The following is a 55,011-nucleotide window of genomic DNA, read 5'->3' on the forward strand; positions in this document are numbered from 1 at the left end:
CCAGCGGCGTTCCAGTCGCGTAGGCGGCGCCAGCAAGTCATGCCGCTGCCGTACCCAAGGGATTGGGGAAGGTCTTCCCACGGAATGCCTGTTTGCAACACAAACAGGATGCCGTTGAGGGCGGCTTCATCGCTGACTGCGAGCTTGCGCGCACCGCCTTTGGCGGAAGGTACGAAGGCAGGGATGAGGGGTTGTAGCTGTCGCCACAGTTCTTTGCTTACAGGTCGTCGTGCCATGAGGGCAGCGAGCATAACTGCTCTGCGGGGGCCTGTGACGAAGTGGTGTTAGCCACTCTTAGTACAAGATCTGATAATAAAGATGCCCTGTCTACAGCTCAGAGAAAATTTCCAAGAAATGAGTTGCACAATGGAAAGGGCGATGCATTCCGTCATTGTTATTGGTCTTGCATTATGAGCTTAAGGATGGGGGTAGACCAGGCGAAATCTGTTGGCGATACTCACGAGGAGTATGGAACAAAAGCAGGTCAAGCAAAAAAGGAGGAAATAATGGATTTGCACAACAATCAAAAAGGCAGAAATTGCTCGCTATCTTCAAAAACAAAAAATGACTGTGAAAATAAATGCCAAGATAGTCTTGATGATGGCAGTCTATGGTTTATAGATAAAGATTCTGGCGCGCTCACCACAAGCCAAGATTGGCAAATTCCATGAAAATTAAATTAACAGCAATTATTATTATTTCAATAATATTGAGTTGGTATTTCTTTAAAAAAGATGATTTTAGTTATTATATAAATAGAGATTACGATTTTGTTTGCATATTTCCGCCATATACGCCAAAATTATTTATTATTGAGGATTTGAAGAAATATTCAAATAATATAAAAGATAATATGAAATATAAAGAATCAATGGATGACGGAATTTTTACTTATTTCTTTATAAAAAATAAAGAAATAATTTCTTCTGGTGAAGAAATGGTGATAAATAATTCGATGGGTAAATATGGGTGTTTTGGTAAATAAAATATTACCATGATTTAATATTCCGTGGGATAAAGACTAGTGCCAAGTGGCATAGATTTTTCTTGGCTAATGCACTCATGCAGTTAAGCGAGACTTTTGATATTGCATCTATGCAAAGGTGGGTGTGCACGTCGATCTATAACATTTCAGCAGGCCGGTAACAGCGCTATCCACCACTACCACTGCCATTGCGGCCACTCGGGCACACCAATAGCCCTGACGGACCGGCGAGGGCCAGCCAAGCTGTATCCCTGGAGCAATGCGCTGCAGTAATACAACCCGCAGGGCATCCACAAGGCGATGCGGCTGCTGGGGGCACGCTTAAGACGCCGCCGTTGCTCGTTCAAATAGAACAAGGTATTGATTGTGGTAGATTATTCCCTTATCAAAAATATTGCTTTTGGCATAAAAAAATATGTAGAAAAACAGGAGATTCTACATCTTTCTTTCATGAGAACCCATAGTGATCTTGTGAAGCTATCAAATATAGAATTTCTTCCTCGCAGCGGATTTGTTTTTGATGAGGAGATGAATAAGTGGGAATTTAAAAAGCATGGATGTGGTTATGAGTTCTCTCATGAAGGTGCGGTTATTGATATAAATGATTATTTCCTGTCGAATGGAGATTTTTTTAGCGCAAATAGATTATTCTTCTATTTTGAATCGATTGGATTTAATTTCAAAAACCAATATGCTGATGATGCAATTAAATCAGCCTTGATTTATTTGGAATCTACAGGAGAGATCGTGAAGGTGCTGCCGACGGGGTATTATAAGTTACTTTCATCTTAATGCTGTCATTAATTTAATTGTTAATCTAGTTAATAAAGGGGATAAAATCTTATTGATTTTATAAAATGCATAACAAGCTCCAGGGCTACTCACAATCGGCGGGTAACAGGATAGGAAGATATTGAGATGCCTCGCTTGAAATATCCTGAAATGAGAATGGAATTGCTCGGATATTTGAGGAAACTCAAGGATTTGAAATATCAGATGAAAGCCTGGGTGAATCAGGACTTTCCTGCAGACGTTCAATACGACCATCTTGATTTGGCCATACATTTCATTTTTGACGATACGGATCTTGGCAGTGATGCTCGTATGGCGATCGGTGAAATTCTTCTCGATGAGCAGGAGGCATCACTGATGGGGCAGTTGGTGGATGCCATCAATGCCGTCTTTGAGGCGTACGGCACGGACATGCCGGAAAGCTTCTACATGCAAGTTGGCGAATGGACGAGAGTGGAGGCCTGTGCCGAAAGGGCGTTCGATTGTCTGGAGGGGAGCAACGCCGCTGGCTGCCCCGAGCCGCTGGATTGACACGGGCATGCCAGACGACTAGCCGGGGAAAGACCATGGCTGATCGTGATGTCCAGTCGATGGTAAAGAGTACCGTAGCGTTGCCAGGTTCGTGGAACAACAAGATGTTTTCCACTGGTAGCCCGCCCCCAAAACCTGCCAGACAATCCATAAAAACCAAGGCACCGTTCCATGACAACTTCAACCCCCCTTGCCGAACCCGAATTGAGAGCCTTCGCAGCGGCGGCGGCCGAGCAGCAGCGATGCGCGGACTGCGCTGTGCTGTGGAGGCCGGGCTGGGAGTCCTTGTCGGGTGCGGACAAGACTTCGCATCTGCAGCAGGTTGGTGCGCTGGGCACGCCGGAGACGCGGGAACTGCTCGATGAATATCACCCACAGGGCACGAACCAGTGGTCGCCGGATGCTCCCATCGCCCTGGGCTGGCACCCGTACAACCGCTGCACGCTCTGGCGCTGCCACCATTGCAATGCCGCCTTTCTGCGCTACACGGAGTACGGCGGCTACTACCAGTACGATCGCATCCGGCCGCTGCTGGCGCATCTGATCGTCACGCCCGAGCAGGGCCGCGTCTGAGCGGCGCTGCTCGGCCGGCTCAGGTCCAGTCGAAGGTGAACAGCGCCGTGCGGCTTTCCGGCTCGTAGAACAGCAGGATGCTGTCCGCGCCCGTGGCGCACCAGTTGTAGCCGGCCACGTTGGCCACGTGGAAGAAGGGCTTGCCGTCGCGGGTGATGCGGATGCCGTCGTCTTCCAGTTCATCGCCCATGCCGGCGTTTTCCGCTTCGTCCAGCTGGAAGGCCGGGGGAATGGGCGGGTGGCTGGTCCAGTTGCCGTACCAGATGCCGCCGCCCAGGCTGTCCAGGTAGTCCTGCTCCATGGGCTCGCCCTTGCCGTAGCGCGAGTAGCTGGCCAGTCGGCCATGCTGGGCGTAGTAGGCACTGGCCTTGGCGTGGCTGGCCAGCATTTCGTCGGTGTGCTCGCAGGCGAAGGCGTCCTTGGTGAACTGGCCGCCATGCTGCGGCGCGCGCTGGAAGAAGCCTTCGTTGCCCAGGAAGCGGTAGCGGTTGTCGGGCGTCAGTTCCAGCGCAAACCAGTTGGGGGCGGTGAAGGCGTTGTGGTGGGCTTCGGTCTCATCGCCTATGCAGCCCTCGAAGGGCTCGACGGGGCACAGCATGTGGACCACGGTGCCGGCCAGTTCGGGCCGCACCAGGCCCAGGTCGATGGAGATCAGCGGCAGCAGGTGCTCGGCCAGCCAGGGCTGGTCGGTCACGAAGATGTCGGCGGCGGCGGGAAAAGGGGTGAGGCCCGGCTTCAGTTCGCGGACTTCGGTTTGCTGGGTCAAGAGGGACTCCTGGGTGAGGGGATGGTGGTGCCGGGGGTGATCTCGAAGATGTCCTGGTCCGATGCGGCTGCGCTCTCGTGGTAGATGTCGTAGAGGTACTGCGCCAGTTCGGCGTGGGTGACATCGCAGGGAATGGCCAGCAGGGCGGGCGCGCGCTTGCCGTCGGCGCCGACGTTGAAGCAGCGCCACTGGGCCTGCGCGCGTTCGATGGCGATGATGCGGCCGAAGACATTGAACCGGTATTTTTCCAAGGGAGATCCTCCTGGCGATCCGGCATCGTAGCGGCTGTCGAGGGGCTCATGCGTGTTCTCCCTAGGTTCGTGCCGGCGTTTCGTCTATATATTTCAAACCTAAACTATTCAGGCTTAAAGTTCTTGGGCCTGGATTCTGAACCTGGGGCGTCCTGTGCCGTCGCCCTGCGAGAAAAGGGTTTGCGGTATGAAGATCGTCTGTATCGGTGGAGGTCCCGCCGGCCTGTACTTCGGCCTGCTGATGAAGCTGCAGGACCCCGCCAACGAGGTCACGGTGGTGGAGCGCAACCGGCCCTACGACACCTTTGGCTGGGGCGTGGTGTTCTCGGACGCCACCATGGACAACCTGCGCGAGGCCGATCCGGTGTCGGCCCGCACCATTGGTGACGCCTTCAACCACTGGGACGATATCGACATCCACTTCAAGGGCCGAAGCCTGCGCAGCAGCGGCCATGGCTTCATCGGCATAGGCCGCAAGAAGCTGCTCAACATCCTGCAGGCGCGCTGCGAGGACGTGGGCGTGAAGCTGGTGTTCGAGAACTTCGTGCAGGACGACCAGGCGATGGCGCGCGAGTACGACGCAGACCTGGTCATCGCCTCGGACGGCATCAACAGCCAGGTGCGCACGCGCTATGCCGATACCTTTCGGCCCGATATCGACCAGCGCCGCTGCCGCTTCGTGTGGCTGGGCACGACCAAGGTGTTCGATGCCTTCACCTTCGCCTTCGTGCAGACCGAGCACGGCTGGTTCCAGGCCCATGCCTACCGCTATGAAGACGGCATGTCCACCTTCATCGTGGAGACGCCCGAGGAGACCTGGCAGGCCGCCGGCATAGAGCAGATGAGCCAGGAAGAGGGCATTGCCTATTGCGAAAAACTGTTCACCCCCTGGCTGGACGGCCATGCCCTGGTCAGCAATGCCACGCACCTGCGCGGCTCGGCCATCTGGATCCGCTTTCCGCGCGTGATCTGCAATACCTGGGTGCACTGGAATGCGCTGGACACGCTGCGCGGCCCGCGCAGCGTGCCCGTGGTGCTGATGGGCGATGCGGCGCACACGGCGCATTTCTCGATTGGCTCGGGCACCAAGCTGGCGCTGGAGGATGCGATCGAGCTGGCGCGCAGCCTGCGGTCTGCGGGGGGCATCGAGGCCGGCCTGCGCCACTACGAGGAGGTGCGTAGCGTGGAGGTGCTCAAGATCCAGAACGCGGCGCGCAATTCCACGGAATGGTTCGAGAACGTGGAGCGCTATGCGGGCCTGGAGCCGGAGCAGTTCGCCTATTCGCTGCTGACGCGCTCGCAGCGCATCTCGCACGAGAACCTGCGCCTGCGCGATGCCGCCTGGCTGCAGGGCTTCGAGCGCTGGATTGCCGAGCATGCGGGCGAGACCGTGCCCGAAGGCCGCCGCCCGCCCATGCCCATGCTCACGCCCTACCAGGCGCGCGGCCTGCGGCTGAAGAACCGCATCGTGGTCTCGCCCATGGCCATGTATTCCTGCACCGACGGCGTGCCTGGCGACTTCCACCTGGTGCACCTGGGCGCGCGCGCCATGGGCGGCGCGGGCCTGGTGATGGTGGAGATGACCTGCACCTCGCCCGACGCGCGCATCACGCCCGGCTGCCCCGGGCTGTGGAACGACGAGCAGGCGCAGGCCTTTGGGCGCATCGTTGATTTTGTGCACGCGCAGGGCGGGGCGCACATTGGTATGCAGCTGGGGCATGCGGGCCGCAAGGGTTCCACCCAACTGGGCTGGCAGCAGATCGACCATCCGCTGGAGCAGGGCAACTGGCCGCTGCTGTCGGCGTCGGCACTGCCGTACTTGGAGGGGCTCTCGCAAGTGCCCCGCGCCATGACCCGCGCCGACATGGACCGCGTGCGCGAGGACTTCGTGGCCGCCACGCGGCGCGCCGCGGCAGCGGGATTTGACTGGCTGGAGCTGCACTGCGCGCACGGCTATCTGCTGTCCAGCTTCATCTCGCCGCTGACCAACCGGCGCGACGACGAATACGGCGGCAGCCTGGACAACCGCCTGCGCTTTCCGCTGGAGGTGTTCAAGGCGGTGCGTGCAGCCTGGCCGCAGGACAAGCCCATGTCGGTGCGCATCTCGGCCCATGACTGGGTGGAGGGCGGCATCACGCCCGACGATGCGGTGGAGATCGCACGCCGCTTCAAGGCGGCGGGCGCCGACATGATCGACTGCTCCTCGGGCCAGGTCAGCCCCGACCAGAAGCCGGTGTACGGCCGCATGTACCAGACGCCGTTTGCCGACCGCGTGCGCAACGAGGCCGGCATACCGACCATTGCCGTGGGCGCCATCTTCGAGGCCGACCATGCCAACGCCATCATCGCCTCGGGCCGGGCCGACCTGTGCGCGCTGGCGCGTCCGCACCTGGCCGATGCCGCCTGGACGCTGCGCGAGGCCGCACGCCTGGGCGCCCACGATGTGGACTGGCCGCCGCAGTACCAGCCCGGCAAGCGCCAGTTGGAAACCAACTTCGAACGCGCCGCCGCCATGGCGCAGTTGGACGCGAAATGAAACTACACCCCCTGAGTCGCTTCGCGCCTTCCCCCTCTCTCGCTTCGCGGGAGGGGGACGACACCGTCGGTGCGGGGCGGCCCTTCCTCGGCGTCCCTCGCTGTGTGGCGCGCCGGTTTCATAGGTTGCGGGTGGCTCGCATCGCCACGGGTGATTGAAATGACCATATCTTTGAATCTTCTTGAAGGGCGCCATGCCCTGGTGACGGGCGGGGCGCGCGGCATAGGCCTGGCCTGCGCGCGGGCGCTGCTGGCGCGCGGCGCGCGGGTCACGCTGCTGGGACGCGATGGTGCAGCGCTGGAGGCTGCCGTGCGCGAGCTGGGCGGCACGGCACCGGCAGCACAGATGGTGCAGTCCGTGCAGGCGGATATTGCCGACGAGGACTCGGTGCGTCAGGCCTTCGCGCAGGCCGAGGCGGCCTTCGGCCCCGTGCAGGTGCTGGTCAACAACGCGGGCCAGGCCAGCAGCCAGAAGTTCGAGCGCACCGATGCCGCACTGTGGCAGGCGATGCTGGCCGTCAACCTCACAGGCACCTTCCACTGCATGCAGGCCGCGCTGCCGGGCATGCTGTCTGCGCGCTGGGGCCGCATCATCAATGTGGCCAGCACGGCAGGGCTGATCGGCTATGCCTATGTCAGCGCCTATTGCGCGGCCAAGCATGGCGTGATCGGCCTCACGCGCTCGCTGGCGCTGGAGACGGCGGGCAAGGGCGTCACGGTGAACGCGGTCTGCCCCGGCTATACCGAGACCGACATCGTGCGCGGCGCCGTGGCCAACATCGTGGACAAGACCGGCATGACGGCGGATGAGGCCCGTGCCAGGCTGGCCGAACGCAACCCGCAGGGCCGCCTGGTCCAGCCCGAGGAAGTGGCCGAGACCGTGGCCTGGCTGGCCCTGCCGGCGTCCGCCTCGGTCAACGGCCAGTCCATTGCCGTCGATGGCGGCGAGGTGATGACCGGCTGAACCCGGTCCACCCCCGTTTTCTGAATTCTTGATGGAGACACCATGAGCACCCAGCCCGAAGAACACAGCATGAAGCACCACAAGCGCCCCCTGGCCGGCTACGAGGCCAGGACCTTTGTGTGGCAGGTATCGGCCGACGGCAAGATCGGCACCATCACCCTGAACCGGCCCGAGCGCAAGAACCCGCTGACCTTCGGCTCCTATGCCGAGCTGCGAGACCTGTTCCGCGCCCTGGTCTATGCCACCGACATCAAGGCCGTGGTGGTCACGGGCGCGGGCGGCAATTTCTGCTCGGGCGGCGATGTGCACGAGATCATCGGCCCGCTCACCAAGATGAGCATGCCCGAGCTGCTGGACTTCACGCGCATGACGGGCGACCTGATCAAGGCCATGCGCGCCTGCCCGCAGCCCATCGTGGCAGCCGTGGACGGCATCTGCGCGGGCGCGGGCGCCATGGTCGCGCTGGCGGCCGACATGCGCCTGGGCACGCCGGCCGCGCGCACGGCGTTTCTCTTCACCCGCGTAGGCCTGGCCGGTGCCGACATGGGCGCCTGCACGCTGCTGCCGCGCATGATCGGCCAGGGCCGCGCCTCCGAGCTGCTGTACACGGGCCGCGCCATGACGGCCGAGGAGGGCGCTGCCTGGGGCTTCTTCAATGCATTGCACAGCCCCGAGCAGATCAGCGAAGCCGCCCACGCGCTGGCCGCCCAGCTGGCCGCCGGCCCCACCTTTGCCCATGGCGTGACCAAGAAGCTGCTGCACCAGGAATGGAACATGGGCGTGGACGAGGCCATCGAGGCCGAAGCCGAGGCTCAGGCCATCTGCATGCAGACGCGCGACTTCCACCGCGCCTACGAGGCCTTCGTGGCCAAGCAAAAGCCCGTCTTTGAAGGAAACTGAAATGCGTGATTCCTCCTGGCTGGACTGGCCTTTCTTCGACGACGCCCATCGCACGCTGGCGCATGAGGCCGATGCCTGGTGCGCCCAATCCCTGGGCGATGTGGACCACCACGATGCCGATGCAGCCTGCCGCCAACTGGTGAAGGCCCTGGGCCAGGCCGGCTGGCTGCGCTATGCCGTGCCGTCCGGCCCCGGCGGCGCCTGGGGCGGGGCCTTGCCCGAGGTGGACTCGCGTGCGGTCTGCATCCTGCGCGAGACCCTGGCCCGCCATGAAGGCCTGGCCGACTTCGCCTTTGCCATGCAGGGCCTGGGCAGCGGTGCGATATCGCTCATGGGGTCGGAAGCGCTGCGCCAGCGCTACCTGCCGCGCGTGGCGCGTGGCGAGGCCATTGCGGCCTTTGCGCTGTCCGAGCCCGATGCCGGCTCCGACGTGGCCGCCATGGCCTGCGAGGCGCGGCTCGAAGGCGACCACTATGTGCTCAATGGCGCCAAGACCTGGATCTCCAACGGCGGCATTGCCGACTTCTACTGCGTGTTCGCCCGCACGGGCGAGGCGCCGGGGGCGCGCGGCATCAGCGCCTTCGTGGTCGATGCGGACACGCCGGGTTTCTCCATTGGCGAGCGCATCGAACTGATCGCGCCGCACCCGCTGGCCACCATCCGTTTCGACAACTGCCGCATACCCGTGTCGCAGCGGCTGGGCGAGCCGGGGCAGGGCTTCAAGCTGGCCATGATGACGCTGGACATCTTCCGCGCCTCGGTGGCCGCCGCCGCACTGGGCTTTGCGCGCCGCGCGCTGGACGAAGGCCTGGCACGCGCCAAGTCACGCCGCATGTTCGGCCAGACCCTGGGCGACCTGCAGCTGACCCAGGCCGCGCTGGGTGACATGGACACGGCCATCGACGCATCGGCCCTGCTGACCTACCGGGCCGCCTGGATGCGCGATGTGAAGAAGACGCGCACCACGCGCGAGGCGGCCATGGCCAAGATGACGGCCACTGAATCGGCCCAGGCCGTGATCGACCGTGCGCTGCAGATGTTCGGCGGGGCGGGCGTGGTCTCGGGCATGCCGGTGGAGACGCTGTACCGCGAGATCCGCGCGCTGCGCATCTACGAGGGCGCGACCGAGGTGCAGAAACTCATCATCGCGCGCGAGCTGCTCAAGGCCTGAGCGGCAGGCTGCCCATTCAACGCAAAGCCAGGGAACATCGCATGCAAGCCTCCGCCCACATCGATACTTTCGCCCGGGACCATCTGCCGCCGCCCGACCAATGGCCCGAGTTCCTGCTCGACGGGCCGGACGTGGCCTATCCCGAACGCCTGAACTGCGCGGCCGAACTGGTCGATGCCATGGTGGCGCGCGGCCAGGGCGGGCGCGTTGCCCTGCGCTGGAGGCAGGGCGCGGACCAGGCCGCCATGACCTATGCCGAACTGCAGGCGCTGACCAACCGCATCGCCCATGTGCTGGTGGAAGACCTGCAGCTGGTGCCCGGCAACCGGCTGCTGCTGCGCGGCCCCAACAACGCCATGATGGCCGCGTCCTGGCTGGCCGCCATCAAGGCCGGGCTGGTGACGGTGCCCACCATGCCGCTGCTGCGCGCCAAGGAGCTGCAGCAGATCATCGCCAAGGCCCAGGTGCAGGCCGTGCTGTGCGATGTGCGCCTCAAGGACGAGGTGCAGCTGTGCCTGCAGCCCGGCCATGAACACCATTGCCCGGACCTCTCGCGCGTGCTGTATTTCAACGACGGCGCAGCCGATGCGTTGGACGCCCTGGCCGCAGCCAAGCCCGACACCTTCGCCTGCTGCGATACATCGGCGGACGATGTCTGCCTGATCGCCTTCACCAGCGGCACCACGGGCGCGCCCAAGGGCTGCATGCATTTCCACCGCGACGTGCTGGCCATGTGCGACCTGTTCCCGCGCCATGTGATCCGGCCGGGCCCGGACGACATCTTCTGCGGCACGCCGCCGCTGGCCTTCACCTTTGGCCTGGGCGGGCTGCTGTGCTTTCCGCTGCGCGTGGGCGCCAGCACCGTGCTGGCCGAAAAGCTCACGCCCGAAGGGCTGCTGCAGGTGGTGCAGGATTTCCGCGCCACCATCGTCTTCACCGCGCCCACCTTCTACCGGCAGATGGCGGCGCAGGCAGCGCGCTTCGACCTGTCGTCGCTCAGGAAAAGCGTGTCGGCCGGTGAGGCCCTGCCGGACGCCACGCGCCAGCTGTGGAAGCAGGCCACGGGCATCGAGATGATCGACGGCATCGGCGGCACCGAGCTCATCCACGTCTTCGTGTCCAGCCCGCCCGAGGAGGTGCGCGCGGGCGCCATCGGCAAGGTCGTGCCCGGCTACGTGGCCCAGGTGGTGGACGACGACATGCAGCCCGTGCCCGACGGCACGCCCGGCCGCCTGGCCATCAAGGGGCCGACCGGCTGCCGGTATCTTGCCGACGAGCGCCAGAAGCGCTTTGTGCAAAACGGCTGGAACCTGCCCGGCGACACCTTTGTGCGCGACTCCGACGGCTATCTGTTCTATCAGGCGCGCAATGACGACATGATCATCTCGGCTGGCTACAACATCGCCGGCCCCGAGGTGGAGGATGCGCTGCTGCGCCACGAGGCCGTGGCCGAATGCGGCGTGATCGGCGCGGCAGACGACGAGCGCGGCCAGGTGGTCAAGGCCTTTGTGGTGCTCAAGCCCGGCTTTGCGGCCGGCGACGACATGGCCGCCACGCTGCAGGCCTTCGTCAAGGCCAGCATTGCGCCCTACAAGTACCCGCGCGCCATTGTCTTCGTGCCGGCCCTGCCGCGCACCGAGACCGGCAAGCTGCAGCGATTCGTGCTGCGCAAGATGCCGTGAGCGCGCGCCATGGCCTCCGCCTTCGTCAGCCAGGTGCAGGTGCTGTTTCGCCATTGCGATCCGGCCGGCATCGTCTTTTACCCGCGCTATTTCGAGATGGTCAACGACCTGGTGGAGGAATGGTTCGACAGGGGAATGGGCCTGCCATTCCACACCCTGCATGTACAGCGCCAGGTGGGCACGCCCACGGTGTCGGTGCAATGCGATTTCACGGCGCCCAGCCGCTGGCACGACACGCTGCGCCAGGTATTGGAGGTGCGCCGCATCGGCGGGGCATCGTTCCAGTTCGATGTGCGTTTCGAGGGGCCGGACGGCCAGCGACGGCTGTCTGCGCGCATGACCATCGTCACCATGGATTTGCGCAGCATGAAGGCCACGCCACTGCCGGCCGATCTGCGCGAGCGCCTGCAGGCCTATCTGGTGCCGCAGGACGGTTTTACGGATTCAACGAGAACAGGATGAAGCAATGAAGACTCTGCAACCCCCGGACTGGCTGGCGCCCCGAGGCTATGCCAATGGCATCCTCACCGAAATGACGGTCGGCTCCCGGCTGGTGTTTGTCGGCGGGCAGATTGGCTGGAACGGCCAGCAGCAATTCGAGACGGACGACTTTGCCGGACAGGTGCGGCAGGCGCTGGCCAATATCGTCGCCATCCTCGCCGAAGGCGGCGCCAGGCCCGAGCACATCGTGCGCATGACCTGGTATGTGACCGACAAGCAGGAATACGTGGCGGCCTATCCGGCCATTGGAAAGCACTACCGCGAACTGATCGGGCGGCATTTCCCCGCCATGACGGCGGTGGAGGTGGCGGATCTGGTGGAAGACCGGGCCAAGGTGGAGATCGAGGTCACGGCGGTGGTGCCTGCATGACGCACCTCTGAGCATGTGCCCGCGCATGTGCGCCGCCGTGCGGGCGGGCCCATGCGCGGCAGGGACTCACTTGATTTCGAACAGGGTGCGGTCCTTGCCCAGGATCCAGTTCGGCGGCTTGCCGCGGCCGGTCCAGGTCTTGCCGGACTCGGGGTCCTGGTACTTGGCGGGGGCGCTCTTCTTGCCATCGGGCTTCCAGGGGAAGACCTGCTGTGCCGTGAAGCCAAACTCCCGGACCAGTTCCTGCACCGATGCCAGAGCCGCTTTGGACTCCAGCTTGCGGGCCTCGTCGATTTGCTGGTCGAGCAGTTTTTTCTGGGCAATCAGCTCTTGGTATGTAGTCATCTTGATAGAAGAATTTCTAAGTGCGGCTATTTGTCGAAAACTGCGCAGCAAGAACAACGACCCGGAACTCTTTACGCAATGGTCAAGGTTGGTGCATGTGCAGTGGGGGATGAAGATATCACCGTAAGTATAAATACTGATGATGTGAGCGTTCTATGAGGTGTAGACAGCTTCTTCTCATGCCTGGGCATATTCCGAGGCGATCCGCATTATATCCAGCAGCATCTTGATAACCGCCACTTTACAAAAGCTGTTGCGTCTTTGTTACATTTGCAGAGCATTGTGGTTGGCGCTTCCTCCTCTGGAGAGGGCGTGCTGGCATGCTTTTCCTGGGCAGCCGCGACGAGGTGATCGTACAAGTTCCCATTTCAGAACCGGTTGCGGGTGTTGATTTTGTTTCATCAATCGATTTTATTTATCGATTTATAAAATAAATTACATGTGATTCGATTCTGCTATTTAATCTTGCGATTAACACGCGTTGTTTCATTTGTCTTGTCGATTGGCTGGATAGATTTTTTGTATTGCGAGGATTGAATTCCTGGCCGTGGTTTGAAATATCTTCCGCCGATATCGCGTAAATTCATGAGCCGTTGATTGCCAGGCCATTGCAGTCCCGGGAATGCCTTTGGGGCTGATTCTTCAGGCGCAGTTTCGCGGCCCGGCCATGCCCGCCAGGCAGCGGGCGCGTACCGAACGCTTGATTGGCGTGCCACCAACAGCCTGTTAGGATCGCCGCACTACAACGATCCACACCCTGGCAGACATGGCAAGAAGGCAGACCAGTGCCCACGACGGCAACGAGACCCGCGAGACCCTTCTCAAGCTGGCCGCCCGCACCTTCGGTGAGCAGGGCTACTCTGCCACCACCATGCGCAACATTGCCGAGCAGTCCGGGATCGAGGCCGCCAGCATCTACTACCACTTCGCCTCCAAGGAGGAGCTGGTGGACGAGGTCATGGAGCAGGGCGGCAACCGCATCATCAGCCAGCAGCAGGAGCGCCTTGCCGCGCTGGGCGCCGACGCCACGGCCGAGCAGCGTTTCCGCGCAGCCGTGCTGGGCCAGATGGCGGGCCTGATCAAGCATGGGGACTTCGCCCTGGCCCACGGCCGCCTGCTGGGCCAGTTGCCCGACAAGGTGCGCGAACGCCAGATCAAGCGCCGCGAGCGCCACCAGAAATTCTGGAGCGGCCTGCTCGAAGACCTGCGCGCCGAAGGCCGCCTGCGGGCCGATGCCGACATCCACCTGGCGCGCATCATGATCCTGGGCAGCATCAACTCCATACAGTCCTGGTTCAACCCCCGCAAGGGCTCGCTGGAGAAGGTGGCGGACCAGATCTGCGACATGTTCTTCCGGGGCGTGGGGCCCGCAGATCAATAGGCACAATGCGGGAAATCGCCAGTCGGCTGTCACATGCCTGTGCCATATTGCCGCGCTGTCTCCGGGCCCGTGCTGAAAATGCCGGCGGACAGTTAACGATATTGAATTGTCAATAGTAAGATCGCCGTCTTATGCGTCTGCTTGTTTTGCGCCTGCTATTGCTGGCCGTGTTCTTCAACACGGCCATTGGCATGCCCCTGCATGGCGCAACGCATATCCAGCAGGCGGCGGCAGCGCCCGGCCAGGCGTTTGCCGGCCTGAACGGCTGCGAGGACAAGGCGCCGGCCGGTGAAAAGGCGGAAGCCGCGGAAGCCGTCTGCGTCTGGTGCATGGGCCATGCACCGCATGCGGCGGCCTGGCTGCCGCACTTCGGCCTGCCGCTGGCCGTGGCCGCGCCGCCTGAGAGGGTGCCGCCGCGCACCGTGGGCGGCGCCATCCCCTCGCAGAACCGCTGGGCCTTTGCATCGCGCGACCCGCCGCGCTGAATCCGCAAGCACTTTTCTCCTTCTCTGCCGCCAGCACCCGTTGGTGCTGGCGGCATGTCCGTGTTTGCGCGCGCCGGCTTCTGATGCCGGCGGCATGCGCCCGTGCCCGTTTTCATCATGACTGCCTTCTCCATCCTCGCGAAGCCGCTCCCCGGCCTTCGCCCGCTGCCGCTTGCCCTGAGCGCTGCCGCTTTCTTCTCCACGCCCGTGCTGGCCCAGGGCCCGGAACAAACTGCGGCATCCGTGCCGTCAGCGCCGTCGTCCCAGGAGCAGACCCTGCTGCCTGCCGTGGAAGTCGTGGGTCGCACGGCCTCGGGCGCCTATCACACCGATGAGGCGGCAGGCGCCAAGACCGACCTGCCGCTGCGCGAGCTGCCGCAGTCGGTGCGCGTGATCACGCGCCAGGCCATGGACGACCTGGGAGCCACCAAGCTCGACGATGTGCTGGACTATGTGGGCGGCGTCTCGCGCCAGAACAACTTTGGCGGCCTGTGGGACAACATCGTCATTCGCGGCCTGCCCGGCGATCAGAACGTGGGCATGGCCACCTTGTTCAACGGCTTTTCCTCGGGGCGCGGCTTCAACGCGCCGCGTGATCTGGCCGGCGTGGAGCGCATCGAGTTCCTCAAGGGCACGGCCGCTGCGCTCTACGGCAGCAGCGAGCCGGGCGGCACGCTGAACGTCGTCTCCAAGCGTCCGCTGTGGACGCCTTCGCATTCCGTGGAAGCCTATGCGGGCAGCTACGGGCTGCGGCGCGGCGCGCTCGACAGCACGGGGCCGATTGGCGAGAACTTTGCCTACCGGCTCAACATCGCCGTGGAGGACCGCGACAGCTTCCGCGACTTCGTGGGCGCCAGCCGCCAGGTGATTGCGCCGGCCTTCACCTGGAAGCTGGGACGCGATACGGTGCTGGAGTACTCGGGCGAGCTGCTGCGCCACAAGACGCCGCTGGACCGTGGCGTGGTGGCCGTGGGCGACCGCCTGGGCGCCATCTCGCGCAGCCGCTTCCTGGGCGACCCGCGCGATGGCGATGTGACGGTGGAAAACCGCACGCACCAGTTCATCCTCTCGCATGAGTGGAGCGCGCAGTGGCGCAGCCGCCTGGGCCTGTCCTACCGCGAGACCTCGATCAACGGCTTTTCCACCGAACCCCATGCGCTGCTGGCCAATGGCGACCTGACGCGCCAGCGGCGTTTCCGCGACTACCAGTCCGACGACATCGCCGTGCAGGCCGAGCTGCAGGGCACGGTGAAAACGGGCACCGTCGAACACGAGCTGCTGCTGGGTCTGGAGAGCTTTCGCTTCGACATGGATACGGTGATGCTGCGCGCCAACCCCACGGCGGCCAATCCCTATGCCATCAATATCTACAACCCCGTCTACGGCGGCACGCAGCCCGTGCCCACGGCCAATACCGATACCTTCGAGCGCCAGCGCAACACGGCCTTCTACCTGCAGGACGCCATCAAGCTCTCGCCCCAGTGGCGCGTGGTGGCCGGCCTGCGCATGGACCGCTATGACCAGTCGCTGCACAACCGCCGCACGGGCGCGACCACGCAGCAGGACCCGACCTCGACCTCTCCGCGCCTGGGCCTGAGCTGGCTGCCGCTGCCGCAATGGACCTTCTATGCCAACGTGGGCCGCTCGTTCCGGCCCAACGTGGGCGTCGATGTGGCCGGCGCGGGCTTCAGTCCCGAATCCGGCCGCTCCATGGAGCTGGGCGCCAAGTGGGAAAGCGCCGACCGGCGCATGGGCGCCACGGCCGCGCTGTTCGACATCCGCAAGCGCAACGTGCTGACGGCCGACCCGGGCAACGCCGGCTACTCGGTCTCGGCCGGCGAGATCCGCAGCCGGGGGCTGGAGTTCGACTTTGCCGGCCAGGTCACGCAGCGTTGGCGCCTGAATGCGAGCCTGGTGCTCAACGACGTGGAGATCTCGCGCGACAACACGCTGGAAGTGGGCGGGCGCCTGCTCAACGTGCCCAAGGTCAACGGCAGCGTGCTGGCGGTCTACGAGAACGCCTTCTCCAACGGCCAGCGCTACGGCATTGGCGGCGGCGTCACCCGCGTGGGCAAGCGCCTGGGCCAGGCCCGCACGCAGGCCGAGGCCGACGCTGGCAAGGCGGCCTTCGATCTGCCCGGCTACACCACCGCCAAGCTGGTGGCCTACTGGCGCATCAGCCCCACGCTGCGCCTGACGCTGGACGTGGACAACCTCTTTGACAAGACCTACTACACCAGCTCGTACAGCCGGCTGTGGGTGACGCCGGGCACCGCCCGCACCGTCACCGTAGGCCTTCAAGCCAAGTTCTGAGCCCCGCCATGCATCCATCCCTTCCTGTTTCTTCCAACCCCACTTCTGCCTCCTCGCCCGTGCTCCAAGCACTGGGCGCCGTGGTGGACTATGGCGAGCGCACCATCCTCCAGGGCCTGGACCTGGCCGTGCATGCCGGCGAGATCTATGCGCTGCTGGGCGCCAACGGCGCGGGCAAGACCACCACGCTGAGCCTGTTCCTGGGCTTTGTGCGGCCGCGCAGCGGCCAGGTGCGCGTGCAGGGCGTGGACCCGGTGACGGCTGCCGCGCAGGCGCGCGGCCTGATCGCCTATATCCCCGAGAACGTGGCGCTGTACGAGCACCTGAGCGCGCGCGAGAACGTGGCCTATCTGCTGGACCTGGCGGGCCAGCCCGCCAGCAGGGATGCCATCGGCCAGGCCTTGTCCGCTGCAGGGCTGGATGCGGCCGCGCATGACCGGCGCGTCTCGGGCTTTTCCAAGGGCATGCGGCAGAAGGTGGCCATTGCGCTGGCGCTGGCACGCAAGGTGCCGGCACTGCTGCTGGACGAACCCACTTCGGGCCTGGACCCGCAGGCCACGGCCGAATTCAGCCGGCTGATCACGCAGCTGCGCGGCCAGGGCGTGGCCATTCTCATGGTCACGCACGACCTGCTGGGGGCGGCCGATGTGGCCGACCGCATGGGCTTCATCGCGGGCGGCAGGCTGGTGGAGGAGGTGGCGGCCCGTGGGGAAGAGCGCTTTGACGTGCGGGCACTGCACCGCCACTACGCGGGTACAGGTACGGGTGCGAGTGCAGACGCACACGCACACGCAGACGCAGACGCAGACGCAGGCGCAGGCGCAGGCGCAGGCGCAGGCGCAGGCGTGCAGGGGGCCGCGGCATGAGCACGGCCTGGACCATTGCACGCGAGGAATGGCGCCTGCTGCTGCGCGACCGCGTGGCCGTGCTGGGCATGGTGCTGTGGCTGCTGCTCGGTGCTACTGCCGCCTTCACCGCCTGGGACCAGCGCAGCGCGGCCCAGGCCCAGCGCGAACGCCACCAGTCGCAGGTGGACCACGAGTTCGAGGCCCAGCCCGACCGCCATCCGCACCGCATGGTGCACTACGGCCATTTCGTGTTCCGCCCGCTCAATCCGCTGGCGGCCTTCGATGCGGGCATAGACGCCTACACCGGCCACACGCTGTTTCTCGAAGGCCACCGCCAGAACAGCGCCAACTTCGGCGATGTGCGCCAGTCGTCGCTGCTGCTGCGCTTCGGCCAGCTCACGCCGGCCTTTGTGCTGCAGGTGCTGGCACCGCTGCTGCTGATCTTCGTGGGCCATGCCTGCATCGCGCGAGAGCGCGAGGCCGGCACCTTGCGCGTGCTGCTGGCCCAGGGCGTGGGCATGCGGCAGTTCGTGGCCGGCAAGCTGCTGGCGCTGACGGGCGTGGCGGCCCTGGTGCTGCTGCCCGCCTTGCTGGCCCTGGCCTGGATGGCGGTGGCCACGCCCGTGCCCATCAGCCTGGTGGCCGCGCTGGCGGCTGGCCATGTGCTGTGGCTGCTGCTGTGGGCCGTGGGCATCACCGCGGTCTCGGCCCTCATGCGGCGCGGGCGCGATGCCTTGCTGGCCCTGCTGGCCGCCTGGGCCATTGGAGTGGTGCTGGTGCCCCGGCTGGCGCCGGAGCTGGTGGGCGCGGCCCTGGCATTGCCCACGCGCTTCGAGACCGACATCGCCACGGCGCGCGAGCTGGCGGCGCTGGGCGACAGCCACAATCCCGACGATCCCTACTTCGCCGCCTTTCGCGCCAAAGTGCTTGCGCAGTACGGCGTGTCGCGTGTGGAGGATCTGCCCGTCAACTACAAGGGCCTGGTCGGCATGGAGGGCGAGCGGCTGACCAGCGAGCTCTTCAGGCGCCATGCCGAGGCCAGCTTCGATCTGCAGGCCCGGCAACTGCGCAGCGCCGACGGCTTTGCCCTGGTCAGCCCCTTGATTGCGCTGCGCCGCCTGTCCATGGCCGTGGCCGGCACCGACCTGCAAGGCTATCGGCGCTTTCTGGAGCAGGCCGAGCAGCATCGCTACCGCATGGTGCAGGCGCTCAACCAGCTGCAGGTGGACAAGCTCAGCTACGCGGGTGACCGTTCCAGCCGAGACAACCGCATCAGCCACGAGCACTGGCGCGGCGTCTCCGACTTCCATCACGAGCCCGATCCGCCGCTGGCGGCCTTGCGCCGCGCGGCACCCGCAGCCTGCGTGCTGCTGGGATGGCTGGCGGCGCTGGCGGCCGCCTTGCTGGTGGCCACGCAACGTCTGGGGAGGGTGGTGCGATGAGCTGGCTACGACATGAATGGCGTCTTCTGACGCGCTCGCGCCTGGCGCTGTGCGCCCTGGCCCTGCTGCTGTTGCTGTCCACGCTGGCCGTGCTGTCGGGCCTGCGCGAGATCTCGTCGCAGCGCCAGACCCTGGACCGTCTGGCCCAAATGCAGCAGCAGGAAATGGCGGCCCAGGCAGGTCGGCATGCACAGTCCGGCGATGCGGGCTCGGTGGCCTACTACGGCTTTCACAGCACCTGGGATGCACCGTCGTCCACGGCCTTCCTCGCCCTGGGCCTGCGCGATGCCGCGCCCTATGTGCTGCGCGTGCGTGCCCTGGCGCTGCAGGCGCAGCTGCATGAAGGCGAGAGCTTCAACCCCGAACTGGCGCTGGCGGGCCGCTTCGACTTCGCCTTTGTGCTGGTCTACCTGGCGCCGCTGTTCCTGATTGCACTGCTCTACGACTTGGTCTCGGGCGAGCGCGAATCGGGACGCCTGGGCACGCTTCAGGCCATGCCCGGCAGCGGGCGCCGGCTGTGGCTGCGCCGTGCGGGCCTGCGTTCGGTGCTGTTGCTGGCATGCCTGGCGCTGCCGGCCCTGGCAGGGGCATTGGCCAGCGGGGCGCAGGCGGGCGCCATCGCCTCCGTGCTGCTGAGCGCCACGGCCTATGTGGCCTTCTGGAGCGGGCTGTGCCTGGTGGTCGCCACGCTGGGCGGCAGTTCGGTGGCCAACGCCATGGCCCTCATGGGCTGCTGGGCCGTGCTGACCCTGGTGCTGCCCACGCTGGCCAATGCCGCGCTGTCGCGCGCCGTGCCCGTGAGCCAGGGCGTGGAGCTGATGCTGGCCCAGCGCCAGACCGTGCATGGTGCCTGGGACCTGCCGCGCGAGCAGACCATGGAGCGCTTCTTCCGCAACCACCCCGAATGGCGCAACACCGCGCCGCTGCCTGCGGGCTTTCACTGGAAGTGGTACTACGCCTTCCAGCAGCTCGGTGATGAAAGCGTCGCCCCCCAGTTCGCCGCCTATCGGGAAGGCCTGCAGGCGCGCCAGGCCTGGACCGGGCGCCTGGGCTGGCTGCTGCCCGGCGTGGGCGTGCAGGCCGCATTGCACCGCCAGGCCGGCACCGACCTGCTGGCGCAGCTGGCCTACCAGGACGACATTGCCGCCTTCCATGCGCGGCTGCGGACTTTCTTCTATCCCTATCTGTTCGAGGACCGTCCATTCGGCGCGAAGGACTTTGCAGCGCAGCCGGTCTTCACGGCCAGTCCGCGCCATGCGCCGCAGACCTGGGGCCAGGTGGCGATGCTCTGGGCGGTGGCTGCGCTGGCCTTGCTGGCCGGGGGCGTTGCCGCAGGCCGCGTGCGGCCGGGCAGGCGCTGAGGCAGCGGACCGGGGAAAAAGAAACAGCCATGGCGCAGGGAAGGCCTGCGCCATGGCTGTCGGCTTGCCGATGCCTGGGCCTGAGGCCCGGGGCCCGCCGCTACTGCACGTTCTGGTGGCAGTCGCTGCAGATGCCGTACATCGTCATCTCATGGCGCTCCACCACAAAGCCTTCGGGCACGATGCGCTGCATGTCGCCAAGGCAACCGGGCACGTTGAACACGCGGTTGCAGCTCATGCAGCGGAAATGGTGGTGATGGGCGCGGCCGCTGAGTTCGTAGCGCGTGGCCTCGCCGGGCAGGTCCACGGCCTGCACCTCACCGGCTTCCATCAATTGCTTGATGTTGCGGTACACCGTGGCCAGACCGATGGCCGGCACCTCGCGCTGCGCTGCGCCCAGGATTTCAGCGGGGAGCAGGGGGCGCCCGGCCTCTTCCATGACCGTGCGTATCGAACTGCGCTGGCGGGTCGAGCGTTCCATTGGCCTGAACAAGCGCTCCACGATGGGCTGAGTGTGTCTAGTCATGGTAGTTCCGTTATTTACTATAACAATCTCGAAGCGATTAATCAGTGTTCACGAACGCTCACAGCCGAAATGGAACTGTGCCTGCCTGTAGCTCCTGCAAGCATGGGGATGCAATCCCTGCAACGGTTCTTTTCTTCAAAGAGAAAAAATCACATCGGACGGACAACAGGTATTCCATTCTTGCGGTTTTGCGCGAGTATATGTCGTGAGCATTCGATGGACCTTGTGCGAAGGTTAAATACCATAGCCGTCCACAATGCTGTAATGGGATGTAATTGATCTATTGTCTGAAGAATGCTTGAAACAAGGGTTGTGCGGGACTTCGCGCAGGTCCTGAATCCGACGGTAACTGCTGGAGACGCGATGCAATGGATTGCATGGGCAGTGTATTACCGATTCAAGCAGATTGCCTCAATGCACCTCGTTTGTCCATCATCCATTCCCTGGAAGAAAGGTGCGGCCATCCCGTAATGGTTCATGTCACCACATGTCGATTCAGCATCCGGGCACCATTTGCCGCAGTTGCTTCGTCGTGAATTGCGTGGTCAGAAAACATCAGCCAGCTCCTTGGCCACGATGCGGGAATGAACAGCGAAAGCGCAAGCATCGTTTCCAGGGGAATTATTGGGGCAGGAATGCCACTTTCAAAACTCCCCTGATAAAGCCGCCGCAGGCGACCGGAAGATCCGAGCGGGCCGCCATTGCCGCGACGGCTTTGGCGGGGCTCTGCTTCAAGTCCGTTGGATGGACACACCACCATCGACCACCATGGCCGTTCCCGTGACGAAGCTGGATGCATCCGACGCCAGGAACAGCGCTGCCGCTGCAATCTCCGCCGGTGTGGCCAGGCGCTTGAGGGCGTGCAGATTTTCGACAAAGGCGCGTGCCTCGGGCGTGGGGGTGCTGGCGCGGCCCATGGGCGTGTCGGTGCCGCCGGGCAGCAGGGCGTTGGCCCGCAGGCCGCGGGGGCCGTATTCAGCCGCGATGACCTGGGTGAGGCCGACGAGGCCGGCCTTGCTGGCGGCATAGGCACCCATGCCGGGCAGGCCCGCCGTGTAGCCCACGAAGGTGGAGGTGAAGATCAGCGAGCCGCCGCCGCGTGCCAGCAGGGCTGGTATCTGGTGCTTGGCGCCCAGAAAGGCGCTGGTGAGATTGGTGGCGATGGCCTCCTGCCAGGCCTGCAGCGACAGGTCGGGCAGGGCGCAGGGATCGCCCGTCATGCCGGCATTGTTGAAGGCGATGTCCAGGCCGCCAAAGCGCGCCGTGGCGGTTTCGACCAGGGCCCGGGCCAGCGGCTCGTCCCGCACGTCGCCGGCCAGCGCGATGGCCTGGCCGCCGTCCTGCTCTATCTCCGCCACCAGGGCCTGCAGTTCCGGCTGGCGGCGGGCCGTGAGCACCAGCCTGGCGCCGTGGCGTGCGAACAGCCTGGCGGCTTCGCGGCCTATGCCTGAGCTGGCGCCCGTGATGAGGGCGACTTTTCCGTGGAGTTGCTGTGACGATGGCTGCATCTGGCACCTTTTCTTTCCGTGAATGAGGGAAAGCGGTTTGTAGTGCGGCGCAGGCGCGGGCGCATCCCGTTTCTTGCACCGGTGCGGCGCCAATGCGGGCCGCACTCAGTCTTTGCCCAGGTCCAGGTGTGCGAACAGGTCGGCCAGCGTGGGCGTGGAGCGTGCGGGCCAGATGGCGCTGAGGTCCAGGCTGGGCAGGGACCGGCCATCGCGCACTTCGCAAAATCGCACGCCGCGAAAGTCCATGGAGCGTATCCAGCTGGGCAGCAGTGCCACGCCGCAGCCGCCTGCCACGCAGGCCAGCACGGTGAGGGTCCGGTTGGCCTCCTGCGCCACATGGGCTTCGTGGCCTGCCTTGCGCAGCGCGTCGAGGATGCCGGCGTGCAGCACGGGCAGCTGGGCCTGCGGGTACATGACCAGCCCGGCCTCGGCGATCTGCGCCAGGCTGACCTGGCCGTCCTCGCCGATCTGGAATTCGTCGGGCACGGCGGCCACCAGGCGCTCGCGCAGCAGCTGGCGCTCGCGCATGCGCCCGCCCACGGCCACGGGTGTGTGCATGAGGCCGATGTCGATGGCGCCGGTCTGCAGGGCCTCGGCCTGCTCGGCATTGCTCATCTCGCGCAGGATGACGCGCACGCCGGGCGCCTGCTGCCGCAGCGCGCGCAGGGCGCGGGGCAGGGTGCCGAACAGCGCCGAAGACACCAGGCCCACGGTGAGCTGGCCTGCACTGCCCCTGGCGATCTCGCGCGCGCGGCTGGCGGCGGCATCTATGCGGGCCACGCTGGTGCGCACGTCATCCAGCATGGCCAGGGCGGCCGGCGTGGGCAGGGCGCCCTGGCGCGAGCGCTGGAACAGCTGCACGCCCAGGTCTTTCTCCATGCGGGCCAGGGTCTGGCTCAGCGCGGGCTGGGCAATGCCCAGCCAGTCGGCTGCGCGGCTGACGCTGCCCTGGTCCACCACCGCCAGAAAGTAGCGCAGATGCCGGGTTTCCATATTGATCCGGTATGAATAAATCCATTTTGAAGAATGGAAATATATACCCCCCGTTCCTAGAATCCGGCCCCATGCCCCAGCGCCGCGCTTTGCGTGGCGCAACCCACAAGGAGTTCTTCCCGTGTCTGCCGTGCCCCGGTTCGCCATTGCGTCCAGCGTCGATACCCACGCCCATGTCTTCGAGCGTGGCCTGCCCATGCCGGATGCGCGCCGCTACGCGCCCGACGAGGACGCGCCCCTGGGCACCTATCTGCACCTCCTGGACACGCACGGCCTGGCCCATGGCGTGCTGGTGCAGCCCAGCTTTCTGGGCACGGACAACAGCTACCTGCTCCAGGCGCTGCGCGCCCAGCCGCATCGCCTGCGCGGCGTGGCCGTGGTGGATGAGCGCACGGGCAATGAACAACTGCAGGCCCTGGCCGATGCCGGCGTGGTGGGCATGCGCCTGAACCTGATCGGCCTGTCTTTGCCCGATCTGAATGCGCCCGGTTGGCGCCGCGTGCTGGAGCAGGCCAACACCCTGGGCTGGCATGTGGAGCTGCACCTGCAGGCCGGGCGCTTGCCTGACCTGCTGCCCACCCTGCTGGCGGCCGGCTGCCGCGTGGTGGTCGACCACTTCGGGCGTCCTGACCCGGCCCTGGGCGTGCGCGACCCTGGCTTTGGCTATCTGCTGCAGCAGGCCGGCAGCGGCCGTGTGTGGGTCAAGCTGTCCGCGCCCTACCGCATCTGGCCCGCCGCCGACTGCGCCGCCTCGGGGCGGCAGGCCACCGCGCAGTTGCTGCAGGCCTTTGCGGCCGAGCGATTGCTCTGGGGCAGCGACTGGCCGCACACCCAGCACGCGGGCCAGGCCAGCTATCCGGCGGCCGTGCGCTGGATGCACGACTGGCTGGACCCGCTGGACGATGCCGCCTCGCTGCAGGCCGTGCTGGGCCGCAGCGCCGTCGAGCTGTTCCGATTTCCGAGCCCGATTCAAACCCAAGGAGACACACCATGAAATCCCTGTCCAGACGCACCGCCGGCCTGTGGGCGGCCGCAGGCCTGATCTCGGCCGTTGCCGGCATGGCCGCGCCAGCCGCTGCGGCTGCAGCGGCCAACTACCCCGAGCGCCCCGTCACCCTGGTCGTGACCTATCCGCCGGGCGGCACGGTCGATGTGGTGGCGCGCCTGATCGGCCCCCGTCTGTCTGCCGAGCTGGGCCAGCCCGTGGTGATCGAGAACCGGGGCGGGGCAGGCGGCATGATCGGCGGCGCCCAGGTGGCCAAGGCCCAGCCCGACGGCTACACCCTGATGCTCGATGCCTCCAACCACGCGCAGAATCCCGCCATCCATGCGCGCATGCAGTTCGATACGCTCAAGGCCTTCGCGCCGGTCTCGCTGCTGCTGCGCGTGCCCAATGTGCTGGTGGTGGCGCCATCGTCCCCCATCAAGAGCGTGCAGGACCTGATCCAGGCCGGCCGCTCCGAAGCGGGCGGGCATCTGTACTTTGCGTCGGCAGGCCCGGGCTCGGCCCAGCACCTGGCGGGCGAGCTGTTCAACCTGCTGGCCAGGACGCAGCTGCACCATGTGGCCTACAAGGGCGGCGGCCCGGCCATGATGGACGTGATGTCGGGCCAGGTGCCGCTGATGTTTGCCAGCATGGGCTCGGCCTGGCAGCACGTGAAGACCGGCAAGCTGCGCGCGGTGGCCGTGGGCGGGCTGGAGCGCTCCAAGGCCGCGCCCGAGCTGCCGACCATTGCCGAGTCAGGCGTGCCCGGCTACGAGACCTACGAGTGGAACGCCATCTTTGCGCCGGCCGGCACGCCGCCCGCCATCGTGAACCGGCTGTCCACGGTGCTGGCCAAGGTGCTGCGCGAGCCTGCCATCGTGGAGCGGCTCGCTGGCATAGGTGCCGAGCCCATAGGCTCCACGCCGGCCGAGCTGGAGACATTCCGCCGCGCCGAGATCGCCAAATGGCAGAAGGTGGTGAAGGACTCGCGGCTCAAGCTGGACTGAGCGCGTGCAGGCCAGAAAGCGGACCATTGCGGTCTGCTGTACACCGCAGGCAGCCCTGGCGCGTTGAGCAGGAACGGGCGCTGGCTTGAACGGGTTCTTACACCTTTTCAGGCGCAACGGCCCATGCGGCCCCAGGCGCTTGGTAGAAACGGGGCCTTTCCTGTTTCACCCCTTCAAAAGAACATGGCCATGCTTACCTTGCGATCCACCTTGCGCGCCGCGGCCGCCTTTGCGCTGGCCTGCTCGGCCCTTGCGGCCCAGGCGCAGACCTATATCAGCGGCTCGGTCTCGGGCCAGCTGGCTCCGGGTGTCTACGGCACCGTGGACATAGGCAATGCCCCGCCTCCGCCGCTGCTGTACCAGCGGCCCGTCATCATCGCGCCGGCGCCCATGGCCCCGCCGCCGGTCTACATGTGGGTGCCGCCCGGCCATGCCAAGCACTGGGGCAAGCACTGCGCACGCTACGGTGCCTGCGGCCGCCCGGTGTACTTCCTGCGCAATCCGCCGCCGCACTGGCGCGCCGGGCCGCCGCGCCACGATCCTCGCTGGCGCGAGGAGCGCCGCCACCGCGAATGGGAGCACCGCCGCGATGACCGCCGCTGGGACCGCCACGACCGCCACGATCGGCATGACCGCCACGACGACCACCGCGGCCGCGGGCATGGCCATGATCGCGGCCGGGGCCATGACCGCGATTGAGCGTCACTGCGCCCCAATAAGTTGTATCAAGCAGTTGCGGCGCCCCGGCGTCGCAGCCTGCGGCCCAGGCTTGGCGTTGAGCTATGCCGGTTTGCTATAGCTGCTAGCGGGCTTGCCCAGTAGTGCCTGGCCCGCGCCATGCTCACAATAGCTGTCATACCCATACTGATAGAGACAGCCATGCAAACGGCCATTCCCTGCCTGCTGATGCGGGGCGGTACTTCCAAGGGCCCTTTCTTCCGGGCCAGCGATCTTCCCTCCGACCTGCCCACGCGCGACCGAGTGCTGCTGGCGGCCATGGGATCGCCCGACAGGCGCCAGATCGACGGCGTGGGTGGCGCCCATCCGCTGACCAGCAAGGTCGGCATCGTCAGCCTCTCCGACAAGGAGGGCATAGACCTCGAATTCCTCTTCGCCCAGCTGCAGCCCGACAAGGACACGGTGGACACCACGCCCAACTGCGGCAACATGCTGGCCGGCGTGGTTCCCTTTGCGCTGGAGACCGGCATGGTGCAGCCGCGTGGCGAGACCAGCACCTTCCGCGTGCTGACACTCAACACCGGCATGGCGGCCGACATCACCGTGCAGACGCCCGGCGGCCAGGTGGAGTACGAAGGCTCGGCCCGCATCGACGGCGCGCCCGGCAGTTCGGCACCCATCGAAATCAGTTTCCTGGACACGGCCGGCTCGGTCTGCTCTGGCCTGCTGCCCACGGGCAAGCCCCGGGACACGGTCACGGTGACGGGCGAGGGGGTCGAGCCCTTCACGCTCGACGTCACCTGCATAGACAACGGCATGCCGCTGGTGATCTTCAAGGCGTCCGATGTGGGCGCCACCGGGCAGGAGACCGTGGCCGAGCTCAACGCCGACACCGACCTCAAGCGCCGCATCGAGGCGCTGCGCCTGCAGATCTCACAGACCATGGGCCTGGGCGATGTCTCGGCCAAGAACTATCCCAAGATGACGCTGATCGCGCCGCCCCAGCATGGCGGCGCGCTGACCACGCGCAGCTTCATCCCCCATGTCTGCCATGACGCCATCGGCGTGCTGGCGGCCGTCACCGTGGGCACGGCGGTGAAGATGCCGGGCACCGTGTGCGAGGGCGTGGCACAGCTGCAGCAGGGCACGGGTCCGCTCACCGTCTCGGTGGAGCATCCCACGGGCGAGTTCAGCGTCACGCTGGACAGCGACCCGGCCCATCCCGACGTAGTGACCAAGGCGGCCCTGCTGCGCACGGCGCGCCTGCTGATGCGTGGCGAGGTCATGGTGCCGCGCTCGGTCTGGGACGGCCGCAGGCAGGACTGAAGAAACAGCGCAGGGGCTTGCCGGCCCCTGCGGTGCAAGGGGCGGGCCGCGCGCGCAGATGCGGTATCCGCCAGGCTGAGAGACAGTGGAAGAGACAAGTCATGACATCCGTCCAGAAGGACGCCGCAGCAACCGGCGTCAATGTGCAGACCCTGCTCAACGAGCACCCGTTTTCGGGATTCCAGTGGGTGATCTTTGCGCTGTGTTTCCTGATCGTTCTGCTCGATGGCTTTGATACGGCGGCCATCGGCTATATCGCGCCCTCGCTGATCACCGAATGGGGCGTGAGCAAGCCCGCGCTGGCGCCCGTGCTCAGCGCTGCGCTGTTCGGCCTGGCCGCAGGCGCGATCTTCTCGGGCCCGCTGGCCGACCGCCTGGGCCGCAAGACCGTGCTCGTGGGCTCGGTCGCGGTGTTTGCCGTGGCCTGCCTGGGTTCCGGCTTTTCCCCCGACATCTGGACCCTGGCCGTGCTGCGCTTCGTCACCGGCCTGGGCCTGGGCGCCGCCATGCCCAATGCCGTCACGCTGATGAGCGAGTACTGCCCTGATTCGCGCCGTGCCACGCTGACCAACGCCATGTTCTGCGGATTTCCGCTGGGCGCGGCCTTCGGCGGCTTTCTGGCGGCCTGGATGATCCCGCATTTCGGTTGGCGCAGCGTGCTCATCCTGGGCGGTGCCGCGCCGCTGCTGCTGCTGGTGGCCCTGGTCGTGCTGCTGCCTGAATCCGTGCGCCACATGGTGGCCAACAACTACCCGGCCGATCGCATCCGCAAGGTGCTGGCGCGCATTGCCGGTGATGCCGTGCAGGGCGTGCAGCGTTTCGTGCTGACCGAGGCCAGGCCCGAGGCCCAGGCCGGCAGCGGCATGGGCGTGGTGCTGTCGCGCCAGTACCGCGTGGGCTCGGTGATGCTGTGGATCGCCTACTTCATGGGCCTGGTCATCTTCTACGCGCTGATGAACTGGATGCCCGTGCTGTTCAAGGAAGCGGGCCTGGACCCCAAGACCGGCACCCTGGTGGCGGCGCTGTTCCCGCTGGGCGGCGTGGGCGCCGTGCTGTTCGGCTGGCTCATGGACCGCTTCAATGCCAACCGCATCATCGCCATCGGCTATGCGCTGACGGCGGCCTCCATCTGGTGGATAGGCCAGACGGCCGGCCACCTGGGCTGGCTGGTGGTGGCCGTCTTCCTGGCCGGCACCATCATGAACACCGCCCAGTCGTCCATGCCGGCGCTGGCCGCCGCCTTCTATCCGACACGCGGCCGCGCCACGGGCGTGGCCTGGATGCTGGGCATCGGGCGCTTCGGCGGCATCGCGGGCTCCTTCCTGGTGGCCGAGCTGTCGGCGCGCCACATGGCCTTCAGCGAGATCTTTGCCGTGGTGGCCATTCCTGGCGTGATCGCCATGGCCGCCCTCATCATCAAGCAGTACAGCAGTCCCGAGCCGCAGGGCGGCGCGGTGCCTGCCACGCCCCTTCATTGACACATTTCCACCCCATAAAGACGCAGGAGACCCTCCGATGATCATCGACGTACACGGCCACTACACCACCGCGCCCGCGGCCCTGGGCGCCTGGCGCGACCTGCAGATCGCGGGACTCAAGGACCCGTCCAAGGCCCCGCGGGCCAGCGAGCTGAAGATCAGCGACGACGAGATCCGCGAGACCATCGAGACCAACCAGCTCAAGCTGATGAAGCAGCGCGGCTCCGATCTCACCATCTTCAGCCCGCGCGCCAGCTTCATGGCGCACCACATCGGCGACTTCGAGACATCGAGCACCTGGGCCGCCATCTGCAACGAGCTGTGCTACCGCGTCAGCCAGCTGTTCCCCGATCACTTCATCCCGGCCGCCATGCTGCCGCAGTCGCCCGGGGTGGACCCCAAGACCTGCATTCCCGAGCTGGTCAAGTGCGTGGAGCAGTACGGCAACGTGGGCATCAACCTGAACCCCGATCCGTCAGGCGGCCACTGGACCTCGCCCCCGCTGTCGGACCGCTCCTGGTACCCCATCTACGAAAAGATGGTGGAGTACGACATCCCGGCCATGGTCCACGTCTCCACCAGCTGCAACGCGTGCTTCCACACCACGGGTGCCCACTACCTGAATGCCGACACCACGGCCTTCATGCAGTGCCTGACCAGCGACCTGTTCAAGGACTTCCCCACGCTCAAGTTCCTGATCCCCCATGGCGGCGGCGCCGTGCCCTACCACTGGGGCCGTTTCCGCGGCCTGGCGCAGGAACTCAAGAAGCCGCTGCTGGACGAGCACCTGCTCAACAACATCTTCTTCGACACCTGCGTCTACCACCAGCCGGGCATCGACCTGCTGACCAAGGTGATCCCGGTCAAGAACATCCTGTTCGCCAGCGAGATGATCGGCGCCGTGCGCGGCATCGATCCGACCACGGGCCACTACTACGACGACACCAAGCGCTACATCGAGGCCACGGCCAACCTCACCGAAGAGGAGCGCTACCAGGTCTACGAAGGCAACGCGCGCCGCGTGTTCCCGCGCCTGGACGCCGCCCTCAAGCAAAAGGGCCTGTAAGCAGGCCGCCACCACAGATCAAGGAGAACACCATGTACGAACTCGGTGTGGTTTACCGCAACATCCAGCGCGCCGACCGCGCGGCCGCCGACGGTCTGGCCGCCCTGGGCTCGGCCACCGTCCACGAGGCCATGGGCCGCGTGGGCCTGCTCAAGCCCTATATGCGTCCCATCTACGCGGGCCAGCAGGTCTCGGGCACGGCCGTCACCGTGCTGCTGCAGCCCGGCGACAACTGGATGATGCATGTGGCCGCAGAGCAGATCCAGCCCGGCGACATCGTGGTCGCGGCCGTGACCTCGGAATGCACGGACGGCTACTTCGGCGACCTGCTGGCCACCAGCTTCCAGGCGCGCGGCGCGCGTGCGCTGATCATCGATGCCGGCGTGCGCGACGTGAAGACGCTGCAGGAAATGAACTTCCCCGTGTGGAGCCGCGCCATCTCCTCCAAGGGCACGATCAAGGCCACGCTGGGCTCGGTCAACATCCCCGTGGTCTGCGCAGGCATGTGGGTCACGCCCGGCGACGTGATCGTGGCCGATGATGACGGCGTGGTCTGCGTGCCCGCCGCCAAGGCCGCCGAAACCCTGGCTGCCGCGCAAAAGCGCGAGAGCTTCGAGGGCGAAAAGCGCGCCAAGCTGGCTTCCGGCGTGCTGGGCCTGGACATGTACAAGATGCGCGAGCCGCTCGAAAAGGCCGGCCTTCGTTACATCGATTGAAGGAGGGAACATGAGCGCTTTTGAAAAGACCCCCGGCTGGCTGGACTGGTACGCCGGCCCCTCCAAGCCCAAGTTCCAGGTGCCCGCAGGCGCTGTCGATGCCCACTGCCACGTCTTCGGCCCTGGTGATGAATTCCCGTTCGCGCCCGAGCGCAAGTACACGCCCTGCGATGCCAGCAAGCAGCAACTGTTCGCGCTGCGCGACCACCTGGGCTTTGCGCGCAACGTCATCGTGCAGGCCACCTGCCACGGCGCCGACAACCGCGCCATGGTCGATGCCTGCAAGGCCGCCGGCGGCAAGGCGCGCGGCGTGGCCACGGTGCGCCGCAGCGTGACCGACGAGGAACTGCAGGAACTGCACGCCGCCGGCGTGCGCGGCGTGCGCTTCAACTTCGTCAAGCGCCTGGTGGACTTCACGCCCAAGGACGAGCTGATGGAGATCGCGGGCCGCATCGCCAAGCTCGGCTGGCATGTGGTCATCTACTTCGAGGCCGTGGACCTGCCCGAGCTGTGGGATTTCTTCACCAGCCTGCCCACCACCGTGGTCGTGGACCACATGGGCCGCCCCGACGTGAGCAAGCCCGTGGACGGGCCCGAGTTCGAGCTGTTTCTCAAGTTCATGCGCGAGCACCAGAACGTCTGGAGCAAGGTCAGCTGCCCCGAGCGCCTGTCCGTCACCGGCCCCAAGGCGCTGGACGGCGAGCAAAATGCCTACCGCGACGTGGTGCCCTTCGCCCGCCGCGTGGTCGAGGAATTCCCCGACCGCGTGCTGTGGGGAACCGACTGGCCCCACCCCAATCTGAAGGACCACATGCCCGACGACGGCCTGCTGGTCGATTTCATCCCGCACATTGCACCGACTGCCGAGCTGCAGAAGAAGCTGCTGGTCGACAACCCCATGCGTCTGTACTGGCCCGAAGAAGCCTGAAGGCGACCATGTCCGGCCTGGGTGCCGGACATATTCAAGGAGATATCCATGGCATTGGACAAACCCTATCTGGACGTGCCCGGCACCATCATTTTCGATGCCGAGCAGTCCCGCAAAGGCTACTGGCTCAACCAGTTCTGCATGTCGCTGATGAAGGCCGAGAACCGCGAGCGCTTCAAGGCCGACGAGCGTGCCTACCTGGACGAATGGGCCATGAGCGAGGAGCAGAAGCAGGCCGTGCTGGCCCGCGATCTGAACTGGTGCATGCGCACGGGCGGCAACATCTACTTCCTGGCCAAGATCGGCGCCACGGATGGCAAGAGCTTCCAGCAAATGGCCGGCTCCATGACCGGCATGTCGGAAGAGGAATACCGCAACATGATGGTGAGCGGAGGCCGTTCGGCCGAAGGCAACCGCCGCGTGGGCGAGGAGGGCGATGCCCAGGCCCACCGCCAGCCGCAGGGCAAGGCCGGCAGCGTGGACAAGAACAACAAGGAAGGCAACTGACATGGCGCGCATCACCGCATCCGTCTACACCTCGCATGTGCCCGCCATCGGCGCGGCCATGGACCTGGGCAAGGTGGGCGACCCCTATTGGCAGCCGCTGTTCAAGGGCTTCGAGCACTCGCGCCAATGGCTCAAGGACAACAAGCCCGACGTGATCTTCCTGGTCTACAACGACCACGCGACCGCGTTCAGCCTGGACTTCATCCCGACGTTTGCCATCGGCACGGCCGCGGAATACCAGCCCGCCGACGAAGGCTGGGGCCCGCGCCCCGTGCCCAAGGTCGTCGGCCATCCGGAACTGGCCAGCCACATTGCGCAGTCGGTGATCCAGCAGGACTTCGACCTGACCATCGTCAACAAGATGGACGTGGACCACGGCCTGACCGTGCCGCTGTCGCTGATGTGCGGCGAGCAGGACGCGCGCACGGGCGCCTGGCCCTGCCCGGTGATTCCGTTTGCCGTCAACGTGGTGCAGTACCCCGTGCCGTCGGGCCAGCGCTGCTTCAACCTGGGCCGGGCCATTCGCCGCGCCGTGGAAAGCTTCGACGAAGACCTGAACGTGCAGATCTGGGGCACGGGCGGCATGAGCCACCAGCTGCAGGGCGCGCGTGCGGGCCTGATCAACAAGGAGTGGGACAACCGCTTCCTTGACCTGCTGATCGAGAACCCTGCCGGTTTGGCCAAGATGCCGCATATCGACTACGTGCGCGAGGCTGGCTCCGAAGGCATCGAGCTCGTGATGTGGCTGATCGCGCGCGGCGCCATGGCCGATGTGGATGGCCCCGCGCCGCTGCCCAAGGTCAACCACCGCTTCTACCATGTGCCCGCGTCCAATACGGCCGTGGGACACCTCATCCTGGAGAACGGCTGAGGCCCCCACGTTCATCACTGCGTGTATTCACTGCCCCCCGAGGGGGCCTTCGCCTCCTTGAGGCGGCTCTACGGAGACTCATATGAGCAACAAGACCATCAAAGTCGCCCTGGCGGGCGCCGGTGCCTTCGGCATCAAGCATCTGGACGGCATCAAGAACATCGACGGCGTGGAAGTCGTCTCCCTGGTGGGCCGCGAGCTGGCCAAGACCCAGGAAGTGGCCGACAAGTACGGCATCCAGCATGTGACCACCGAGCTGGCCGACAGCCTGGCCCTGCCCGAGGTGGATGCCGTCATCCTGTGCACGCCCACGCAGATGCACGCCGCCCAGGCCATCGAATGCCTGAAGGCCGGCAAGCATGTGCAGGTGGAGATCCCGCTGGCCGACAGCCTCAAGGACGCGCAGGCCGTGGCCGATCTGCAAAAGCAGACCGGCCTGGTAGCCATGTGCGGCCATACGCGCCGCTTCAACCCCAGCCACCAGTGGGTGCACAAGAAGATCGCGGCCGGCGAGTTCAACATCCAGCAGATGGATGTGCAGACCTACTTCTTCCGCCGCACCAACATGAACGCGCTGGGCCAGGCCCGCAGCTGGACCGACCACCTGCTGTGGCACCACGCTGCCCACACCGTGGACCTGTTCGCCTACCAGGCCGGCAGCCCCATCGTGAAGGCCAACGCCGTGCAAGGCCCCATCCACCCGGAACTGGGCATTGCCATGGACATGAGCATCCAGCTCAAGGCCGCCAATGGCGCCATCTGCACGCTGAGCCTGTCGTTCAACAACGACGGCCCGCTGGGCACCTTCTTCCGCTACATCGGCGACACCGGCACCTACATCGCGCGCTATGACGACCTCGTCAACGGCAAGGAAGAGAAGATCGACGTTTCCAAGGTCGACGTGTCCATGAACGGCATCGAGCTGCAGGACCGCGAGTTCTTCGCCGCCATCCGCGAAGGCCGCGAGCCCAATTCCAGCGTGGCCCAGGTGCTGCCCTGCTATCAGGTCCTGCACGATCTGGAAAAACAGCTCACCCCCTGAGCCTCTTCGCGTCTTCCCCCTAAAAGGGGGACGACACCCTCGGTGCGGGGCGGCCCTTCCTCGGTGTCTCTGAGTTGGGCCGCGCCAGTTTTACGCGTATTTGATCGTAGGAGAGCGATGCCACTTGGGCGTGGCACGACGATCATGTTTCCACCCGGAGTACCGCAATGACCGATTCCTCCTCCAGCAGCCGGGAAGACGTGCCCGAGGTGTCCAATCGCCTCGGGATCGACGGCATAGAGTTCATCGAGTACACGACCAGCCAGCCCCAGGCCCTGGGCCAGGTGCTGGAGGGGCTGGGTTTTCGCCCCGTGGCGCGGCACCGCTCGCGCGAGGTGACGCTGTACCGGCAGGGGGACATGAACCTGGTGGTCAATGCGGGCGCTGCCGATGCGCTGGCCCATGCCGCGTCCGACGGGCAGCCCGTCATCTCGGCCGTGGCGCTGCGCGTGCAGGATGCCCTGCAGGCGCATACGCGCTGCATCGAGCTGGGAGCCTGGGCGGCGCCCAGCCAGGCCCAGGCGATGGAGCTGCACATTCCGGCCATCCACGGCCCGGGTGGCAGCCGCTTCTACTTTGTCGATCGATGGCAGGAGTTCTCCATCTATGACATCGATTTCAAGCCCATCGCCGGGGCCGATCCCCATCCGCCGGCGCTGGCCGGCCTGGGCTATTTCGGCGTGGTCCAGTACATAGGGCGTGGCCGCAGCGCCGACTGGATCACCTACTTCGAACGCATGTTCGACTTCCACCTGCTGCCCGATGCGCAGCGCTTCGGCATCCTGCCCAAGGGCAAGCTCATGCGCAGCCCCTGCAAGCGTTTCCTGTGGCAGCTCATCGAGCCCGATCCGGGCCTGGAGTGGGACGACATGCCCGAGCGCCTGCAGCGCATCGGCCTGGGCACCACCGACGTGCCTGCTGCCGTGCAGGCCTTGCGCCAGCGCGGCGTGGAGTTCGTGGAATCGAGCCGCCTGCACCCCGATGACCGCGGCGCGCTCACGCGCAACGCCATGGGCACCGTGGTGTTCGAGCTGGTGCACCGCGACGCCTAGCGCAAAGCCTGGCGCGCCGCCGTCCGATTCAACCGCCGATACACACAACGATCCTGGAGGGCAACATGGGCTTGCTGGACAGCTATGGCATGGACACCATCACTCTGAATGGCTCGCTGGAGGCCAAGCTCGACGCCATCCGGCGCGCGGGCTTCACCCAGGTCATGCTCAGCGCGCGCGACCTGGCCGGCCACCCGGGCGGCGTCAAGGCGGCTGCGGCGGCGGTGCGCGCCAGCGGCCTGCGGCCCACGGGCTTTCAGGTGCTGCGCGACTTCGAGGGCCTGTCCGACCATCTGCACCACTACAAGGTGGACATCGCCAAATCCATGCTGGAGATGTGCGCCGAGATCGGCAGCCCCGTGCTGCTGGCCTGCTCGTCCACCTCGCGCCATGCCACGGGCGATCTCGACGTGATTGCGCGCGACCTGCGCAAGCTGGCCATGCTCGGCATTCCGCTGGGCGTGAAGATCGCCTACGAGGGCCTGTCCTGGGGCCGCAACGTCAACGAATTCACCACCAGCTGGGACGTGGTCTGCCGCGCCGACATGTCCAACCTGGGCATCGGCCTGGACTCCTTCCACATCCTGGCCGCCAAGACGCCGCTGGATGCGCTGGAGCTGATCGACCGCGACAAGATCTTCCTGGTGCAGCTGTCCGACTTCATGTGGCATGACGCGCCCACCTTCGAGGAACGCATGGCCACGGCGCGCACCTTCCGCGTGTTTCCGGGCGAGGGCGTGCACAGCGAGCGCCTGGCCGACCTGGTGCTGCGCCTGGACCGCCTGGGCTACCGTGGCGACTACAGCTTCGAGGTCTTCAACGACGACTACCAGCAACTGCCGCTGGACACCGTGGCCGAGCGCGCGCGCCGCAGCGCGCAGTGGCTCAACGACGACGTGCTGCACCGGCCCGTGCCGCTGCCGGCCTGGGCGCGCACGGGCGTGCGGGGCGCTGCGGTTTGACGGCAAAATCGTTGTGCGAATGCACTGCAAGGGAGCGCCGGCCGCTCCCTTTCTTCTTTTCCCTGTGAGCCACCATGACCAACCTGTCCACACGAAACCTGGGTCCCTTCTCCGTCAGCGCCGTCGGCCTGGGCTGCATGAACCTCAGCCACGCCTATGGCCATCCGCCGTCGCCCGAGCAGAGCAGGGCCGTGCTGCATGCGGCGCTGGACGCCGGTGTCACGCTGTTCGACACGGCGGCGCTGTATGGCTTCGGCGCCAATGAATCCCTGGTCGGCCCCGTGCTCAAGTCCCACCGCAACCACATCACCCTGGCCAGCAAATGCGGCATGGCCGGCGTGCGCGGCGACGACGGCGTGGTGCGCCGCGTGATCGATGGCCACCCCAGGACCCTGCGCCGCAATTGCGAAGACAGCCTGCAGCGCCTGGGCACCGATGTCATCGACCTCTACTACCTGCACCGCTGGGACCGCCGCGTGCCCATCGAGGAATCGGTGGGCGAGATGTCGCGCCTGGTGGAAGAGGGCAAGGTGCGCGCCCTGGGCCTGTCCGAGATCGGCGCCGACGCGCTGCGCCGCGCCCATGCCACCTTCCCCATCGCCGCGCTGCAAAGCGAGTATTCGCTGTGGTCGCGCAATGCCGAGCTGGGCACGCTGCAGGCCTGCAAGGAACTGGGCATTGCCTACGTGGCCTTCAGCCCGCTGGGCCGCGCCTTCCTCACCGGCAAGCTCCAGGAGGTCCAGGGCCTGGTCAAGGGCGATATCCGCGCCGCCATGCCGCGCTTTGCGCCCGAGGCCTATGCGAAGAACCTGCAGCTGCTCGCGCCCATGCAGTCCATTGCCGAGCGCGCCGACTGCACGCTGGCCGAGCTGGCCATCGCCTGGGTGCTGCACCAGGGCGAGCATGTGATTGCCCTGCCGGGCACCACCAGCGTGGACCACCTGCACGAAGACCTGCGCGGCGGCGCCGTGCGCCTGGATGCGGCCCTGCTGGCTGAACTGGACGACCTCTTCAAGCCCGAGCGCATCCAGGGCGACCGCTATGCCGTGGCCTCGCAGCGCGAGGTGGATACGGAAAAGTACGCGTTCGAGACCGTCTGAACACGCCGCAGGCCGCTCATGGCATGGATGCGGCCAGGTCGAATGGCGCCGTGGGCGTGCCCTGGTGGAAGCGCATCTGCCAGCCCCGCGCCGTGCGCAGCCAGACCGAAGAGCGCAGCGTATGCCGGCCGGCCGTTCCATCCTCGGCCACGCTGGCCGAGCGGTAGGTCAGCAGCGCGCTGTCCGGTCCCAGGCGCGCCAGCGCAAAGCCGCCTGACACCAGCCGGGCAGGGGCCTGTGCTGGCAAGGCGTCCGCCAGGCTGTCCACGGTGGCGGCCCGGTCGTGCATGCCGCCCGATCGGCCGAATTCCAGGAAGTCTTCATGCAGCAGCGCCTGCAACTGGCCTGCGTCCGATCGCACCTGCGGATCGTGCAGCTGCACTTCCAGTGCCTGCAGATGCTGCAGCAGATGGTCGTTGCCGCCATGCATGTCCAGGTCAGGAAGTTGCGCCATGGCCGTGTTGTTCACCATCAGATCAGATCCCGCATGGCCTGCGCCGTCTCGCGCAGCATGGGCAGCACGCGCGCCACGGCGTCCTTGCCGGTTTCGCGGCCCATGGGCATGGTGATGTTGAGGGCGCCGGCCAGCGCGCCGTGGCGGTCGCGCAGCGGCACGGCAATGCCGCGCGAGTCCAGGTTCAGCTGCTGCTCGCACAGGGCCCAGTCCTGGGTGCGGATCAAGGCCAGCTCGCGGCGCATTTCGGCGGGGCAGGTGATGGTGTGCGAGGTGAAGACCGTCAGCGCGCGGTTGTCCAGCCAGTGCTCCAGCTCGGCGTCGCTGCGCATGGACAGCATCAGCATGCCGGCCGCCGTGACCTGGGCCGGCACGCGCGCGCCCAGCACGTAGCCGGTGTTCATGTTGCGGTTGGGTCCGTTGCGCGCGATGTAGACCACCTCGTCGTCGTCCAGCACCGCCAGGTAGGCGGTTTCATGGGTGCCGGCGGCCACGCGCTGCAGGAACGGCTGGACGATGCGCGGCAGCCGCGCCGACTCCAGGTACGACTGCCCCAGCCGCAGCACGCGCGGCGTGAGCCAGAACAGCTTGCCGTCCCCCGCCACGTAGCCCATGTGCTGCAGCGTCAGCAGGTAGCGCCGCGCGGCGGTGCGCGTCATGCCCGTGCGCTGGCCGGCCTCGGCGGCCGTCATGCGCGGGTGGGCGTCGTCAAAGGCTTCGATGATCGATACGCCGCGTTCCAGTCCGGCAATCCAGTCGCGCTGGGCGAGGGTGGAAGGTGTTGTCATGACGGTTTTGATTTTTCCGTATTAACCCTGGGTGCGTGCGATTATCGAACAGCGCGGTGCGATCAGCGCACATGCCTTTCGAAATTGGCTTGGGCGCATCCATAGGCGGGAACTACATTTTTTACATCCCGCCGGCCTGGCCGCAAGCATCGGGCAGGGGCCTTTTCTACATGGAGGAGACAACACATGAGCGCAACCCCGATACACACACAGCCCACCGGGCACCAGCCGCGCAAGGCCGCCACCAGCGGCTGGATAGGCTCGGCCCTGGAGTACTACGACTTCTTCATCTACGCCACGGCGGCTGCGCTGATCTTTCCGCAGATCTTCTTTCCGCAGGGTGATCCGGCGATTGCCATCATCGCCTCGCTGGCCACCTATGGCGTGGGCTATGTGGCGCGGCCCATCGGCGCCTTCGTGCTGGGCCACCTGGGCGACACGCACGGGCGCAAGCAGGTGCTGGTGTGGTGCATGTTCCTGATGGGCTTTTCCACCATCGCCGTGGGCCTGCTGCCCACCTATGACCAGGTCGGCCTGTGGGCGCCCGCGCTGCTGGTGCTGATGCGGCTGATACAGGGCTTCGCGGTGGCCGGCGAGATCTCGGGCGCCAGCTCCATGATCCTGGAGCATGCCCCGTTCGGGCGGCGCGGCTTCTTCGCCAGCTTCACGCTGCAGGGCGTGCAGGCCGGCCAGATCCTGGCAGCGGCTGTGTTCCTGCCGCTGGCGCACTACATGCCCACCGAGCAGTTCAACAGCTGGGGCTGGCGCATTCCCTTCATCCTGAGCTTCGTCGTCATCATCGCGGGCTGGATCATCCGCCGCGAGGTCAACGAGACCCCGGCCTTCACGGCCGCAGGCCGCAGCGAGGCGCGTCCGCGTTCGCCCGTGGTCGAGGCCTTCCGCCACCATTCGCCCGACATGCTGCGCGTGGTCTGCATGGCGCTGATGAACGTGATCCCGGTGGTGGCCACCATCTTCGGCGCGGCCTATGCGGTGCAGCCCGCCTACGGCATCGGCTTCGCCAAGGACATGTACCTGTGGATTCCCGTGGTGGGCAACATCGTCGCGGTGCTGGTGATCCCCATGGTGGGCAACCTGTCCGACCGCATCGGCCGGCGCCCGCCCATCATCTTCGGCGCGCTGCTGTCGGGCCTGCTGGCCATCGGCTACCTCTACGCCATCAGCGAACGCAACATGCCGCTGGCCTTCGCCATGTCCATCCTGATGTGGGGCGTGGTCTACCAGGGCTACAACGCGGTGTTCCCCAGCTTCTACCCCGAGCTGTTCCCCACCCGCACCCGCGTCTCGGCCATGGCCATCTCGCAGAACCTGGGCACGGCCATCACCGCCATGCTGCCCGCGCTGTTCACGGCCGTGGCGCCTCCGGGTGCGCACAACATCTGGCTGACCGTGGGCCTGATCGCCTTCGGCATCACCGTGGTGGCCGCCCTGGCCGCGTGGAGCGCCCGCGAGACCTACCGCGTGCGCATGGAAGACCTGGGCGAGGCCGGTGCGCAGCCCGTGGCAGCTGCCGAGTACGACCGCCTGCGCAACCAGGCCCTGGCCCAGTCCGGCCGCTGAATCCTGCAACCCAAGGCATCCGAAGGCCCCAGGAAATGATTTCCGGAAAAACCACACTCATCGCGCACATCGGCGACCCGACCGAGACCTTCAAGTCGCCCATGATCTACAACCCATGGTTCGACGGCCGGGGCATAGACGCCTGCGTCGTGCCCATGGGCGTGAAGGCGGCGCATTTCGCCAGCGACTTTGCCGCCATCATGCGTTTCACCAACCTGCGCGGCGCGCTGATCACCATGCCGCACAAGGTGTCCGTGGTGGACCTGGTGCACGAGGTCACGCCCGCCGTGCACATTGCAGGCGCCTGCAATGCCGTGCTGCGGCGCGAGGACGGCACGCTGCTGGGCGACCAGTTCGACGGCGCGGGCTTTGTGCGCGGCGTGCTGCGCAAGGGGCGGCAGTTGCAGGGCGCGCGGGTGCTGATTTCCGGGGCGGGTGGCGTGGGCTCGGCGATTGCCGCCTCGCTGGCGGCGGCCGGCGTGGGCGAGCTGATGCTGTTCGATACGCGGGACGAGAGCGCGCAGGCCCTGGCCGGGCGGCTCGCTGCCTACTACCCGAGGATGAAGGTGGGCACGGGCTCCAGGGACCCGCAGGGCTTTGACGTGGTCGTCAACGCCACGCCGCTGGGCATGAAGGACGATGACCCGCTGCCGTTCGATGTGCAGCGCATCGCACCCACCGCCTTTGTGGGCGAGGTGGTGATGAAGTCCGAGTTCACGCCGCTGCTGCGCGCCGTGCGCGACAAGGGCTGCGACTTCCAGGTGGGCACGGACATGCTGTTCGAGATGATTCCCGCCTACCTCGAATTCTTCGGCTTCGGCAGCGCCACGCCCGACCAGCTGCGCGCCACCGCCCACATCTCCTACTGATCCAGCCGACAGACAACCGGCCCTGAATGCGTCCAGGGCAGGGCGCAGCCACGCCCGAAAAAGCATTTTTCACAGAGAAGGAGACAAGACCATGCAACAGCAAATGCACCAGACACCGCGAGTGCCGCAGCGCGGGGCCCTTCGCATCCTGGCCCTGACCACCGTGCTGGGCGCCTGGGGCGCGGGTGCCCAAGCCCAGTCCTCGGTCACCATCTACGGCAGCGTGGACCAGTACATCAACCACATGCGCAGCAGCTCGGGCGCATCCATGACCACGCTGGAGGACGGTGCCCTGCTGCGCAGCCGCCTGGGCTTTCGCGGGCAGGAAGACCTGGGTGGCGGCCTGTACGCGAAGTTCCAGCTGGAGATGGGCATCAACGCCGACAACGGCACGCAGGCCGACAGCACGCGCGGCTTCGACCGCCAAAGCTGGGTGGGCCTGGGCGGCGGCTGGGGCGAGGTGCGGCTGGGCCGGCAGAACACCGTGATCTTCGGGCGCGGCGACTACATCGACTTCACCTCGCGCACCTTGGGATCGATGGTCAACAACTTCGGCGTGCCCTCGCGCTTCGACAACGACATCTCCTACACCTCGCCGCGCATGGCCGGCTTCCTGTTCGAGGCCCACTACGCCATGGCCGAGACCGGTGCTCCAGCGCGCCAGGCCATCTACCAACTGGGCCTGGACTACCTGAACGGCCCCTACCGCGTGGGCTATGCAGGCCTGTATGCGCGTGCGCCGCAGAGCGCGGCCTATACCGACGCGGTCCGCTACGACAACCTCTACGCCAACTACGACTACGGCAAGGGCAAGGTCCAGCTGGCCTTTGTGCGGTCCAACAACAGCACGGCAGGCTCGGCGGGCAACAACACGGGCACGGTGCTGGGCAATGTGGGCGGGCTGGTGGCGGGCACGAACACCGACGTGCGCCGCTTCTACCGCGTCTGGCAGCTGTCGGCCGACTACCGCGTGACGCCGCAGCTGCGCGTGGGCGCACTGTGGGGCCGCATACAGGATGGCTCGGACAGCGGGCGCGGCGCATCGGGCGGCGCGGTCGCGGCCTACTACGACCTGTCCAGGCGCACCATGCTCTACGCGGTGGCCGAGCAGTTGAAGAACGACCGCAACGCGGGCTTCCGGCTGGCGGCCTCGGGCGGCATGAAGCCCAACTTCACATCGGCCGACGACGTCAACGGCCGCACCATCAAGGGCGTGCAGCTGGGCGTGCTGCACCGCTTCTGAGGGGGCATGCCATGGCACAGCTGCACCCGCTTCGCATTGCCGTGGCCGGCGCCGGCGCGATCGGCCAGGCCCATATCGCCGCCATCGGGGCCCAGGCGGATTGCCGCCTGTCCGCCATCGTGGACCCGGCGCCGGCAGCCCGGGAGCTTGCCCAAAGGGCCGGAGTGCCGCTGTGGCGCGACCTGGGCGAGCTGATCGCCCATGACCGGCCCGACGCCGTGGTGCTGGCCACGCCCAACCGCCTGCATGCCCCGCAGGCGGCGCAGTGCATGCATGCGCGCCTGCCCATCCTGCTGGAAAAGCCCGTCACCTCCACCGTGGCCGAGGCACAGCGCCTGGCCGCGCTGGCCGAGCGCAGCGGCGCCCGCGTGCTGGTGGGCCACCACCGCGCCCACAGCCCGATCATGGCGCGGGCCGCGGCCCTCATCGCCCAGGGGCGGCTGGGCCGCCTGGTGGCCGTGACCGGCGCGGCCCTGTTCTACAAGCCGGACGCCTATTTCGAGGAAGGCCCCTGGCGCCGCGAGGCCGGGGGCGGCCCCATCCTGCTCAACATGATCCACGAGGTCCACAACCTGCGCATGCTGTGCGGCGACATCGTGGCCGTGCAGGCCTTCGCCTCGCATGCCACGCGCGGTTTTGCCGTGGAAGACACGGTGGCCATCAACCTGCGCTTTGCCAGCGGTGCGCTGGGCAGCTTTGTGCTTTCGGACACGGCCGCCAGCGCGCGCAGCTGGGAGCAGACCTCGCAGGAGAACAAGGCCTATGCCAGCTATGAGGACGAAGACTGCTACCTGGTGGCGGGCACCTTCGGCTCGCTGGCCATACCGAGCATGCGGCTCAAGACCTATGCATCGGCCGGCCAGCGCTCCTGGAATGAGCCCTTCGACCTGGATGTGGCCGCCGTGGAGCGCTCGGACCCGCTGGTGCGCCAGATGGCCCACTTCGCCCAGGTGGCGCGCGGGCAGGCTGAGCCGCTGGTCAGCGTGCACGACGGCCTGCGCAACCTGCAGATCACCGAGGCCATTGCAGAGGCGGCGCGTACCGGTGCCGCCGTCGAGACCCCGGTGGCATGAACGAATCCCTGAATCGAGGACACCCCATGAAGACCATCCTGATGCTGCACGGCATCAACCACAACATGTTCGGCCAGCGCGATCCGGCGCAGTACGGCACGGTCACGCTGGCCGAGATCGACGCCTCGCTGCGCAGCCTGGGCAGCCAGCTGGGCTGCGAGGTGGACAGCTTCCAGACCAATTGCGAAGGCGCCATGTGCGAGCGCATCCACCAGGGCTTTCGGGACGGCGTCGATGGCGTGCTCATCAACGCCGGTGCCTGGACGCACTACAGCTACGGCATCCGCGACGCGCTGGCCATGCTCACCGTGCCCGTGGTGGAGATCCACATGAGCAACATCCATGCGCGCGAGCCCTTCCGCCACCACTCGGTGTTTGCCGACATCGTCCGGGGCCAGATCTGCGGCTTCGGCGCGGACAGCTACCTGCTGGGCCTGCGGGCCGCGCTGTCCGCCGTCGCATAGGATGCCTGGCGCGCAACTGGCCATGTATCTCCCTTGGAACTGCCTCGCTCGACGCGCGGCATGCCGTGACCAGGCTTCATTGAGATGAACTTCGCTGATCCCGGCCCGCGCCGCTCCGTTTCCTTTCTCCTGCTGCTGCCGCTGCTGCTGGCCGCGCAGCCGGTCGCCACCGATGGCTATCTGCCGGCGTTGCCCGAGATCGCGCGCGACCTGGGCTCGGCCAGCAGCAGCCTGACCGTGTTCATGCTGGCCTTCGGTGTCGCCCAGCTGGTGTGCGGACCGCTGGCCGACCGCTTCGGGCGCCGGCCCGTTCTGCTGACGGGTTTGGCCTGCTACACGGCAGCGGCGGCAGGCTGTGCGCTGGCGGGCAGCGCGGACGCACTGGTGGCCTGGCGCGCCGTGCAGGGCGCGGCCATGGCGGCCATCCTGGTGTGCGCACGGGCTGCGGTGCGCGACCTGTATCCGGCCCATGAAGGTCCGCGCATCATGGCCCGCGGCCTGATGGGCCTGGGGCTGGTGGCCCTGGTGGCGCCGATTGCCGGTGCATGGGCAGTCCAGGCCGCCGGCTGGCGCTGGGTGCTGGGGGCGATGGGCGTCTACTCGCTGGCTTTGCTGGCACTGTGCTGGCGCATGTTCAGCGAGTCGCGGCAAGCGCCGGCGGAGTCTGCCCCGGTCCTCGCATCCGTACCCGTATCCGTATCCGCTGGCGGTGTGCGCCAGGTGTTCGCCGACCCCGGCTTTTGCGCCTGGACGGCGCTGGCCGCAACCACCTACGGCGGCATCTTCTGCTTTTTGCTGCTGTCGCCGATGGTGTACGTCGACCTGTTCGGCCTGTCGCCCGTGCTCTACGGCTGGATTCCAGCAGGCGGCTCGCTGGTCTACATCTTCAGCATCACATGGTGCCGGCGCCTGCTGTCGCGCCACGGGCCGGTGCGCACGGTGCAGCTGGGCGCTTCGCTCAGTCTGCTGGGGCCGTGCATCCAAATCGCCGGCTGCGTGCTGGCGCCGGCCTCGCCCTTTCCACTGCTGCTGGGGCACGCGGTGTATGCACTGGGCCATGGCCTGCACCAGCCTTGCGGCCAGGCGGGCGCGGTGGGTGGCCTGCCGCCGCAGCTGGCCGGGCGGGCCGTGTCGTGTTCGGGCTTCGCGATCATGTGCGTGGCCTTCTGCGCCGGCCAGCTGGCGGCGCAATTTGTCGATCCGACCATGCGCCACGGTGCCTGGCCGATGGTGCTGCCCATGGCGCTGGCGGGCGTTGTGCTGGTCCTCATCGCCTTTGTCTGGCTGCCGTGGCTGTACCGGGTGCAGTCAGCGCAAAGGATTCAGCCCCGGTCATGACACCGCTCATGCATCCGCGCGGTATTCACCCCGATGCTTCATGAACCGGTGGTAGGACATGCGCAGGTGCAGCTGCATCACCTGGCGTGCCAGCTCTCCATCCCTGGCACGTATGGCGATCACCAGGTCGCGGTGGTGGTGCAGGCTTTGCACCAGCTCTTCGGGCGTGTAGATGTAGAACGACCGCTTGATGATCGGCATGTCGATCATCGTCGCCAGCATGGTCTTGAGGCGCGGCGAGCCCGATGCCTCGATCAGCGCGTGGTGAAAATCCCGGTTGGCTGACTGCACCTCGCCAATGCCGTCGTGGCCAGCGGCAATGCCGGCCTCCATGCGCTGGTTGCTGGCCTCCAGCTCATCGGCCAGCCCCTCGCCGCCGCGCGTGGCCGCGAGGAACGAGGCGTACGGCTCCAGCAGCATGCGCAGCTGGAAGGTCTCCTCCACATCCCAATCGCTCCACTCCGACACGCGGATACCCTGGCCCGCGCCATCGGTGGCCAGGCCATCTTCCACCAGGCGGTGCAGCGCATTGCGCACCGGCGTGCGGCTCAGTCCCAGGTCGCGGGCAATGGGTTCCTCCTTGAGCTGTTCGCCGGGTCGGTAGTGGCCGCCGATGAGCCGCTGCCGCAGAACCTCGTACGCCTTGTCTTTCACGTTTTGCACTGTGTTTGCACCAGATGGGTGGGGATGGTGCGCCGATTCTAGGTGACGACGGAAGGGCTCTCCGAGCTGCGCTTCATTCCGAAAAATACAAAACAAGTACAAATATTCGAAGTTCTACGGGAAATCTCTAGGAAGAAAAAGGAGATGTGCTCCGTAGACTGCGATAAATGTTTTAAATTTGTATTTTTATGAAGTTCGCAATACTGGGTGGTGGAATGGTCGGCGCCTGCTACATGCAGGCCTTTTTGGAGCAGGGGCACAGCCTGGTGTGCCTGTGCGAGCTGCAGCCCAACGCTGCGGTGGCCGACGCCGTGCAGGCCGCTGGCGCGCAGGTGCATGCCGCGCCCGGCGCCTGGCTGGCCGAGGCCGACGTGGTGGTGAGCGCCGTGTTCGGCACCGTGGCGCGCAGCCTGTTCGAGGCCTGCCTGCCCCATCTGCGCGATGGCGTGGTCTATGTGGACATGACCACGGCCGACCCGCAGGAGATGCGCGAATGCGGCGAGCTGGCCCGGCGCGTCGCCCAGGGCAGGGCGGTGCACTTCGTGGACGTGGCCATCACCGGCGCGGTCAACCTGGGCGGCAGCAAGACGCCGCTGCTCGTGGCCGGTGGCAAGGCCGGTTTTGTACAGGAATTGTTCTTGCCCCTTGGCGGCTCCGTTCGCGTGGTGGGCGGACAGCCGGGCGATGCCGCCGCGCTCAAGCTCCTGCGCAGCATCTACACCAAGGGGGCCGAGGCGCTGGCCGTGGAGTGCCTGGTGACGGCCCAGCAGATGGGCCTGCGCGAGCAACTGCATGCCGTGCTGCAGGACATCGACGAGACACCGCTGCGCACGCTGATGGAGTCCATGGTGCGCACGCACATCCCGCATTCCGCACGCCGCCGCAACGAGGTGGCCGAGGCCCGGCAGCAGATGGCCCGCAACGGCCTGGCGCCCATCGCCTTGACCGCCGTCGAGGCGCTGTTCGCCGCCACGGCCCGGGCGCATGCGGTGCAGCCCTTCACCGGCACCTCCACCGACGAGGCCATCGATTGGCTGGGCAGCCACGTGCTCGCCAGCCGCCCCTGATCAACGTACCCCTGCGCCAACCGACACCACCAAAGGAGACATCCGCAATGACGACCCCGACCCGACGCCGCCTGGCCCTCGCCGGCCTGCTGGCACTGACCGCTGCCGCCGTGGCCCCGGCCCATGCCCAGGGCACCTATCCGCAGCGGCCCATCAGGTTCATCGTGCCCTTTCCGGCCGGTGGCGGCACCGACAACCTCACGCGGCTGGTCGGCACCAAGCTCACCGAGGCCCATGGGTGGGCCATCGTGGTGGAGAACAAGCCCGGTGCCGGTGGCAACCTGGCTCTGGACCAGGTGGCCAAGGCCCCCGCCGACGGCCTGACCCTGGTGATGGCGCAGACCGACAACGTGGTGCTCAACCCGCTGCTGTACTCCAAGCTCACCTACAACCCCGACAAGGACCTGCGCGCCGTGGCCCTGGTCGCAGCCGGCCCGGCCGTGCTCGTGGTGAATGCCGATTCCCCGTACAAGTCCCTGGACGACATCATTCAGGCGGCGAAGAAGGAACCCGGGCGCCTGAGCTTTGCCACGCCGGGCACCGGCACCATTTCGCACCTCATCAGCGAGGCCTGGCAGAAAAGCTCGAATGTGAAGTTCACCCACGTGCCGTTTCGCGGCATGGCGCAGGCCATGCCCGACCTGCTGGGCGGGCGCATCGACATGTACATGGGCTCCATCCCCACGCTGCTGTCGCACATCCAGTCGGGCAAGGTGCGCGCCATCGGCGTGACCACCGCGAGCCGCTCCAAGCTGCTGCCCGACGTGCCGACCTACACCGAATCCGGCATCAAGGGCGTGGAGCTGGCCAGCGTGTGGGGCGTGATGGCCCCGGCCGGCACCTCCGACGCCATCGTCAGGCAGCTCAACGAAGCCATCAACAAGGTGGTGAACGCACCCGACACGGCCAGGAAGATCGCCGACTCCGGCGCCGAACTCATCACCGGCACACCGCAGGACATGGCCAGGCTCTACGCCAGCGACCGCGCACGCCTGGCACCCATCGTCAAGAGCTCTGGCACCACGCTCGATTGAGCGGCACGGCTTTCATTCCATCCACTCTGAGCACCACACCATGATCGGTCTTCAAATTCTGAAGCGGCAACGCGCTGTCAGCCTGGATATTGCCAGGCGCTATCTCGACGTGCCTGTCGCCAACGTCAGCGACTGCATGGCCCGCATGACGGCTGGCGGCGCGCGGCTGCGCCCCATGCACGGCGGCGGGCGCATGGCCGGCCCCGCGTTGACCATCAAGACCCGCCCGGGCGACAACCTCATGCTCCACAAGGCACTTCAACTGGCCAGCCCAGGTGACGTGATCGTGGTGGATGCCGGTGGCGACCTCACCAACGCACTCATCGGAGAAATCATGGTCGGAGACGCCATGCGTCGCCAGCTGGGCGGCATCGTGATCAATGGCGCGATCCGGGACGCGGCATGGATTCGTGCTGGCAGCTTCCCGGTATTCGCCGCGGGCGTCACGCACCGCGGACCCTACAAGGATGGCCCGGGCGAAATCAATGTGCCTATCGCCATCGATGGCATGGTGATCGAGCCCGGCGACCTCATGATTGGCGATGACGACGGCTTGCTGTGCGTACCCTATGCGCAAGCGCAGGCCCTGCTGGATGCAGCACATGGAAAACAGATGGTTGAGGCCAAGATGGTGGCCGACATCGCTGCCGGTACCTACAGCGCGCCATGGATCGACGAGACGCTCAAGCGTCTGGGCTGCCCGATTCAGCCGTAGCGCCGGCGCTGCAGCATCCATCCTGCATCCATTCATCACCCATCGCCCGTCCGCCTCAGACCTCGGCCAGCGCCTTCAGATGGCTTTCCAGGCCACCGGTGCCGCTGGCCGCGTTCACATGGTCGAAGTAGCCGTACCAGCCGCTGGCCTTGATGCCCGCCAGCAGGGCATCGCGCGCGGCGGTATCGGGAAAGCGCCAGATGCCCAGGAAGCGGTGCGGGCTGGCCTGGTCCAGGCCGCGCTCGGTCTCGGCCAGGGCCAGCACCTGCACGCCCATGGCAGCCAGGCCGCCCATGGCGCTGGCAACCGCGTCCAGAAACTGCTGGCGCTGCGCGGCGGGCAGGGCCAGCCAGGCGGGGTTGGGGGAATAGAGCTCGACCAGATAGTGGGACATGGTGTTTCCTGGGGTTGAGGCGCTGTGCGCCGGGTGTGATGCTGGCATATTGTATGGTAGCTAATTATATGCTGGCACCATGGCAGGCATCCTGTGCCGTCGATGGCTGTGCTCTGGCGCTGCCTTCCATCAGGGGTTTGCGCATATCCATATGCGGCAGGCTTGTTTGCGATAGCCAGGTTGGCCTTTAGGCTGGCGCGCTTTGACCACGCCATGTCCAGCCCCGTCGCAACTGTCCATTCCGATTCCCGTCCCGGCGCCTTTGCCATTTCATCCCAACCCGCCACGGCGTTGCACCTTGCCACGCCCGCCACGCTGGCGGCCGTGCTGGAGCAACTGTCCCCGGCCCAGGCCCGATGGGCGCGCGCCGCAGGCTTTGATGCGCAGCCGGGCCGCATCCTGCTGTTGCCCGGCATGCAGAGCGAAGTGCAGAGGGAAGGGCAGGGCGAGGGCACTGCCCTCGCTGGCGTGCTGGTCGGCGTGGACCCGGACCAGCTGCTGTGGCAGCTGGCCGGCCTGCCGGCTGCGCTGCCGCCCGGCACCTATGCGCTCGCCGATGCGGATGAGGCTCAGAGGCCGCATCTGCTGCTGGGCTGGGCACTGGGCGCGCTGCCATCGACCCGCCAGGCGCGGCAGTCGGATGCGGCAACCGCTCCATCACTCGCTCTATCACTCGCTCGGTTGGTGGCAAGCCCCGATGAGCAGGCCGCCGTCGCGCCAATGGCCGCCGCCATTGGCGAGGTGCGGTGGCTGGTCAACCTGCCTGCCAACCAGCTGGGTCCCGAACAGCTGGCCCAGGCCGTGGCCGACCTGGCCGCGCGCCATGGCGCGCGCTACCGGCAATGGGTGGGCGACGAGCTGCCCGCCGCAGGCTTTGCCCTGGTGCACGCCGTGGGTCGGGCGGCGTCCCGGGCGGCCCAGGCGCCGCGCGTGGCCGAGCTGACCTGGGGCGATGCCGCGCTGCCCCATGTGGTGCTCATCGGCAAGGGCGTGTGCTTTGACTCCGGCGGGCTGGACCTCAAGCCCGCCGCAGGCATGCGCTGGATGAAGAAGGACATGGGCGGCGCCGCACACGCCCTGGCCCTGGCCGATCTGCTGATGCAGGCGGGCCTGCCCATCCACCTGAAGCTGCTGGTGCCTGCGGTGGAGAACGCCGTGGGTGCCGGTGCGCTGCGGCCCGGCGACATCATCGAGGCCGGTGACGGCCGGCGCGTGGAGATCGAGAACACCGATGCCGAAGGCCGGCTCCTGCTGGCCGATGCGCTGCACCACGCCATTCGCAGCGCGCCCACGCCGCCCGCGCTGCTGATCGACCTGGCCACGCTCACGGGCGCTGCGCGCACGGCGCTGGGGCCGGACCTGCCTGCGCTGTTCAGCAACCATGACGGCTGGGCCGATGCGCTGCTGGCCCAGGGCCGCGCGCAGGCCGACCCGCTGTGGCGCCTGCCCCTGTGGGCGCCGTACCGCCGCATGCTCCGTTCCGACCAGGCCGACCTGCTCAACGCCGCCAGCACGCCACAGGGCGGCGCCATCACGGCTGCGCTGTTCCTGGAGAGCTTTGTGCCGCCCGAGCTGCCCTGGCTGCACCTGGACCTGTTCGCCTGGAATCTGGAGGAGCGCCCCGGCCGGCCCAGGGGCGGCGAGGCTCAGGGCCTGCGCGCGCTGTACGCCCTGCTGTCGCAGCGCTTTGCATCTGCGCGCAGCGCATTTGCATAGGCGCAATCGGGCTTTGCGGCGGGCTGGTGGCTCCACACAATCGGCCGTCTGGTGCAGCCGGCGCGGCACCCGCCGCCGCCTTTCTGCGATCTTGTTCCGGCTGCCAGGACACTTCATGACCCAAAGACGCTTCCTGCCTCGCCTTTCCCTGCTGCGCACCCACTTGCGCACCCTGCGAACCTCCGCACTGCTTCCCGCCCTGGCCGCAGCCCTGCTGTGCGCACCGCCCGCCCAGGCCGAAACCCTGCGCTGGGCGCGCTCCACCGACGCATCCACGCTGGACCCGCACGCGCTGAACAACGGCCCCAACCACAACCTGCTGCACCAGATCTACGAGCCGCTGATCATCCGCACGGCCGATGGCAAGCTGCTGCCCACCCTGGCCACGTCCTGGGCGCTGACTGCCGACCCCTCGGTCTGGGAGTTCAAGCTGCGCAAGGGCGTGAAGTTCCATGACGGCAGCCTGTTCACGGCCGACGACGTGCTGTTCTCGCTGCGCCGCGCGCGCTCGGCCACCTCGGACATGCGCTCGCTGCTGACCTCGATCACCGACGTGACCAAGGTCGATGCCTTCACCGTGCACATCAGGACCAACGGGCCCAACCCGCTGCTGCCGGCCAGCCTCATCAACATCCAGATCCTGAGCGCCGCCTGGGCCAAGGCCCATGGTGCCGAGCAGCCGCAGAACGCGCTGGCCAAGGAAGAGAACTACGCCACGCGCAACGCCAACGGCACGGGGCCCTACGTCATCGCCTCGCGCGAGCAGGACACGCGCACCGTGCTGCGGCAGTTTCCCGGCTACTGGGGCAAGGGGCTGTTCCCGCTGGAGATCGACGAACTGGTCTACCTGCCCATCAAGTCCCAGGCCACGCGCGTGGCGGCGCTGCTGTCGGGCGAGGTGGACTTCGTGCAGGACCTGCCCATCCAGGACATTGCGCGCCTGAGCGCCGACCCGCGCTTTCGCATCAACCAGGCCGCCGAGAACCGCACCATCTTCCTGGGCCTGAACGTGGGCGCCGCCCCGCTGTCGCATTCCGATGTGAAGGACAAGAACCCGCTGGCTGACCTGCGCGTGCGCCAGGCCTTCCAGCTGGCCATAGACCGGCAGGCCATACAGCGCGCCGTGATGCGCGGCCTGTCCGTGCCCACCAACATCATTGCGCCGCCCTTTGTGCATGGCTACGAGAAATCCTTTGGCGCCGTGGGCAAGGCCGACTTGGCCCAGGCCAGGAAGCTGCTGGCCGAGGCCGGCTATCCCAACGGCTTCGGCATCACCCTGCATTGCACGAACGACCGCTACCTGAACGACGAGGCCATCTGCCAGGCCATCGCCGGCTTTTTGGGCCGCATCGGCGTGAAGACGGCCGTGTCGTCCCGGCCGCTGGCCATCCAGACGGCGGCCATCAACAACCAGGAGACGGATTTCTACCTCTACGGCTGGGGCGTGCCCACCTATGACTCGGCCTACGTCTTCGACTACCTGGTGCACACGCGCGGCAAGAATGGCCGGGGCAACACCAATGCCACGCGCTACAGCAATGCCGAGCTGGACAGCCAGATCGTCTCCCTGGCCTCCGAGGGCGATGCGCGCAAGCGCGATGCCACCATCCACTCCATCTGGAGCACGGTGCAAAAGGAGCTGATCTACCTGCCGCTGCACGACCAGATCCAGACCTATGCCATGGTGCGCAAGTTCGACATCCCGGTGAATCCGTCGAACACGCCTTACTTCAAGCTGTTCAAGCAGCCCGGTGCGCGCCAGGCTGCGGTGGCCGGCGCGCAGTAGGCTCAGTGTGTCGCAGCCGGCTGCGGCCGGTTGACCTCCACGGTGACGTGGACCAGTTCCTCGTGCACGCCAAGCAACTGGCGCACGGCATCGGGGTCCACGCCTGCGGGCGCGTCCAGTGCCACGATGCAGGCGTAGCGCGCCTTGCCCACGCGCCAGACATGCAGGTCGGAGATCTGCGCGGCAAACGGCGCCTGGGCGATGGCCTCACGCACCTCGCTGACCACGGGGGCGTGCATCTCGGCGTCCAGCAGCACGCGGCTGCTGTCGCGCAGCAGGCCCATGGCCCATGCCGCCACCAGCACGGCGCCGGCCAGGCCCATGGCCGGGTCCAGCCATCCCAGGCCCCAGGCCATGCCGCCGAACAGGGCGGCGATGGCCATCACCGAGGTGGCGGCATCGGCCAGCACATGCAGGTAGGCCGAGCGCAGGTTGAGATCGCTGTGGTCGCCATGGTCGCCGTGATGGCGGTCGCCCGCGTGGCCGCCGTGCGCATGCCTGCCGTGCCCGTGGTGATGTCCGTGGTCGTGACCGTGACCGTGACCGTGACCATGGTGATGCCCGTGCCCGCCCTTCAGCAGCCAGGCGCAGACAAGGTTGACCAGCAGGCCCAGTGCGGCCACGCCCAGTGCCTGCTCGTAATGGATGGGCGAGGGCGAGAACAGGCGCTGCACCGACTGCCAGGCCATGCCGCCCGCCACCAGCAGCAGCAAGATGGCGCTGGTGTAGCCGGCCAGCACCTCGATCTTCCAGGTGCCGAAGGCAAAGCGCGTATCGCCCGCCAATCTGCGCGCGGCCGCATAGGCGCCAGCTGAGAGCCCCAGCGCCAGCGCGTGCGATCCCATGTGCCAGCCATCGGCCAGCAGCGCCATGGAGTTGAATCCGTACCCGCCTGCGATCTCCCCGACCATCATGGCCGCCGTCAGCCCCGCAGCCAGCATGGCACGGCGCTCGCCCAGCGGGTTGCCTTCGTCGAAACGGTGTGAATGCTGCCTGGGGCTGGCGCCGCCAGCGGTCGAGAGGGATGGAATGCTGTGCATGAAGATACTGTACCCCAGTATGTGCAGGCGCCTAGAATGGCCCTCATGGCACATACGATTCAGAACAAGAAGCGCTTGCTCACGCGCATCCGCCGCATCCAGGGCCAGGCCCAGGCGCTGGAGCGCGCGCTCGAGGCCGAGCACGACTGCGCGGCCATCCTCCAGCAACTGGCGGCCGTGCGCGGCGCCGTCAACGGCATGATCTTCGAGGTGCTCGAGGGCCATGTACGCACCCATCTGGGCGATGGCACGGCCGGCAGCCAGGCCCGTGAAGACGACGTGGACTTGGTGCTGTCGGTGATGCGCTCGTACATGAAGTGATTGATGAAGTGATGGCCGGCCCTGCGGATTGGCGCTCTCGGCGCGGTTTCCTGCTCTCATTTTTTGCAAACAGTGACCCCTGAAAACCGCCCATCTCGGACACGGCGCCCCATTCGCAGCGGACAATCGTCAGGCCAGGAATATGACGGGATTTCGACAGTTCCCGCCGCCTGCTGGCCAGCCAAGGACTACCGCGCATGACAGAAGACCCCCGCCGAGATTCCCCCGCAGATGCCGCCCCCGCCGCCGCCCAGGCGCCGCAGACGGCCCCGCAGCTGCGCATCGGCACCGTCGCCAAGCTCAATCTCGCCGACTTCCAGAACGCCGTGCCCGCGCTGCTGGAGCTGGCCATCGTCAACGAGGGCGAGCTGCCGCTGCAGGCGCTGAGCCTGCACCTGGCCTCGGAGCCTGCCTTCATCAAGCCGCGCACGTGGCGCCTGGAGTCGGTGGCCGCGCACAGCACCTATGCGCTGACCGACCTGGATGTGGCGCTGGACGGCGCCTTGCTCTCGCGCCTGACCGAGGCCGAGCCTGCCGTGCTGCGGCTGGAGCTGCGCAGCGGCCAGCCGGCAGAGACGGTGCTGGCCCGGCACGAACACCCGCTGGAACTGCTGGCCCGCAACCAGTGGGGCGGCCTGGGGCATTTGCCCGAGATGGTGGCGGCCTTCGTGCAACCCAATGATCCGGCCGTGGACCGCATCCTCAAGGGCGCGGCGCAGGCGCTGGAGGTGGCGGGCAAGTCCGGCGCCATCAACGGCTATGAACAGGGGCCGCAGCGGGCCTGGGAACTGGCCTCGGCCATCTGGACCTCCGTGCTCCAGAAGAAACTCAACTACGCGCTGCCGCCGGCCAGCTTCGAGCATGCGGGCCAGAAGATACGCGGCGCGTCCCAGGTACTGGATGCGGGCCTGGCCACCTGCCTGGACCTGACGCTGCTGTTCGCCTCCTGCCTGGAGCAGGCGCACCTGAACCCGCTGCTGGTCTTCACGCGCGGCCATGCCTTCGTGGGCCTGTGGCTGGGCAGGCAGGAATTCTCGACCGCCGTGGTCGATGACATCACGGCCGTGCGCAAGCGGCTCAAGCTGCAGGAGCTGGTGGTCTTCGAGACCACGCTGGCCGCGCAAGGCCAGGCCGTGGCCTTCAGCCAGGCCATTGCCCAGGGCGCGCGCCAGCTGGCCGAAGAGCATGAGGACCAGTTCGAGCTGCTGGTGGACGTTCGGCGCGCACGCATGCAGCGCATCCGCCCGCTGGCGCTGGCCCAGCCGCAGGACGCCGCGCCCGAGGCCGGCGAAGGACAGGCCGAGCCACGGCTCACCGTGGAGCCGCCGCCCGAACTCTTGGCGCAGGCGCAAACACGCGAAGTGCCCACCTCCCAGCTCGATCCCAAGGACAGGCTGGCGCGCTGGCAGCGCCGGCTGCTGGACCTGTCGCTGCGCAATGCCCTGCTCAACTTCAAGCCCGGCAAGAAATCGCTGCTGCTGCAGGTGGCCGCGCCCGCGCTGGAGGACACGCTGGCCCGGGGCC

Annotated in this window: 57 protein-coding genes (1 of these 57 only partly in view); 45 read left to right on the top strand and 12 right to left on the bottom strand. The window is 66.4% G+C overall.

All coding sequences use genetic code 11. From position 1 onward, the window contains the following. Positions 1-236: transposase (locus tag GRX31_RS16550; RefSeq protein WP_160852530.1), on the bottom strand; the 236-nt coding region annotated here is incomplete at its 3' end. 45 nt (positions 237-281) lie between these two features. Between GRX31_RS16550 and GRX31_RS31185 the strand changes: the two genes are divergently transcribed. The 5 genes from GRX31_RS31185 (at position 282) to GRX31_RS16575 (ending at position 2,881) form a co-directional block, all read left to right on the top strand. Continuing rightward, complete coding sequence (locus tag GRX31_RS31185; protein WP_442874085.1) at positions 282-671, top strand: DUF6973 domain-containing protein; 390 nt, start codon at positions 282-284, stop codon at positions 669-671. Then, positions 668-985: a hypothetical protein gene (locus tag GRX31_RS16560; protein WP_139223910.1), complete on the top strand. Its 318-nt coding sequence runs from the start codon at positions 668-670 to the stop codon at positions 983-985. The genes GRX31_RS31185 and GRX31_RS16560 overlap by 4 nt, the downstream gene beginning before the upstream one ends. Positions 986-1,351: 366 nt before the next feature. Next, a complete protein-coding gene (locus GRX31_RS16565) occupies positions 1,352-1,777 on the top strand; it encodes a DUF6896 domain-containing protein (protein WP_156135986.1) in 426 nt (141 codons plus the stop codon). Positions 1,778-1,903: 126 nt separating this feature from the next. Then, complete coding sequence (locus GRX31_RS16570) at positions 1,904-2,308, top strand: SCO4402 family protein (RefSeq protein WP_160853770.1); 405 nt, start codon at positions 1,904-1,906, stop codon at positions 2,306-2,308. A gap of 171 nt (positions 2,309-2,479) precedes the next feature. Continuing rightward, the gene (locus GRX31_RS16575) at positions 2,480-2,881 is read left to right on the top strand and encodes a hypothetical protein (protein WP_160853772.1); all 402 of its coding nucleotides are present in this window, start codon (positions 2,480-2,482) and stop codon (positions 2,879-2,881) included. Positions 2,882-2,900: 19 nt separating this feature from the next. Here GRX31_RS16575 and GRX31_RS16580 read toward each other — a convergent pair whose 3' ends face one another. Next, the gene (locus tag GRX31_RS16580; RefSeq protein ID WP_160853774.1) at positions 2,901-3,647 is read right to left on the bottom strand and encodes an enolase; all 747 of its coding nucleotides are present in this window, start codon (positions 3,645-3,647) and stop codon (positions 2,901-2,903) included. Further along, positions 3,644-3,898, bottom strand: coding sequence for a DUF7661 family protein (locus tag GRX31_RS16585; RefSeq protein ID WP_063325682.1), 255 nt, complete (start codon positions 3,896-3,898; stop codon positions 3,644-3,646). The genes GRX31_RS16580 and GRX31_RS16585 overlap by 4 nt, the downstream gene beginning before the upstream one ends. Before the next feature lie 187 nt (positions 3,899-4,085). Between GRX31_RS16585 and GRX31_RS16590 the strand changes: the two genes are divergently transcribed. From GRX31_RS16590 to GRX31_RS16620, 7 genes are all read left to right on the top strand, one after another. Next, entirely contained in the window at positions 4,086-6,434 is a 2,349-nt protein-coding gene (locus GRX31_RS16590) for a bifunctional salicylyl-CoA 5-hydroxylase/oxidoreductase (RefSeq protein ID WP_160853776.1), read from the top strand. A 159-nt stretch (positions 6,435-6,593) separates the two neighbouring features. Beyond that, the gene (locus GRX31_RS16595; RefSeq protein ID WP_160853778.1) at positions 6,594-7,397 is read left to right on the top strand and encodes an SDR family NAD(P)-dependent oxidoreductase; all 804 of its coding nucleotides are present in this window, start codon (positions 6,594-6,596) and stop codon (positions 7,395-7,397) included. Between the two features lie 42 nt (positions 7,398-7,439). Then, positions 7,440-8,297 carry an enoyl-CoA hydratase family protein gene (locus GRX31_RS16600; RefSeq protein WP_043792445.1) on the top strand — a complete coding sequence of 286 codons (858 nt, stop codon included), beginning with the start codon at positions 7,440-7,442 and terminating at the stop codon, positions 8,295-8,297. A 1-nt stretch (position 8,298) separates the two neighbouring features. Then, the gene (locus GRX31_RS16605; protein WP_016450633.1) at positions 8,299-9,468 is read left to right on the top strand and encodes an acyl-CoA dehydrogenase family protein; all 1,170 of its coding nucleotides are present in this window, start codon (positions 8,299-8,301) and stop codon (positions 9,466-9,468) included. 41 nt (positions 9,469-9,509) lie between these two features. Next, positions 9,510-11,150, top strand: coding sequence for an AMP-binding protein (locus GRX31_RS16610; protein WP_160853780.1), 1,641 nt, complete (start codon positions 9,510-9,512; stop codon positions 11,148-11,150). 9 nt (positions 11,151-11,159) lie between these two features. Beyond that, positions 11,160-11,612 (top strand): acyl-CoA thioesterase, encoded by a 453-nt coding sequence (locus tag GRX31_RS16615; protein WP_016450635.1) that lies wholly within the window; start codon positions 11,160-11,162, stop codon positions 11,610-11,612. Between the two features lie 4 nt (positions 11,613-11,616). After that, a complete protein-coding gene (locus GRX31_RS16620) occupies positions 11,617-12,021 on the top strand; it encodes a RidA family protein (RefSeq protein WP_016450636.1) in 405 nt (134 codons plus the stop codon). 66 nt (positions 12,022-12,087) lie between these two features. Here the strand turns inward: GRX31_RS16620 and GRX31_RS16625 are convergent, their stop codons facing one another. Further along, positions 12,088-12,366, bottom strand: a complete 279-nt coding sequence (locus GRX31_RS16625; RefSeq protein ID WP_016450637.1) for an H-NS histone family protein — start codon at positions 12,364-12,366, stop codon at positions 12,088-12,090. A gap of 766 nt (positions 12,367-13,132) precedes the next feature. On the opposite strand from GRX31_RS16625, the gene GRX31_RS16630 reads away from it, so the two are divergent. From GRX31_RS16630 to GRX31_RS16655, 6 genes are all read left to right on the top strand, one after another. Next, a complete protein-coding gene (locus tag GRX31_RS16630) occupies positions 13,133-13,747 on the top strand; it encodes a TetR/AcrR family transcriptional regulator (protein WP_016450638.1) in 615 nt (204 codons plus the stop codon). A gap of 131 nt (positions 13,748-13,878) precedes the next feature. Continuing rightward, positions 13,879-14,232, top strand: a complete 354-nt coding sequence (locus GRX31_RS16635) for a hypothetical protein (RefSeq protein ID WP_160853782.1) — start codon at positions 13,879-13,881, stop codon at positions 14,230-14,232. Between the two features lie 117 nt (positions 14,233-14,349). Next, positions 14,350-16,545 carry a TonB-dependent siderophore receptor gene (locus GRX31_RS16640; RefSeq protein ID WP_160853784.1) on the top strand — a complete coding sequence of 732 codons (2,196 nt, stop codon included), beginning with the start codon at positions 14,350-14,352 and terminating at the stop codon, positions 16,543-16,545. A gap of 8 nt (positions 16,546-16,553) precedes the next feature. Next, positions 16,554-17,411, top strand: a complete 858-nt coding sequence (locus GRX31_RS16645; protein ID WP_160853786.1) for an ABC transporter ATP-binding protein — start codon at positions 16,554-16,556, stop codon at positions 17,409-17,411. Continuing rightward, positions 17,408-18,835, top strand: a complete 1,428-nt coding sequence (locus GRX31_RS16650) for an ABC transporter permease (protein WP_016454676.1) — start codon at positions 17,408-17,410, stop codon at positions 18,833-18,835. Before GRX31_RS16645 ends, GRX31_RS16650 begins: the two co-directional genes overlap by 4 nt. Beyond that, entirely contained in the window at positions 18,832-20,196 is a 1,365-nt protein-coding gene (locus GRX31_RS16655; RefSeq protein WP_016450442.1) for a DUF3526 domain-containing protein, read from the top strand. Before GRX31_RS16650 ends, GRX31_RS16655 begins: the two co-directional genes overlap by 4 nt. Before the next feature lie 100 nt (positions 20,197-20,296). On the opposite strand, the gene GRX31_RS16660 is transcribed toward GRX31_RS16655, so the two are convergent. The 3 genes from GRX31_RS16660 to GRX31_RS16670 form a co-directional block, all read right to left on the bottom strand. Next, positions 20,297-20,722, bottom strand: coding sequence for a Fur family transcriptional regulator (locus tag GRX31_RS16660; RefSeq protein ID WP_016450441.1), 426 nt, complete (start codon positions 20,720-20,722; stop codon positions 20,297-20,299). A 731-nt stretch (positions 20,723-21,453) separates the two neighbouring features. Continuing rightward, positions 21,454-22,230: an SDR family oxidoreductase gene (locus GRX31_RS16665; RefSeq protein ID WP_016454678.1), complete on the bottom strand. Its 777-nt coding sequence runs from the start codon at positions 22,228-22,230 to the stop codon at positions 21,454-21,456. Positions 22,231-22,335: 105 nt separating this feature from the next. After that, on the bottom strand, positions 22,336-23,223 hold the full coding sequence (locus tag GRX31_RS16670; RefSeq protein WP_016450439.1) for a LysR family transcriptional regulator: 888 nt from the start codon (positions 23,221-23,223) through the stop codon (positions 22,336-22,338). 121 nt (positions 23,224-23,344) lie between these two features. Here GRX31_RS16670 and GRX31_RS16675 point away from each other — a divergent pair, with 121 nt between their 5' ends. From GRX31_RS16675 to GRX31_RS16740, 14 genes are all read left to right on the top strand, one after another. Next, on the top strand, positions 23,345-24,217 hold the full coding sequence (locus tag GRX31_RS16675; RefSeq protein WP_160853788.1) for an amidohydrolase family protein: 873 nt from the start codon (positions 23,345-23,347) through the stop codon (positions 24,215-24,217). Beyond that, positions 24,214-25,215, top strand: a complete 1,002-nt coding sequence (locus GRX31_RS16680; RefSeq protein WP_016450437.1) for a tripartite tricarboxylate transporter substrate binding protein — start codon at positions 24,214-24,216, stop codon at positions 25,213-25,215. The genes GRX31_RS16675 and GRX31_RS16680 overlap by 4 nt, the downstream gene beginning before the upstream one ends. Positions 25,216-25,398: 183 nt before the next feature. Continuing rightward, positions 25,399-25,914, top strand: coding sequence for a hypothetical protein (locus tag GRX31_RS16685; RefSeq protein ID WP_074924096.1), 516 nt, complete (start codon positions 25,399-25,401; stop codon positions 25,912-25,914). Positions 25,915-26,094: 180 nt separating this feature from the next. Continuing rightward, positions 26,095-27,219: a 4-oxalomesaconate tautomerase gene (locus tag GRX31_RS16690; protein ID WP_160853790.1), complete on the top strand. Its 1,125-nt coding sequence runs from the start codon at positions 26,095-26,097 to the stop codon at positions 27,217-27,219. Between the two features lie 101 nt (positions 27,220-27,320). Beyond that, positions 27,321-28,697, top strand: a complete 1,377-nt coding sequence (locus GRX31_RS16695; protein ID WP_016454680.1) for an MFS transporter — start codon at positions 27,321-27,323, stop codon at positions 28,695-28,697. Positions 28,698-28,734: 37 nt separating this feature from the next. Next, positions 28,735-29,763 carry an amidohydrolase family protein gene (locus tag GRX31_RS16700; protein ID WP_016454681.1) on the top strand — a complete coding sequence of 343 codons (1,029 nt, stop codon included), beginning with the start codon at positions 28,735-28,737 and terminating at the stop codon, positions 29,761-29,763. A 32-nt stretch (positions 29,764-29,795) separates the two neighbouring features. Beyond that, a complete protein-coding gene (ligK, locus tag GRX31_RS16705; protein WP_012206250.1) occupies positions 29,796-30,479 on the top strand; it encodes a 4-carboxy-4-hydroxy-2-oxoadipate aldolase/oxaloacetate decarboxylase in 684 nt (227 codons plus the stop codon). 10 nt (positions 30,480-30,489) lie between these two features. Beyond that, a complete protein-coding gene (locus GRX31_RS16710) occupies positions 30,490-31,407 on the top strand; it encodes an amidohydrolase family protein (RefSeq protein WP_016454682.1) in 918 nt (305 codons plus the stop codon). Positions 31,408-31,455: 48 nt separating this feature from the next. After that, positions 31,456-31,914 carry a protocatechuate 4,5-dioxygenase subunit alpha gene (gene ligA / locus GRX31_RS16715; protein ID WP_016450431.1) on the top strand — a complete coding sequence of 153 codons (459 nt, stop codon included), beginning with the start codon at positions 31,456-31,458 and terminating at the stop codon, positions 31,912-31,914. 1 nt (position 31,915) lies between these two features. Further along, the gene (locus GRX31_RS16720) at positions 31,916-32,785 is read left to right on the top strand and encodes a class III extradiol dioxygenase subunit beta (RefSeq protein WP_070080319.1); all 870 of its coding nucleotides are present in this window, start codon (positions 31,916-31,918) and stop codon (positions 32,783-32,785) included. Positions 32,786-32,867: 82 nt separating this feature from the next. Beyond that, positions 32,868-33,827, top strand: coding sequence for a Gfo/Idh/MocA family oxidoreductase (locus GRX31_RS16725; RefSeq protein WP_016450429.1), 960 nt, complete (start codon positions 32,868-32,870; stop codon positions 33,825-33,827). A 167-nt stretch (positions 33,828-33,994) separates the two neighbouring features. Next, positions 33,995-34,879 (top strand): 4-hydroxyphenylpyruvate dioxygenase, encoded by an 885-nt coding sequence (locus tag GRX31_RS16730; protein ID WP_160853792.1) that lies wholly within the window; start codon positions 33,995-33,997, stop codon positions 34,877-34,879. A 65-nt stretch (positions 34,880-34,944) separates the two neighbouring features. Continuing rightward, positions 34,945-35,841 (top strand): sugar phosphate isomerase/epimerase family protein, encoded by an 897-nt coding sequence (locus tag GRX31_RS16735; protein WP_016450427.1) that lies wholly within the window; start codon positions 34,945-34,947, stop codon positions 35,839-35,841. A 74-nt stretch (positions 35,842-35,915) separates the two neighbouring features. After that, entirely contained in the window at positions 35,916-36,941 is a 1,026-nt protein-coding gene (locus GRX31_RS16740) for an aldo/keto reductase (RefSeq protein ID WP_043792810.1), read from the top strand. A gap of 16 nt (positions 36,942-36,957) precedes the next feature. Here the strand turns inward: GRX31_RS16740 and GRX31_RS16745 are convergent, their stop codons facing one another. Together GRX31_RS16745 and GRX31_RS16750 are read right to left on the bottom strand one after the other, a co-directional pair. After that, positions 36,958-37,395 (bottom strand): nuclear transport factor 2 family protein, encoded by a 438-nt coding sequence (locus GRX31_RS16745; protein ID WP_237426707.1) that lies wholly within the window; start codon positions 37,393-37,395, stop codon positions 36,958-36,960. 17 nt (positions 37,396-37,412) lie between these two features. After that, positions 37,413-38,183 carry an IclR family transcriptional regulator domain-containing protein gene (locus tag GRX31_RS16750; protein WP_012206241.1) on the bottom strand — a complete coding sequence of 257 codons (771 nt, stop codon included), beginning with the start codon at positions 38,181-38,183 and terminating at the stop codon, positions 37,413-37,415. A 186-nt stretch (positions 38,184-38,369) separates the two neighbouring features. Between GRX31_RS16750 and GRX31_RS16755 the strand changes: the two genes are divergently transcribed. The 6 genes from GRX31_RS16755 (at position 38,370) to GRX31_RS16780 (ending at position 44,751) form a co-directional block, all read left to right on the top strand. Continuing rightward, positions 38,370-39,764: an MFS transporter gene (locus tag GRX31_RS16755; protein WP_160853796.1), complete on the top strand. Its 1,395-nt coding sequence runs from the start codon at positions 38,370-38,372 to the stop codon at positions 39,762-39,764. A gap of 35 nt (positions 39,765-39,799) precedes the next feature. Beyond that, entirely contained in the window at positions 39,800-40,633 is an 834-nt protein-coding gene (locus GRX31_RS16760; protein WP_160853798.1) for a shikimate dehydrogenase family protein, read from the top strand. A 91-nt stretch (positions 40,634-40,724) separates the two neighbouring features. After that, positions 40,725-41,876, top strand: coding sequence for a porin (locus tag GRX31_RS16765; protein WP_160853800.1), 1,152 nt, complete (start codon positions 40,725-40,727; stop codon positions 41,874-41,876). An 11-nt stretch (positions 41,877-41,887) separates the two neighbouring features. After that, positions 41,888-42,949 carry a Gfo/Idh/MocA family protein gene (locus tag GRX31_RS16770; protein ID WP_160853802.1) on the top strand — a complete coding sequence of 354 codons (1,062 nt, stop codon included), beginning with the start codon at positions 41,888-41,890 and terminating at the stop codon, positions 42,947-42,949. Between the two features lie 26 nt (positions 42,950-42,975). Next, a complete protein-coding gene (gene aroQ, locus GRX31_RS16775; RefSeq protein ID WP_160853804.1) occupies positions 42,976-43,413 on the top strand; it encodes a type II 3-dehydroquinate dehydratase in 438 nt (145 codons plus the stop codon). An 84-nt stretch (positions 43,414-43,497) separates the two neighbouring features. Continuing rightward, positions 43,498-44,751 carry an MFS transporter gene (locus GRX31_RS16780; RefSeq protein ID WP_160853806.1) on the top strand — a complete coding sequence of 418 codons (1,254 nt, stop codon included), beginning with the start codon at positions 43,498-43,500 and terminating at the stop codon, positions 44,749-44,751. Positions 44,752-44,757: 6 nt separating this feature from the next. On the opposite strand, the gene GRX31_RS16785 is transcribed toward GRX31_RS16780, so the two are convergent. Next, complete coding sequence (locus GRX31_RS16785) at positions 44,758-45,414, bottom strand: GntR family transcriptional regulator (RefSeq protein ID WP_061289444.1); 657 nt, start codon at positions 45,412-45,414, stop codon at positions 44,758-44,760. Positions 45,415-45,602: 188 nt separating this feature from the next. Between GRX31_RS16785 and GRX31_RS16790 the strand changes: the two genes are divergently transcribed. Genes GRX31_RS16790 through GRX31_RS16800 form a run of 3 tightly spaced genes read left to right on the top strand, consistent with a single transcriptional unit; the run spans position 45,603 to position 48,230 of the window. Further along, positions 45,603-46,481, top strand: coding sequence for an NAD(P)-dependent oxidoreductase (locus tag GRX31_RS16790; protein WP_160853808.1), 879 nt, complete (start codon positions 45,603-45,605; stop codon positions 46,479-46,481). A 47-nt stretch (positions 46,482-46,528) separates the two neighbouring features. Beyond that, the gene (locus GRX31_RS16795; RefSeq protein ID WP_061289450.1) at positions 46,529-47,515 is read left to right on the top strand and encodes a Bug family tripartite tricarboxylate transporter substrate binding protein; all 987 of its coding nucleotides are present in this window, start codon (positions 46,529-46,531) and stop codon (positions 47,513-47,515) included. 40 nt (positions 47,516-47,555) lie between these two features. Beyond that, on the top strand, positions 47,556-48,230 hold the full coding sequence (locus tag GRX31_RS16800; protein WP_016451449.1) for an RraA family protein: 675 nt from the start codon (positions 47,556-47,558) through the stop codon (positions 48,228-48,230). A 55-nt stretch (positions 48,231-48,285) separates the two neighbouring features. Here the strand turns inward: GRX31_RS16800 and GRX31_RS16805 are convergent, their stop codons facing one another. After that, the gene (locus tag GRX31_RS16805) at positions 48,286-48,624 is read right to left on the bottom strand and encodes a DUF6616 family protein (RefSeq protein ID WP_017404661.1); all 339 of its coding nucleotides are present in this window, start codon (positions 48,622-48,624) and stop codon (positions 48,286-48,288) included. A gap of 213 nt (positions 48,625-48,837) precedes the next feature. On the opposite strand from GRX31_RS16805, the gene GRX31_RS16810 reads away from it, so the two are divergent. Then, on the top strand, positions 48,838-50,340 hold the full coding sequence (locus GRX31_RS16810; RefSeq protein ID WP_160853810.1) for a leucyl aminopeptidase family protein: 1,503 nt from the start codon (positions 48,838-48,840) through the stop codon (positions 50,338-50,340). Between the two features lie 115 nt (positions 50,341-50,455). Next, entirely contained in the window at positions 50,456-52,126 is a 1,671-nt protein-coding gene (locus GRX31_RS16815; protein WP_016451452.1) for an ABC transporter substrate-binding protein, read from the top strand. A 2-nt stretch (positions 52,127-52,128) separates the two neighbouring features. Here GRX31_RS16815 and dmeF read toward each other — a convergent pair whose 3' ends face one another. Continuing rightward, a complete protein-coding gene (gene dmeF, locus GRX31_RS16820) occupies positions 52,129-53,166 on the bottom strand; it encodes a CDF family Co(II)/Ni(II) efflux transporter DmeF (protein ID WP_160853811.1) in 1,038 nt (345 codons plus the stop codon). Between the two features lie 45 nt (positions 53,167-53,211). Between dmeF and GRX31_RS16825 the strand changes: the two genes are divergently transcribed. Beyond that, positions 53,212-53,487: a metal/formaldehyde-sensitive transcriptional repressor gene (locus GRX31_RS16825; RefSeq protein WP_348649967.1), complete on the top strand. Its 276-nt coding sequence runs from the start codon at positions 53,212-53,214 to the stop codon at positions 53,485-53,487. A 197-nt stretch (positions 53,488-53,684) separates the two neighbouring features. Beyond that, positions 53,685-55,011 carry the start of a DUF4011 domain-containing protein gene (locus GRX31_RS16830; protein ID WP_160853813.1) on the top strand. The gene runs 4,751 nt beyond the window's last position, so only the first 1,327 of its 6,078 coding nucleotides appear in the window; it begins with the start codon at positions 53,685-53,687; the stop codon falls past the right edge of the window.

The organism is Delftia sp. CH05, from assembly GCF_009827015.1.
GTDB lineage: Bacteria > Pseudomonadota > Gammaproteobacteria > Burkholderiales > Burkholderiaceae_C > Comamonas > Comamonas tsuruhatensis.

Excerpts from the sequence above, each read along its gene's own strand:
- GRX31_RS16630 (WP_016450638.1), top strand. The coding sequence starts at position 13,133 with ATGGCAAGAAGGCAGACCAGTGCCCACGACGGCAACGAGACCCGCGAG.
- GRX31_RS16660 (WP_016450441.1), bottom strand. The coding sequence starts at position 20,722 with ATGACTAGACACACTCAGCCCATCGTGGAGCGCTTGTTCAGGCCAATG.
- GRX31_RS16720 (WP_070080319.1), top strand. The coding sequence starts at position 31,916 with ATGGCGCGCATCACCGCATCCGTCTACACCTCGCATGTGCCCGCCATC.
- GRX31_RS16710 (WP_016454682.1), top strand. The coding sequence starts at position 30,490 with ATGAGCGCTTTTGAAAAGACCCCCGGCTGGCTGGACTGGTACGCCGGC.
- GRX31_RS16600 (WP_043792445.1), top strand. The coding sequence starts at position 7,440 with ATGAGCACCCAGCCCGAAGAACACAGCATGAAGCACCACAAGCGCCCC.
- GRX31_RS16655 (WP_016450442.1), top strand. The coding sequence starts at position 18,832 with ATGAGCTGGCTACGACATGAATGGCGTCTTCTGACGCGCTCGCGCCTG.
- GRX31_RS16615 (WP_016450635.1), top strand. The coding sequence starts at position 11,160 with ATGGCCTCCGCCTTCGTCAGCCAGGTGCAGGTGCTGTTTCGCCATTGC.
- GRX31_RS16810 (WP_160853810.1), top strand. The coding sequence starts at position 48,838 with ATGTCCAGCCCCGTCGCAACTGTCCATTCCGATTCCCGTCCCGGCGCC.
- GRX31_RS16665 (WP_016454678.1), bottom strand. The coding sequence starts at position 22,230 with ATGCAGCCATCGTCACAGCAACTCCACGGAAAAGTCGCCCTCATCACG.
- aroQ (WP_160853804.1), top strand. The coding sequence starts at position 42,976 with ATGAAGACCATCCTGATGCTGCACGGCATCAACCACAACATGTTCGGC.
- GRX31_RS16680 (WP_016450437.1), top strand. The coding sequence starts at position 24,214 with ATGAAATCCCTGTCCAGACGCACCGCCGGCCTGTGGGCGGCCGCAGGC.
- GRX31_RS16735 (WP_016450427.1), top strand. The coding sequence starts at position 34,945 with ATGGGCTTGCTGGACAGCTATGGCATGGACACCATCACTCTGAATGGC.
- GRX31_RS16750 (WP_012206241.1), bottom strand. The coding sequence starts at position 38,183 with ATGACAACACCTTCCACCCTCGCCCAGCGCGACTGGATTGCCGGACTG.
- GRX31_RS16645 (WP_160853786.1), top strand. The coding sequence starts at position 16,554 with ATGCATCCATCCCTTCCTGTTTCTTCCAACCCCACTTCTGCCTCCTCG.
- GRX31_RS16800 (WP_016451449.1), top strand. The coding sequence starts at position 47,556 with ATGATCGGTCTTCAAATTCTGAAGCGGCAACGCGCTGTCAGCCTGGAT.
- GRX31_RS16635 (WP_160853782.1), top strand. The coding sequence starts at position 13,879 with ATGCGTCTGCTTGTTTTGCGCCTGCTATTGCTGGCCGTGTTCTTCAAC.
- GRX31_RS16620 (WP_016450636.1), top strand. The coding sequence starts at position 11,617 with ATGAAGACTCTGCAACCCCCGGACTGGCTGGCGCCCCGAGGCTATGCC.
- GRX31_RS16730 (WP_160853792.1), top strand. The coding sequence starts at position 33,995 with ATGACCGATTCCTCCTCCAGCAGCCGGGAAGACGTGCCCGAGGTGTCC.
- GRX31_RS16745 (WP_237426707.1), bottom strand. The coding sequence starts at position 37,395 with ATGGCGCAACTTCCTGACCTGGACATGCATGGCGGCAACGACCATCTG.
- GRX31_RS16575 (WP_160853772.1), top strand. The coding sequence starts at position 2,480 with ATGACAACTTCAACCCCCCTTGCCGAACCCGAATTGAGAGCCTTCGCA.
- GRX31_RS16760 (WP_160853798.1), top strand. The coding sequence starts at position 39,800 with ATGATTTCCGGAAAAACCACACTCATCGCGCACATCGGCGACCCGACC.
- ligK (WP_012206250.1), top strand. The coding sequence starts at position 29,796 with ATGTACGAACTCGGTGTGGTTTACCGCAACATCCAGCGCGCCGACCGC.
- GRX31_RS16795 (WP_061289450.1), top strand. The coding sequence starts at position 46,529 with ATGACGACCCCGACCCGACGCCGCCTGGCCCTCGCCGGCCTGCTGGCA.
- GRX31_RS16625 (WP_016450637.1), bottom strand. The coding sequence starts at position 12,366 with ATGACTACATACCAAGAGCTGATTGCCCAGAAAAAACTGCTCGACCAG.
- GRX31_RS16595 (WP_160853778.1), top strand. The coding sequence starts at position 6,594 with ATGACCATATCTTTGAATCTTCTTGAAGGGCGCCATGCCCTGGTGACG.
- GRX31_RS16755 (WP_160853796.1), top strand. The coding sequence starts at position 38,370 with ATGAGCGCAACCCCGATACACACACAGCCCACCGGGCACCAGCCGCGC.
- GRX31_RS16780 (WP_160853806.1), top strand. The coding sequence starts at position 43,498 with ATGAACTTCGCTGATCCCGGCCCGCGCCGCTCCGTTTCCTTTCTCCTG.
- GRX31_RS16770 (WP_160853802.1), top strand. The coding sequence starts at position 41,888 with ATGGCACAGCTGCACCCGCTTCGCATTGCCGTGGCCGGCGCCGGCGCG.
- GRX31_RS16725 (WP_016450429.1), top strand. The coding sequence starts at position 32,868 with ATGAGCAACAAGACCATCAAAGTCGCCCTGGCGGGCGCCGGTGCCTTC.
- GRX31_RS16695 (WP_016454680.1), top strand. The coding sequence starts at position 27,321 with ATGACATCCGTCCAGAAGGACGCCGCAGCAACCGGCGTCAATGTGCAG.
- GRX31_RS16650 (WP_016454676.1), top strand. The coding sequence starts at position 17,408 with ATGAGCACGGCCTGGACCATTGCACGCGAGGAATGGCGCCTGCTGCTG.
- GRX31_RS16815 (WP_016451452.1), top strand. The coding sequence starts at position 50,456 with ATGACCCAAAGACGCTTCCTGCCTCGCCTTTCCCTGCTGCGCACCCAC.
- GRX31_RS16740 (WP_043792810.1), top strand. The coding sequence starts at position 35,916 with ATGACCAACCTGTCCACACGAAACCTGGGTCCCTTCTCCGTCAGCGCC.
- GRX31_RS16700 (WP_016454681.1), top strand. The coding sequence starts at position 28,735 with ATGATCATCGACGTACACGGCCACTACACCACCGCGCCCGCGGCCCTG.
- GRX31_RS16685 (WP_074924096.1), top strand. The coding sequence starts at position 25,399 with ATGGCCATGCTTACCTTGCGATCCACCTTGCGCGCCGCGGCCGCCTTT.
- GRX31_RS16560 (WP_139223910.1), top strand. The coding sequence starts at position 668 with ATGAAAATTAAATTAACAGCAATTATTATTATTTCAATAATATTGAGT.
- GRX31_RS16690 (WP_160853790.1), top strand. The coding sequence starts at position 26,095 with ATGCAAACGGCCATTCCCTGCCTGCTGATGCGGGGCGGTACTTCCAAG.
- GRX31_RS16670 (WP_016450439.1), bottom strand. The coding sequence starts at position 23,223 with ATGGAAACCCGGCATCTGCGCTACTTTCTGGCGGTGGTGGACCAGGGC.
- GRX31_RS16825 (WP_348649967.1), top strand. The coding sequence starts at position 53,212 with ATGGCACATACGATTCAGAACAAGAAGCGCTTGCTCACGCGCATCCGC.
- GRX31_RS16765 (WP_160853800.1), top strand. The coding sequence starts at position 40,725 with ATGCAACAGCAAATGCACCAGACACCGCGAGTGCCGCAGCGCGGGGCC.
- GRX31_RS16590 (WP_160853776.1), top strand. The coding sequence starts at position 4,086 with ATGAAGATCGTCTGTATCGGTGGAGGTCCCGCCGGCCTGTACTTCGGC.
- GRX31_RS16640 (WP_160853784.1), top strand. The coding sequence starts at position 14,350 with ATGACTGCCTTCTCCATCCTCGCGAAGCCGCTCCCCGGCCTTCGCCCG.
- GRX31_RS16570 (WP_160853770.1), top strand. The coding sequence starts at position 1,904 with ATGCCTCGCTTGAAATATCCTGAAATGAGAATGGAATTGCTCGGATAT.
- GRX31_RS16805 (WP_017404661.1), bottom strand. The coding sequence starts at position 48,624 with ATGTCCCACTATCTGGTCGAGCTCTATTCCCCCAACCCCGCCTGGCTG.
- dmeF (WP_160853811.1), bottom strand. The coding sequence starts at position 53,166 with ATGCACAGCATTCCATCCCTCTCGACCGCTGGCGGCGCCAGCCCCAGG.
- ligA (WP_016450431.1), top strand. The coding sequence starts at position 31,456 with ATGGCATTGGACAAACCCTATCTGGACGTGCCCGGCACCATCATTTTC.
- GRX31_RS16610 (WP_160853780.1), top strand. The coding sequence starts at position 9,510 with ATGCAAGCCTCCGCCCACATCGATACTTTCGCCCGGGACCATCTGCCG.
- GRX31_RS16790 (WP_160853808.1), top strand. The coding sequence starts at position 45,603 with ATGAAGTTCGCAATACTGGGTGGTGGAATGGTCGGCGCCTGCTACATG.
- GRX31_RS16605 (WP_016450633.1), top strand. The coding sequence starts at position 8,299 with ATGCGTGATTCCTCCTGGCTGGACTGGCCTTTCTTCGACGACGCCCAT.